Source organism: Rhodococcus sp. KRD197, from assembly GCF_017168235.1.
Taxonomy (GTDB): domain Bacteria; phylum Actinomycetota; class Actinomycetes; order Mycobacteriales; family Mycobacteriaceae; genus Rhodococcoides.
Genome location: NZ_JABFAO010000006.1, coordinates 115,344 through 170,653 on the forward strand (window position 1 = coordinate 115,344; position 55,310 = coordinate 170,653).

A 55,310-nucleotide genomic window follows, 5' to 3' on the forward strand; every position below is an offset into this window, starting at 1 on the left:
CCAGCGCGCCGTCGGGAACCGTGGTTGGGGAGAACTCCGCGATCCGCACGTCCTCGGACCCGAGCGTGGCGCCTGGGGTGAGATCGTGCGCTGCGACGAGAACGCGGACGTGATCGGTGGCGGCCGCATCCCGTGCGAACATCACCACGGCGGTCAGCGCGAGCGACGCTGCGGCCACGCGTCTGACAAGGATGGTCCTGCTCCAGCCGGGTCGGGCGAGGATCCGGTCCAGCACGGTGGCGTCGAGACGCGTCGATTTCTTGGGGGCAGGCGAGCTGAGCGGCATGTCGAGCACGCTATCGGCACACACGCGTCGCCGAAGCGCCGAACAGGCCCCGGCTGTGGATAGAACCGGGGCCTGTGGACGAACGGGAGAACTATGAGCTGGCGGCGGCCTTCGCTGGCGTCGGAGTCGAGGTGCTGGGCTTGGCAGAAGAGCTGCTCGAGGAGTCCTTCGAGGCGGTGGCTTCGGTCTTGACCGGAGCAGAATCGCTCTTGGACTCACCGGAGCTTTCGCTGACCGTGCTCGATCCGCTACGGCTGTCTGTCCGGTAGAATCCGCTGCCCTTGAATACGATCCCAACGGAGTTGAACAGCTTTCTCAGCTTGCCGGTGCACTGCGGGCACACGGTCAGCGAGTCTTCGCTGAACGACTGCACGATGTCGAACCGGTTGTCGCATTCGGTGCAGGCGTACGAATAGGTGGGCATCGATGGTTCCTCCGCGCTGGTCCACTGGTCACCAAGGAGATGTCGCCGGGGGGTGATGCTCGGTCGAGCGGCTTTCCCCCACGATTGGTGTGCCGAAAAACAGATGGTACTTTGCCGAACAAGACAGAGCATTAGCACTCTACATACACGACTGCCAACCTAGCCATTCGGGCATCTATTCCCGAGTCAACGCCACCGACCCCCTGTTCGGTGTCAATGCGTGCGAGGCGCGGCGATCGTGCTGTTCCTCGGGGAGTTCTTCGACCAATTCCCCGTCACGCACCACCGCGACAATCGGTATGCCCGGGACAACGAGATCCAGCGTCCGATCATAGAAACCGGCGCCCCTTCCCAGTCTCACACCGCGGAAATCGACCGCCAGAGCGGGGACGAACACCACCTCGCAGCGCGTGACGGACTCAGGGCCCAGAATCGGTCCCGTGGGCTCGGACAAACCATAGGGAGCCGCCCTCAGACTGCCGCGGCCTATGTACTCTGCCCAGTGCAAAGGCCCTGGTTCACGGGCTATGGGAACCAGGACCGTGGGGGATACCGACTTCAGTGCGTCGAGTAGATCGAGCGAGCCCGGCTCGCTGCCGACAGGGACGTACGCCGCCACAGCAGTCGCTCCGCGCGCCAGTTCGGCTGCGGCATGACACAGTTTCAGAGATTCCTCGGCGTGCACCACAGCGTCGACGGCGCGACGGCGAGTCAAGACACGGCTCCGCCACTCCTCCTTGGATATCGGGTTCACGGAATCACCAGCGTCATGAGTTTCGAGCATAAGCACCACGGGAAACAGACAGCACACGCGGAGTCGATCCGCAGCGAGCATGGATAGGGTGGGAAATATGTCAGATGTCGCAGTCGACGCTCCCGCGTCGGGGCCAGTACGTCAATTCCGGACGGCAATCGTTCCCGCGGCAGGGATGGGGACCCGCTTCCTGCCCGCGACCAAGACAGTTCCGAAGGAACTGCTTCCGGTCGTGGACACACCGGGAATCGAGCTCGTCGCGGGTGAGGCGGCCGATTCGGGTGCACAACGCCTCGTCATCGTCACCTCGCCCGGTAAGGACGGCGTCGTCGCCCACTTCGTCGAGGACCTCGTCCTCGAAAGCAAGCTCGAGGCCAGCGGCAAGCTGAAGATGCTCGCGAAGGTGCGGGTCGCGCCGGCGTTGCTCGACGTTCAATCGGTCATCCAGAAGGAGCCGCTCGGACTCGGCCACGCTGTGGCCTGCGCCGAGGAAGTCCTCGACGCGGACGAGGACGCGATCGCCGTTCTTCTTCCCGACGATCTGGTGCTTCCGCGCGGCGTCCTCGACGTGATGTCCCGGGTGCGGGCCAAGCGCGGCGGATCCGTCCTGTGTGCGTTCGAGGTTCCCGAGGAGGACGTCTCCGCATACGGGGTGTTCGAAGTGGAGACCGTCCCCGACGCCGTCAACCCCAACGTCCTCAAGGTCACCGGGATGGTCGAAAAGCCCAAGCGTGAGGATGCGCCGTCGTTGTTCGCCGCGGCCGGCCGCTACCTCCTCGACCGGGCCATCTTCGACGCGTTGCGACGCATCGAGCCGGGCGCGGGCGGCGAGCTCCAGCTCACCGACGCCATCGCTCTCCTCATCAAGGAGGGCCACCCGGTGCACGTGGTGGTACATCGTGGATCCCGACACGACCTCGGAAATCCCGGGGGATACCTCCGTGCTGCGGTTGACTTTGCACTCGAACGTGACGATTACGGTCCGCCGTTGCGTGAGTGGCTGACCGAACGTCTGAGCGACGATTGGGCTCCCCAGCTCACCCAGTACGAATAGGCCCTGGAGAAACAGGCCCGATGTGACCAGATAGAGGAAGGGCCAGATGCGCTCGGTTGAGGATCAGCAGACCAGGGTGACTGCCGCGGCAGTCGCGCCGCGGCCTGTGCGGGTCGCCATCTCGGAGGCGCAGGGTCTGCTCTGCGCCGAAGAGGTGGTCACCGAGCGCCCACTGCCCGGATTCGACCAGGCCGCGATCGATGGTTACGCCGTCCGCAGCGTCGACGTGTCCGAGGCGGGCACGGACATGCGCAACGAGGACGACGAACGCATCGAACTGACCTTGCCCGTCGTCGGCGAGGTCAGCGCCGGGTCGCGTCAGCCGATTCGGTTGCAGCCACGGCAGGCGGTGCGCGTCGACACGGGGGCTCCGCTCCCGACGTTGGCAGACGCCGTGCTTCCGCTCGACCGGACCGACGGCGGTCGCGCCCGCGTCAAGGTCTACCGGCCCGTCCGCTCCGGCGAATACGTGCGCAAGATCGGTGACGACGTGCAACCCGGTGACGTCGCGGTCCGGTCCGGCACCATCATCGGCGCCGCGCAGGTCGGTCTGCTCGCCGCCGTCGGGCGCGACAAGGTGCTCGTTCATCCGCGTCCGCGCCTGTCCGTCATTTCGGTCGGTGGGGAACTCGTCGACACCGACCGCACCCCTGGTCCCGGCCAGGTGTACGACGTCAACTCCTACTCACTCGCTGCCGCGGCACGTGACGCCGGAGCCGACGTCAACCGTGTGGGCATTGTCAGCACCGATCCGAAGCGACTGCGCGAGGTCGTCGAGGGTCAGCTGATCCGATCGGAGATCGTCGTCATCGCCGGAGCGGTCGGGGGCGGCGCCTCCGATGGAGTGCGCGAGGCGCTCTCCGACCTCGGCGACATCGAGGTCGAACGCGTGGCGATGCATCCAGGTTCGGTCCAGGGATTCGGTCAGCTCGGCCGCGACGAGGTGCCAACGTTCCTGTTGCCGGCAAACCCCGTGAGCGCGTTGGTGGTGTTCGAGGTGATGGTGCGTCCGCTCATCCGCATCGCCCTCGGACGCCGGCAGCCGATGCGGCGAACGGTTACCGCGCGCACCGTCGCCCCCATCACCTCCATCGCGGACCGTAAGGGCTTTCTCCGTGGCCAGTTGATGCGCGACGAGGACACGGGGGAGTACCTCGTGCAGGCCCTCGGCGGTGCGCCCGGTGCGTCCTCGCACTTGCTGGCCACACTCGCCGAGGCCAACTGCCTGGTCGTCATCGATCCGGAGGCCACCGAGATCCGCACCGGCGAAGAAGTAGAAGTCTCATTCCTCGCCCAGCGTGGGTAGGCGCTCCGCGCATGTGCGCGGAAATACATAGCCCGCTATGGATTTCCACGCACATGCGTGAAGCGCCTAATATCGACTGATGCCGCGCACGTGGTCGAGCCACCCTGGATGGCCGGCGAAACTTGGACCGCTGACCGTCGCCGCAGGGAACGTCAGGGTCCGTCCTGTTCGGTTGCGCGACGGCGCAGCCTGGAGTCGGCTCCGACTGGCCGATCGCGACTACCTCGAGCCGTGGGAGCCGACAGGGGAAGGATCGTGGGCGGCCCGCCACCATGTCACTGCCTGGCCCGCACTCTTGTCCGGGTTGAAGTCCGAGGCCCGTAAGGGGCACATGCTTCCGATGGCAATCGAGGTCGACGGCGATTTCTGTGGCCAGATCACCGTGGGCAACATCGTTCGCGGAGCGCTGCGGTCCGCCTGGATCGGTTACTGGGTCTCCAAGGAGCTCAACGGACGCGGTGTTGCGACCGCGGCCCTGGCGCTCGGTCTCGACCATTGCTTCGGTCCGGTCGGTCTGCACCGTGTCGAGGCGACCGTGCGTCCGGAAAACCTCGCGAGTCAAGCTGTACTGCGCCACGTGGGCTTTCGCGAAGAAGGCCTGCTCAAGGACTACCTCGACGTCAACGGCACCTGGCGCGACCACCTGCTGGTCGCGATGACGTCGAACGAGGTGCAGGTGACCGTTGCGGACCGGTTGGTGCGCACCGGCAGAGCTGCGTGGGCCTGACTCACCTCTCGAGACGGAAGTGACTCGAGTGACGTGTGTGTAATTCGGGTCGGCGCGTCTACCCGGATCGGCTTCGCCTTCCACATAGCCTGATCACGTCACCGATGTAACCGACTTGCCCGTGGAAGGAGAGCGCCGAGATGCCCAACTCGATCATTTGGATCGGACTGGTCGCCGTCTGGGTGTTCGTGCTGCTCCCGATGATGACGAGCAAGCGTCCACGCATCATGCAAACCTCCGACGCGGCCCTGGCCACCCGAGTGCTGCATCGCGGTGGAGTCAAGAGACCCAAACGCGGGCCCGCTGCCGGACATGCCAGTGACCCCGATTGGCGACCCGAATACGACGAGCGCGTATCGGCGCCCGCCAACATCGTCTTCGGACGCGAAGCACCGAACATCCGCGAGACATCGAACATCACGGCGGAGGACCCGATGGACACTCACGCACAGACCGACATCATCGACCGGGACGAGGCCGAGTGGGACGGGGAGGACGGGCGAGAGTCCGAGGCGACGCGTGACTACGTCCCCAACCGTCGCGGACGCGGAGGGTTCGACCCCGAGGCCGATGCCATCGCGCGGGCCGCGCGCTACTCGTTCCGTCAACGGGCGGTTCTGGCGCTGGTGTTCGCGGCCATCACCTCTGCTGCGCTGGCCGTCATCGTCACCGCGACGCTGTGGTGGGTGTGTGGCCTCGCCGTGGTCGGTCTCGCCTGCTACCTGTACTACCTGCGTCGTCAGGTCCAGATCGAGCAGGAGATCCGCCGCCGCCGGCTGACGCGCATGGGACGATCCCGGCTAGGCGTCGAATCCCGAACCGACGAGGAACTCAAACTGGTTCCGCAGCGACTGCGGCGCCCCGGAGCGGTGGTTCTCGAAATCGACGACGAGGATCCCGAGTTCGACCACCTCGACCACTACTCCGAGCCCTTCCAGCAGCCCGGACCCGTCCACGAGGACGTTCGACGAGCCTCGGGGGCCTGACGTTCGGCGAGCCCGTCGGCCTTTGCTAAGGTTGCCCAGCGGGTTCAGTTGGTTACAAGTTCGACGGGCTCGCAAGAAGGGGCTGTGGCGCAGTTGGTAGCGCGTCTCGTTCGCATCGAGAAGGTCAGGGGTTCGATTCCCCTCAGCTCCACCACGTTTTGACTTCGGCTCCGCAGCTTGTCGGTGGCAGTGACTAGATTCGGCCCTGTGGGGGTCGACATTCTGAGATATCTCGTTTTCTTCGTCGCGGTGCAGTACGTGCTGTTGCTGTTGGCATCAGGTCATGACGCCGTCAAATCGCCGCAGTGGGATAGACGATTTCGGGAGGCGGGCGCACTCGAGTTGTATCGGCGTGGCGTCTTTGCCCGCAAGAACACCCTTGACGAGCTGTCCGCACGGCAGAACATGGTCGGGAATGATCCACCCGGTGGCTATCGGGAGGATAACGGTGACACCTACGAGGTGATCGCGATCCTCCGCGGAAGCACGGATCGCGCTCGGATGGCCGCCGAACTGGATCGACGGAGATCATGGCTGCTGGGCGTTGCCCTCGAACGTCAGTTCCGTCGAGTGAGAAACGTGCACGACATCAAATGGGTCCATCGACTGTGGTTCGCCCAGAGGCTGCTCAGCAGTGCAGAAGTGTCTGTACGAGGGGCAATTTGGATGGTACCGCGAAGCATCGAGGTTGTCGGAAATTCGTTCGGTACCTTCGGCAAACACGTCAGCGTCTCCGCAGTGCTCGTCGGAGCGATCTGGTGGGGATTGTCGGCTGGGGACTCCGAGATGTCGGGTGTCGTCGCGTCACTCGCCGGCGCCGGATTGATCGGCGGAGTTCTGTATGCAGTTGGACGCGTCTGGTGGGCGGTGGTGGTCGCGAGATTCGGACTGCCCGAGACGTGGGAGCGGCGGGGAATTGTTCGAGGGCTTTGTGTGTTGGTCGCCCTCGGTGCGGCATTCGCGCTTGCAGTGTCAGGGACGTTTCAGCGGACGAACAACGCGTTGATGGGGCTGGTCGATCACCTCGAACCGATGGACGGCAGCAGGCCCGCGTACTGGCACGGAATCATTCTTCTTGGGGTCGTCGGCTGGGTCGTGCGCAACTGTGTACGCAGCGCCGCGAATCCTCTTCTGGTGACCAAGGATCGGCTGGGGTTCGTCATGACGGCGTTGATGCTCACCGGTGTTGGGGTCGCATGCGTGGGAATGGTCCTGAACGTTGATACAAGCGGGTTCGTGATCGCCGCAGGGTGTTTGGTAGGCGGTTCGTTCTGCGGCATCGGCGCGATGATCGCTTTCCTGACGGTCCGCGATCGGCTTCGTCGATATCGAGCTTTGGCAGCCGCTGGCTACACGGTGCCTCGAAAGGGGTTTCGCTGCTGGGCTCTTGTCACGTGGATCGTCGTGTTCGGAGCACTTCTCGCGTGGTCGGAGCTGACCACATCACGCCCCGGTTCGGCCACCTACGTCATCGAGCAATGGGCTGCGCTGGTTGTCATGCTGACATTGATGTCGAGTTTCGTCCCCGGTGTGATCGTGACGCATCTATACATCAGACGGATCGATCGACACTTTTCTAGCTTGTCGATTCACGGTCTGGCGTAGGGGCCTGATCGCGGTGTCAGTCGCCGATCGGCCGTAGCGGCCGGGCGGGATTGCCGACGTAGACGGTGTCGGGTTCACAGTCCTTCGTCACGCAAGAATTTGCTCCAACTACAACACCATTGCCGATGGTGCCCCTGGCATGATCGTTGCGCCTGAGCCGATATAGGAACCGTCTCCGATTGTCACCGGCGCGGCGGTGAGCGTCGACGCCCGCGCGGCCGACAATCCGGTAGACATCCTTGCCTTCGTCTGAACAGAGTCTCTGGTTACGCATCACTGCACCTCCCTGACGCAGAAGCTTGAGGGTGGTGCCGTTCGCGAGACCTATCCGGGTGCTGAGCTCGTTCGACGATGTTCCAGAGTCGTAGGTCCGGACCAACGCAGGGAGGTCGTCGGCGCTCACGTGGTGCTTGCGACGTCGCGGTGCGACCGGTGTTGGCACAGCTCAAGTGGTGGTTCCGCGAGCCGCCGAAACTGTTCGATGGTCATTGTAGAAGCTTCGGGCTGTCGGCCAGCTTGAGCCAGATGACTCCGCCGATGATGACCGTGAGCCACAGTGCGCGGCTGAGGGTCAGAGTTTCGTCGAAGAACACTGGCCCGAAAACGGCCGCCCCGACTGCTCCGATACCAGCCCAGACGGCGTACCCGATTCCGACGTCGATGGACTTCAAGGCGACGCTGAGTGCGAACAGTGTAAGGAGAAAGAAGACGGCTGCCGAGAGGGACCAGGTGAGGACGGTGAATCCTTCGCTGCCGTTGACGCTGAGCGCATAGCCGATCTCGAATACCCCGGCGAGCAGGAGGATGAGCCAGGGCACGGTTTTTTCTGGAGTGCTTGCTGAGGGTGTGTAGCTGGTTGCGACGTTCGGTGTTGCTTGCATGGCTGTTTCCTTTCGAATCGGAGGGTGAATTACGCGGCACCGCTGAGCTGCAGGCCGATGACTCCGCCTATGACGACGGCGATTCCGAGTGCTTTCTTCCAGTCGAGTCGTTGGCCGAGGAACAACGCGCCGACGATGACGATTCCGACGCCGGCCACGCTCGTCCAGATGGCGTAGCCGACCCCGACGTCGAAAGTCAGTAGCGCCAGAGACAGGAAGAACGTTGCGACTGCGCCGCTGACCACAGTGCCGATGGTCCAGATCGGGTTGGTGAATCCATTCGCTTTACTGGCGCAGATTCCGACTGCGACTTCGAGTACTACTGCGATACCGAGGTGGAGCCAACTCATGACGTGCCTTTCTGTGGTGGTGCTTGAATCGACATGTGACGTGCAGGTGAGGGGTTGGGCGGAGAGATTCAAGTGTATGTACATGCATGAACAACGGTACGAAGGTCAAGTGCTGGATTCGCCTGCAAGCGCTACGAGATGATCGCGCTCAGGGTGGACAGTGCACGTCTGATGTCAGCGGAACCGCTGCTGGGCGCGTCATGCAGCAGTTCCTGGATCTTCGCCTCGTACTTGTCGTGGATATCGTTTGCGAGATCCACACCGCGTTCGGTGATGACGGCGTAGATGCCGCGGCCGTCGTTGGGGCATGTATCGCGATACGCGAGCCCTTTTGCTTCCATTCGGCCCACGAGGCGAGTCGCTGAACTCTGGTTGAGATCGACTCGCTCGGCGAGGTCGTTGATTCGGAGTTCCCGGTCGCGGCTCAGGATCAAGTGGCGAGAGGCCCTGTACTCGGTGATGCCGACCCCGAAAGCGCTCTGCATCCACCTGTCGAGGGCGGAATCCACTGCCTTGACTGCTGCGGCGACTTCAGACCATGCGCCACCGGCATCTCGAATGGGAGGGACGCCGCTGTTCACAGGAACATCCATGTACATGCATGGAGATTAGCATGACGATTTCGCGACGCGAACCGGCGGCGCGGATGGGCTCGACACCTGCTGCCTTCTGTTGCAGACGCATCGGGCCCGGACGACTGTGTCGTCCGGGCCCGATGCGCATTGGGAATCGGTCACATGGAAGCGGAGCCGGATCCGAGCAGTTCGAGGATCGGGATGTCGGAGATCGTGCTTCCGGTGGTGGATCCGGTGGAGAGCAAGCTCGAGATGAAGGAAGCGATGTCCATTGGGGGGACTCCTTGTTTCGTCGGTGGTGGCAAGCGATGCGACGGTATGCCGGTACGCCGTAGCTATTGTTACGGCATGGAACCCAACTTTTCTACCGTTTGGTTGGATTTTCTCCAATTGCTTGCCTGATGTTCGAACGAAACAGGGCCCGATCGACGGTGTCGACCGGGCCCTGCAGACTGGGAGTCTCTTATCAGCGCGGGAAGATGCTGTCGATCAGCGAGCTGCCAGCGGAGCTTCCGGTGGTGATGAGGGTTTCGATGAAGGCGTAGAAGTCCATGCGGAAAAGCTCCTTGTTGCGTGGGCGAAGTCGTGCTCGAGACAGGCCGGTGGTCCGAGTGGCGCACCAGCCGTCTGTATTGATACTGCATCTAACCCGGCTTCGCCACCGCTACGTCGGCGGGGACCCGAGATGTAGCCCGTTTGTCTTGAAGAGTTCACAACCCGTTGTCGGATAACGCAAATTTTCGGGGCAACTGGTCTGCCCGTTTTGTGTGGGTGTTGGTCCCCCGCGGGGGAGCAGGCCGGTAGTCTTACCGATCGAACGTAAATTCAGAGTTGATGGTCGACGTCTACTGGGGAGCGTCACCCCGGCCGCCTGTGAGTGAGTATCTGCGGCCCTGAGCCATGTGGAGTGTGAATGTCTTTCGAGTATGTCGACCTCGAGGAAACGTGGGTCGCTGGCCTGCCTGTCCGGAGCCCGAAGCGGGCGCTCGGGAGGCTGAACGACCCAGCGCTCGATCAGGCGTGGTCCTCCGTTCTCAAGCAGGAGATCGGAGGTCCGTTGGCGTCCATCTACACGGACTTCGCACCGGGTATCGGTTCCTATAACACGCAAATTGTCGGTTATAAATGCTCGGCTCTCAGTCAAGTGACGCGCGGCCATTTGGTTGCGAAGGTGCCGCGCGCGCGATATGCGAAGTTTTCGGCCGTCGGCTATTTCCCGGACGTGATGATGCGGCTGTGGCAGCAAATCGACTACGCCGAGGAGCATCAAGAAATTCGTCGAACATTCACTGCCGATTACGAGTGCTACCCGCACGCCTACAAGATCGACCTGTATCTGTCCGTCGAGCGGCCAGGGCAGTCGGAGTGACGCACCGTGTGACGGCGCGCAGTGCCGAAGTGTTCGGAGGGCTCGTGGCGCCTCGGGTCGTCCCGGGCGGCGAGACCAGCATCAGTGACCTGTTTCGGTTCCTGCGTGAGCGTGTGCGTGACCGCTACGACGATGCAGTGGACGTGAGCACGTTGTTCGTCCCTGATGCGCACGGGGACTACAACGCTGTGATCGGGATGCCACATCTCTCGCCCGCCGACGTGCCTGTCGGAGATGTTTTCGTGCATGTCCCCAGCGGCGTCTATGCCGTGTTCGAGCCCGATGGTGCATTGCAGGATCCGACCGAGGACGTGTGGGCGCAGGTGGATGAGGCCACGGCCAACGGCGAGTTGTTTCGGGCGTACAAAGAGGACATTGAAGTCGTTACAAAATCGGGCAGAGTGGAACTTTATATTTCGATTGTTATATGAATCGATGTGACGGTCTGCCAATTGTCACCGGCGAATCACATTTGCGCGACACCTGTGGTTACTATTAGCTTGCGCAACCGGACCGGGCAGGCGCAGCGATTCGAGAAAACGGATTCAGCCAGACAGCACGTGGTCCAACCGAGGTGGCGTCGGGGTCATCGTAGGCAACTGGGCAGGGGTGAAAGATCATGGTCAGGCAACTGAGAGCAGAAGCTACGCGAGCAGCAGCGCTCCGAGCGGCAGCGGATCTGTTTATCGACGTGGGGCACGCCAATGCGACCCTGAGTCAGGTCTCGGCTCAATCCGGCGTCACGAAGGGCGCGCTGTACTTCCACTTCGCCTCGAAAGAGGAGCTTGCCCGCGCCATCGTCGACGAGGGGCATGAGCGCGTGTCCGCTGCGTGCGCCGGTCTCGTTGACAGCAGGTCGCCCGCACTCGAATCCGTCATCGGAATCTCGTATTCGGTACTCGAACTCGCCGCGTCCGACACGCTCGTTCGCGTGATGTATCGGTTGCAGATGGAGGTCGACGGGTCAGACACTGCCCGCGGAAGCGTGTTCGGTACCTGGGGCAACATCTTCGAGCATCTCTTCGATCGGGCCATCGAGCACGGTGACGTCGCCGATCATCTCGACTCCGCCAACGCCTCGCTGCTCGTCTGCGAAATGCTCGCCGGTGTGTTGATGGTGTCCGAGGCGCAGTCCACGCTCGAGAGTGCGCCTTCGCGCATGGAGAAGGTGTGGAACACCGTGCTGCCCTCGCTCGTGCCGCCGAACAAGCTGGCGTACTTCCGCGAATTCGCAGCTCGCAGCCTGTCCAGCTTCGTACCCTCAGCCGACATGGTCTCAGACTCTCTGACCGTGTAGCTGGTGCTTGCTCAGTCTCGGAACCGAGTGGACACTGTGTGTTATGGAACACACAATTACGCAACACAGAATGTCCGACTCCGAGCTACGCAAGGCAATCAAGACGCTGCAGAGCCGTGCCGACGACGCACGTCGCCGAGGTGACGAGGACGATGCGACCCGCATCGAACGCACCGTCGCCGACTATCGCGACGAGATGACCCGACGGCACTGAACCCCGGGTTCGAAGCTCTCGAGTTCGAAGCTCTCGAGTTCGAAGCTCTCGAGTTCGAAGCTCTAGGGTCCGAACCGCTCCGTCTTGATGCGGGGCGGTAGGTGCCCCGCGGAAACAAGAATGTCGGCGACGGTTTCGACGAACCTCGTCGGTCCACACACGAAGCACTTCGGCGCGAAATCAGGTGGCCACCCGGCCTCGGCGATGTCGGTATCGGTGAGACGGCCGAGCCGTCCGCGATAGCCCTCTGGCGCCTGTCTCGTGTATCGGACGCTGACCTCGATGCCCCCGGAGAGCGCGCGCAACTCGGCGGCGTACATCAACTCGGCCTCCGAGCGCACCGAGTACACAAGTCGAAACGGCGTCTTGCGCTCGGCTTGCACGCGCGTTCGAATCATCGCCATCAACGGCACGATGCCGGACCCGCCGGCGATCAGCAGTACCGGCGCACGATCGGACGAATCCCAGACGAACCAACCCCCGACCGGCCCGCGCAACTCTATCTGCTCGCCGATTTCCAGCACGCCCGTCAGATACGGTGACACCTCGCCGTCGTCCACGGTCTGAATCGTCAGAACGACGGTGTTGCCGTGCGCCGGAGTGGCCATCGAGTAGCTGCGTTGCGCGCTGTAACCGTCCTCGGCGGTGAGACGAACGTCGACGTGTTGACCGGGTTTGTGTCCGGGCCAGCCGTCGACCTCGAAGACCAGCGTGCTCGCGCTCGCCGTCTCGATACGTTTGTCGATCAGTGTGGCCACGAGCCATTTCATTCGAGTCAGTCTCCCTGGTACCGCTGCTCCTGCCACGGGTCTCCGTAGTCGTGGTAGCCGTTGCGCTCCCAGAATCCGGGCTCGTCCCCCAGCAGCAGCGTCAGATTCTGCACCCACTTGGCTGATTTCCAGAAGTACAGGTGCGGAACCAGTAGCCGAGCTGGGCCACCGTGCTCCGGGTGCAGCGGCTTGCCGTCGTATTCGTATGCCAGCCAGGCCTTTCCACCTCGCAACTCGTCGAGAGGCAGGTTGGTGGTGTAGCCGTCGTATGCGTGCGCCATCACATGCGTCGCAGTCGTCGAAATACCTGCGAGCAGAGTGTCCAGGGAAACGCCGCGCCACAGCGTGTCCAGTTTGGACCACTTGGTGACGCAATGGATGTCGACGGTCGGCTTCTCGGCCGGCAGGTCGAGCATCTCGCGCCAACTCCAACGATGCTTCTCGCCCATCTCGGTGGTGATGCCGAATTGCCAGCGGTCGGTGTCCACACGTGGCGTCGGACCAACCGACAGCACAGGGAAATCGTCGGTGAGGTACTGGCCCGGCGGGGTGCGTGTCTCGTCACCGCGACGCTTCCCGACGAAACCCCTGGAAACGATGGCCATGATCGCGTTCCTCTCGTCGCTTTACTCCCTGAGTGCCGAGTCTTCCGCCCGGATCGAGCCGAGACAAATCGACCGACGCGTAAGGTGCGGGAAAGACGATGCAGCCGACACGGGGGATGGTCCATGCAGTTGAGGAGTTCGACGGGGATCGCAAGTCTCAGAGGCAAGAAGACGTTCATCACCGGAGCAGGTAGCGGCATCGGACGTGCGACGGCACTCCTGGCGGCGCAGGCCGGCGCCGAGCTCTACCTGACCGACATCAACGAGGTCGGGTTGGCAGAGACTGTGGCGCAGGCGGGCTCCGCGGTGGCGATGTCCTCGGCGTTCGACGTGTCCGACTACGACGCGGTCACCGCGTTCGCCGCCGAAGTGCACGAGGCCACAGGGAGCCTCGACATCGTGATGAACGTCGCGGGAATCTCCGCGTGGGGAACCGTCGAGAATCTCGAGCATCGGCACTGGAAATCGATGATCGACGTCAACCTGATGGGACCCATCCATGTGATGGAGAACTTCCTACCGCCGATGGTGCGGGCCGGGCGCGGAGGGCATCTGGTCAACGTGTCCTCGGCGGCGGGACTGATTCCATTGCCGTGGCACGCGGCATACAGCGCGAGCAAGTACGGATTGCGCGGCGCGTCCGAGGTGCTGCGGTACGACCTCAAGCGGCACGGCATCGGCGTCAGCCTCGTCGTTCCCGGTGGAGTCAGGACGGGGTTGGTCGACACCTTGGAGATCGCCGGCGTCGAGCGAGACGACCCGCGAGTGCAGAAGCTGCAGCACCGATTCGAGAAGCGAGCTGTGGAGCCATCGACAGTGGCAAAGGCCATTCTCGAGGGCATCGAGAAGAATCGATACCTGGTGTATTCGTCGAACGACATCCGTTTCGGCTACTGGTGGGCACGCAAGTTCGCACCGCCCTACGAGTTCGTACTGCAGAAGGCCAACGACCAGTTCAGCAAGCTCCTGAAGAAGCCCTCATAGATCGACGTCGAGCCTGCGGGCCCCGGGGCCGTTCTCGGCCAACTCATCACCGGGGTTCGCCAACGCACAACTCGACAGAGACAGGCACCCGCACCCGATGCAACCGGTCAGATCGTCACGCAACCTGATCAATTGGGCGATCCGATGGTCGAGGTCGGCATGCCAGTGCTGCGAAAGCCGGGCCCAATCACGCTTCGTCGGCGTTCGCTCCTCGGGTAGTTCGGCCAAGGCGTCGCGGATCCGTGCAAGCGGAATGCCCACCTTTTGCGAGATGCGGATGAACGCCACACGCCGCAGCGTGTCGCGGTGATAGCGGCGCTGATTGCCCGAGGTGCGCCTGCTCGTGATCAGGCCCTGCTTCTCGTAGAAGTGCAGCGCGGACACCGCGACCCCGCTGCGCTCGGCAAGCTGGCCGGGGCTCAGCTCGCGGGTTTTCCAATCCGGCATCGGCATGCGTACACGGTAGACCGAGAGGCGTTCGCGATAGAATCGACAATGGTTTCCGTTGCCGAATGTGGGGGGGGGGCGCTTCATGTCGAATGATTCACCGCAAGCGCGAATCCACCGTGCGCTTACTGTGCACCGGTTGCTCGTCGATCCAGGAGGTTCCGGGGCGAGAACGCCACCGGCCGCTGCACACGGAACCGTCGCGCTCGGTGCACCGGCATCACTGCCCTCGGTCGCATTGGGGGAAGTCCTGGGTGAACGGCGCTCGCGATACCGTTTCGGCCCGCTGGACCGGGATCGTCTCTCCACGCTGCTCGGGTGGGCCTTGGGCCCGGGGCGTACGACGGCTGCGCCGAACGGACCTCCCCGCACGCTACGGCTGAACCCCTCCGCGGGTGGACTGGATTCGCTCGACGTGCATCTTGTCGTCCTTCGCCGGATCGGTGACATTGCGGTCGGTACCTGTGTTTTCGAGCCAAGCGCACACGTGCTCCACCGAACAGGTACCGGACCCTGTGTCGAGGCGCTCGGATCCTGCCTCGTACAACCGCAATTCGCAGCGCGTGCATCGGTGTTCGTCGTTCTCGCCGGGCGCCTGGACAAGACACTCGTCAAGTACACCGAACGTCACTATCGCACCCTCCACGTCGATGCAGGGATCGCCGCGCAGAACCTGTACCTGGTCTCCACCGCTCTCGAACTGGCAGGCTGCGCGGTGTCCGGGTTCTATGACGACCACATCGCGAATCTGGTTGGTCTGCGTGATGACTCGGTCCCGCTATTGGCGTTCGCGCTCGGCGGACGCGGTGAGGTCGGCGAGCAGCGGTAGCCGAGGGACCCCGAGCCGCAACGCCACTGCGCCTGCGGCAGCCAGCGCACACGCTCCCAGCACGATTGCCGCGGTGACACCGAACACTTCGGCTACCGCTCCACCCGCTGCCGCGCCGAATGGAGTTCCGCCCATCGCGATCATTCGTGCCGTGGTGTTCACCCTGGACTGGAGACCGTCGGGAGTTACGGACTGCCGCACCACGATGCCGTTGACGACGATCATCGTGTTGGCTGCCTGATAGACGACGAGTACGACCAACGACACCGCCAGAACGCCCGTGGTGGACCATGCCAGCATCGCCGAGAATGCGACGAGCAATCCTGCGCAGGTGATGACACCGGTGCCGACCGCCCGCTGAATGCGTGCGCTGACAAGGCTGATCAGAAACGCTCCCAGCGCCGTCGCCGCATAGAGTGAGCCGAGTCGCGCGTCGCCCTCGTTCAGTCCGAGTTTCCGGACGCCGACGACCACCATCAGCCCCACCACCACGCCGTTGGCCAGGCTCACCCCGATGCCGACGGTGGTCAGCGCACGAACCACGCGATGACGCCAGATGAAGTCGAGGCCCTCGACGATCGACGTGCGAAGCGTCGAGCCGGCCATCGAAGCCGCAGCTCCAGCCGGCAGGGTGACCGTCGCAGTCACGATGGCTGCGATGAGAAAACACAACGCGTCGATTGCGATCGCACCAGGCGGACCCAACGTCGTCGCAGCGACTCCGCCGAGAAGCGGGCCGGCTATCCCGATGACAGTGCCGACACTCACCAGGGTGCCTGTCGCGTCGGCGATGGAATCTCGGCCGACAAGCGCAGGTACGACGCCGAAGGAGGCTGCGTCGAAGAACACGAACAGCGTCGAAGTGCTGAACGAGACGAGCAGGAGGTGGGCAATCGTCACCGATCCGAACAGGTGTGCCGCCGGGATACTTGCCAGCGCGCATACGCTGGCAAGCTGAGTCGCCAACAGCACCCGTTTTCGATCGACCCTGTCGGCGAAGGCGCCGGCCAGCAGCCCGAACAGCAGATAGGGCAGGGCTTCCACCGCAAACGCGACGCCGGACAACAGCGGTGAACCGGTGAGCTGGTAGACGAGCATCGGCACCGCGACGATGGACATCGCGTTGCCGATCCAGGCGATTGCGCGTGCCAGAACGAAGCGACGAAACGGCGTCACAGGCTCGGTGGTGGTGTCAGCAACAAGGTGCTCGGATCCGCCGGGTCGCAGCTGGGCGCATACCGTCGGGCGATCTCCCGCCACCGCGGCAACCCGAAGTATGGAAAAGCTGCCGGGGCGTTGGGAATCAGACCCGAGGCGCACACACGCGCCACCCGCAGCGGCGTCAGTGCAACGTCGGGGGTGGTGATATCGCAGACGACGACCTCGTGGCCGGCAGCGAAGAGAGCAGCCCGCAGACCCTCGGAGGTGCCCTGTGGGAGAGCGTCGATCGACACCACCTCGGACGGGTCGGTGAACCGTGGCAGCAACGACGCCTGAACTCGCGGATCCAGCCACACCTGCGCCTGAGCACCCAGATCTCGGACATGTTCGCTTCGCGGACCAGCGGCGTCGAGATAGGTGCGATCGGCGCGATGCTCGAGATACAGACCCGAGGACAGCACGCCGGCGCGCATCGACCCGAACACCCACCCGTCGGCGTCGAGCAGTCCCCGGGTGAAGACCCAGCTGTGGATCGCTTCGAGAACCGCTTTGCGCGCAGTCGCGACGGGGTCGAGTTTCGCGGAGAACCCTCCTGCGACAATCCCGAGTTCGGGGTCGCGTATCACTGCTGCTACCACCGGAACCCCGAAGTACGACGGGAGTTCGAGAAGGTGACACTGCAGTCGTGAATCGCCCAGATCGTCGGTGAGACCGGGGACCGACGCCGGATCGATGCCTCGCGCGGGCAGATTGAGATGCCACCACAGCGACAGTGAATCCCGTTCGACGAGTTCGAGTAGTCCGCGCGCCGCCGCATCGCCGAGTCCCTGGCCGGTCGCGATACCCGCGTAATTGAGATGGTGAATCCACGGATCACGCTTTCGACTTCCGGTGCGCCAGTTGAGGTACACGTACGACGCCGGAATCGCCACGCGAGACCCGTCGGCGCCGACACCGTCCACCCAGGCGATCGGTGTGTCCTCGGTGAACTGTTCGAAGGGGAAGCCCTCGGACTGCAGCTGCCATGGCGCGAAGAACCCGAGATGGTCCGGACCCCAATGGCGCACGTTCGTCGCCCGGAGTTCCGCGGCCGTGGCGTACCGAAGTCCTTCTCGAACATGGTTTCCGCAGTACCGTTCCACTGCCTCGCCTATCGCTGCGATTCGCGCACCGTCCTCGTCTGCGAAGGTGGTGCCGAGCGAGACCAGATCGCACGGCCAGTTACCGTGAGCACGGGTGTCGGCGATTTCCGCGGTCAGGCCCACGTACCGACGCGGCATGCCGTCGACACGTTCCACCGGATGCAGAGCTCGAACAACCCCGGTCAACGGATCGACGAGGTCCTCGGCAGTCAGAACAGGGGTGCTCATGCGGGCATCTCCACGACGATGCCGCGCACCGTGCGACGGACGGCCTGCGTGCGACGGCCGTGCAGATGGTCCTCGCCGGTCTGTAGATCGCGTGCATGACGCGGGAACGAGTGGGCCGAGACGATCACCGACAGTTCCTCTCCATAGTGAATGCGTGTGGATATCGGGCCGAGATGGACTGTGTTGTCGAGCGACATGCCCTGCGCCAGCTGTTCAGCCCGGCCGTCCCGTCGGTGGACGACGAGCATTGCCCCCCAATGCCGGTTGCTCTCGGCGGTGTCCACTCTGACCATGGGGGATCCGACAACGACGCCCGCTCGCGACGGCACCGGCCGTACCAGGCAATCCGAACGCCCCAGCAGGAAGCCGACATCGGCCCCGAGATCGCAGGAAAGGAAGGGCTGCAGCGGATCTGCGTCGAAGCTGCCGCCCGGCAGGGTTGTTTTCTCCACCGCCGTCGGCCATGCGTCCAGGGGATGTGCGGCGCCATCGGACGCGCCGTACAACCGAGCGCCGGTCCATGGATGGCGCTCCAGTACGTCGTCGAGCCAACAGCTCATGCGCTCGCCGCGTCCGGATCCACGCATTCCGTGGTCCCATGGTCCAAGCGCCAGAGCCGACGGTCCGCCCCACCACGAGAAGAGGTCGACGGTATCTTGCGCGAACCAGTCCGCGGTCCCGCCCTGTGCCAGCAGCGGAATCGTCATTCGCGCCACTGTGCGCGATCGTTCTTCATCCGACCTGAGGGCAGACAAAACAGTGTGCCACGAGGTGATCGGCGGGTCGGATTTTGCGCCGATCTCCGAGACAGGAAGTGTCAGAAGCACATCGGACGCGCGCGACTCCTGCTGCGACACGGCACTGTCACCGTGCTGGGCCCACCAACCGTGCCGAGAAGCCAGATAGAAGGCCCCGTCCTTGTTTCTGGCAGTCTCTCCCATTCCCAGAGCCGGGACGACGACCGATACGCCGATCAGTTGCTCGAATTCGGATCGCTCTGCCGCCGCGGCAGTCTCGACGGCGCAGTGAGCACCGTACGAGGCACCGTACAGAACCAACCTCGGCGCATCCGGCCACCACGGCTGCTGCGTCATCCACTCGATCGAGGCCATGCCGTCGGCACCCTCCAGATCATATGGACGAAATGCTCCGGAGCTACCGTATCGGCCGCGAACGTCCTGCACGACGGTGGTGAAACCGAGTTGCGCCCAGTGCGAGGCTTCGGCGAGATGCGTTTCACTGTTGTAGGGGGTGCGAATGAACAACACCGCCCGTGGACGCCTCGATCGATGCACGAAGGTGCGGAGCCCACCGACAGTGCACTCCTGCGGCGTCACCGCGGCGGTTCCGGCATCGGTAGAACGGGATGACAGGACACGCGCAGGGTGCGCAAGTCGATTGCCGTCACTCGATGCGGCGCCGCCGTCGGGAAGAACATCTCGGCCATCACCTGTGCAGCGACGAACTCAGCGGACGCAACGGACATCGGGTGGACAGGTGAGGACAACCGTCGGCCATGGGGGACCGGGGCGTAACCGTCTTCGATGCGGCGTCGATGCAGGCTCGATGCGGCGCGACGTGCTCGGACATCGGTCAACTGCACACCGTCGGGAACGATGACGGACAGGTTCCCGTCGCGGAAGCACGAGATGTGCCCGCCAGGCGTGAGTGTCTCGGCCTCGTCATCACTCACGGCTATGGATCGGGTGGACTCTCCCGGTGGCAGTAGCGAAGAGCCGGTGCGCGTCAGGAGACCGGTCAGCGCCGAGGCCAATCGGCCACTGCCTTCCACCGAGATGGCCTCCACCGAATCATCCACCGACACATGCCCCGCGGCGATCAAGGCAGACAGTGCGGCGCGAGGTCTGTCGGACTCCGGCGGCGTGTTGCTCGACAATGCCGCTGCGAGCTCGTCGAACTCGTCACAGCCGAGTGACAGTGCGAAGTGTTCGTCGTCGGCGGTACGGAGTACGAAGCTCGAATCGGATTCGTAGAGTTCGGTTCTGGGTGCGAGATGCATGATGTCGCCCTGGGCGGAGGCCTGCGCACCACGTGCGCAGGCCTCCGACAGGATCAGTCCTCGGTGCTCTCGGTGTCCTCGAAGGGGTTCTCCACCAGGGCGTTGCTGTGGCCAGCGGAGTGCGTCGCGAGTGACACGGGTGCCTGAATCGAACGGAACAGATCGTTGTCGTTCATGGTGCTCCTTCTCCTGTTGGGAAACCGTTTGCTGCGCAACCGATTCGTGTTGCTCGAACGAGTCGAGCAACGCAACCCTACGACACATGACAATCATTTTCAATAAGGGAGTCAGTTCCTGTCGAGTTCCGCCATCACCGTCTCGAGGACCATCCGCAACGAGACCGTTCCGCGACCCGTTGCCCACACGCCCGCATCCACCTCGATCACTCGATCGTTCTGCGCCGCCGAAATGCCGGCCCAGAGCGGATTGGAGGCCAGTCGATCCGACAACGGCTCACTGTCGGATCCTGACGAAAATGCCTGCGCAAAAACTACATCCGGATCGACAGCAGCGATCTGCTCCACCGAGACCGTGGCAAATGCGTCGGTCCCGGCCTGCCACGGGTAGTTGCTGACCTCCGCGAGCAGCGATCCGACCGGAGTGGCGACGGAGTCGACCCCGAGGCTGCCCGGTTCGCCGTACATCGACAGTGTCGTCACCTCGCTTCGTCGCTCAGCGGCTGCCTCGACCTCTGCGGTGAAGGCCTCGGCAGCGGCATTCGCCTCGGCTTGCCTGGCCGTCAATTCGCCGACGGTACGCAAGAACTCGACCGAGTCCTGCCAGGTGGCGGGGTTGACCAGGTACATCGGGGCGACCTCCTCCACGGCACCTCGTAGGCCGTCCTGCACTCCACCGAGGCCGATGACCAGATCAGGCTCCGACAGAGCTATGTCCTCCACGTTCTCCTCCCCGAAGCTGCCGGTGATCTTGCGCATCTCTGCATCGGGACCGGCGTAGCGGGGATCGAGGGCGAGATCCTCCCGATATGCAACCGGGGTGATGCCGACCTCTTTCAGTGCATCGACACAGATGAGTGTCAGGCACGCAATCCTCTCCGCGGGCGCATCCAAGGTGACTACGGATCCGAGATCGTCGGTGACGGTGATCGCCGAATCGGCTGTGGTAGCGGCGGCGTCGGTGTCGGGTTCGGACCCACCACCACCGCAGGCTGTCAGGACACACGCCGCGACGGCGAGTAAGCCCAGCGCTCTGGGTCGGGGTGAAGCGAGCAACTTGCGCATGGAATCTCCCTTGCAGAATGATGTGATGCGAAATGATAACCATTAGCGATAGAGGCCTGCTTGCCCTGGGTATCTGCGCCGCCATTGGGCTCGTTGCGCTCGCGCTGTGCCTCGGCGACCCGACCGTCGGCCCGGCACATGCGGTGCAAGCCCTCATGGACGCGTCGAATCCCCTGCACACCCACGTCGCGGTGGTGCGGTTGCCGCGAGCCCTGCTCGGTCTTCTCGGTGGCGCCGCGCTCGGACTGGCCGGCGCGTTGATGCAGGATGTGCTGCGAAACAGAATTGCAGGACCGGAGATCCTCGGTGTTTCCGCAGGCGCAGCCGTCGCCCTGACGGCCGTGGCAGTGCTCGCCATCCCGGCGCCCCTCGCAGCCCTCCCGTACCTCGCCCTGTTCGGTGCCGCTGTCGCAGGCACCGCGGTGATCACAGCCGTCGGGCCCACCAGTGATCCCACCCGGGTGGTGCTGCTCGGTGCGGCCGTCAGCGCACTCGCCTCCGGAATGGTCATCGCTCTCGTCAGCCTCGGCACCGAAGGAAATCTCCCGCTGCTATTCCGCTACCTCCTCGGCAGCCTCAGCGAGCGAGGCTGGCCACATCTGGGCGTCGTGACGCCGTGGCTGATCGTGTTCATCCCGGTCGCATTGATCCTGCGGCATCGAGTTGCTGCACTCGCACTCGGCGACGACGTCGCTGCAGGTCTCGGCATCTCCGTGGTCCCCACCCGGGTGATGGCCCTGGTGTGCGCGGCCGTACTCACGGCAGCGGTGGCATCGGTATGCGGACCGGTCGCGTACGTTGCGCTGCTGGCCCCGCACCTCGCCCGCTGGATACTGCGCACGGCCAGTTCACGACGGGTGTTCGTGCTGACGCCGATCCTCGGCGCACTGCTCCTTGCCAGCGCGGACCTGGTGTCTCGAATCGCGCTCTACCCGATCGAGATTCCAGTGGGAATCACCACCACGTTGATCGGTGTTCCCGCTCTGCTGCTCGCGCTACGCAGGCAGGACCATGCCCGGTGAAGATGCGGTTCATCGTGCTGCTCGGCCTCGCGTGCATCACCGGGTTGATCGTCTCGCATGTCGTCTCGGGCCGCAGCGAGCTGGGGGCGTCGGATGCGATACGAGTACTGACCGGCACCTCCGAGATACGGGCGCACGAGATCATCGTCTGGAAGTACAGGTTGCCGCGCGTACTCGTCGGACTCGCAGCAGGCGCATTGCTGGCACTGTCCGGGGTGCTCCTGCAGGCGGTCATGCGAAACCCATTGGCCGAACCGTCCACCACGGGCGTGGGCTCCGGTGCCGCATTGGGCGTAGTGGTGTCGATCCTGCTCTTCTCCGGGCAATACGGCGCGCATATCGCGGCTCTGCTCGGTGCCGCCGCCGCCGGAATCGCGCTGTATGCACTGGGGCGTCGATCACTTGCCGTCGCGGGCATTCTCATCGGCGCCGTTCTCGCCGCGGTGACCTCACTGCTCCTCGTCGTCGATGCCCAGCCGATGGGTGTGGTGTTGAGATGGCTGATCGGCTCGCTCAACGCCAGGACCCAAGATGACTGGAATCAATTGTGGCCCTGGGTAATTCTCCTGATTCCGGCGGGGCTATTATGCGCATCGCGCGCGAATGTGCTCGTGCTCGGCGACACCGCGGCGACCGGTCTGGGCATTCATCCCGATCGGACGCGCCTGCTGCTGCTCGGCATTGCGGTGCTTGCGGCGGCGACGGCGATCACCGCGGCCGGTGCCGTCGCGTTCGTCGGGTTGATGGCACCTCATGCTGCGCGGGCCGTGGTCGGCGGCGACCATCGCGACCTCATTCCCGTCAGCATGATCGGGGGCAGCGTGCTGCTGTCGGCGGCCGACCTGCTCGCGTTCAGCGTGTCCCTCGATCTCCCGGGCAGCGGTCCGAATGTGTCCGGACTTCCCGTGGGCGCGGTGACGGCTCTCCTCGGTGCGCCCTATCTCATCTGGTTGATCAGGAAGGAAGCACGATGACCGAGGGCATTGCTGTACCTATTCTCGACACCGTCGACCTGTCGCTCGGCTACCGCAACCGGGTGATCTCCGAACACCTCGACTTCGCAGTCGAAAGAGGAACCGTCACCGCGTTGGTCGGACCCAACGGGTCCGGTAAGTCGACGCTGCTGATGGCGCTGGCCAGGGTTCTGCGGCCCCGCTGCGGGGTTGTCCGGCTCGACGGCACCCCCCTCGGTGAGCGATCGTCGATCGACATAGCTCGCCGCCTCGCGATCCTCCCTCAGACCGCCGTCGCACCGCCGGGACTGCGGGTACGCGAACTCGTCGAGCAGGGTCGTTACCCTCGGCTCGGAGCCCTGTCGATGCTGCGGCGGTGCGACGACGAGGCGATGCAGCGGGCGATGTCGCTGACCGGAATCGAAACCTTCGCGGAGAGAAAACTCGATTCACTCTCGGGCGGCGAGCGTCAACGCGCTTGGATTGCAATGGCATTGGCGCAGGAGACAGAGATTCTGCTGCTGGACGAGCCGACGACTTATCTCGATGTCCGTCATCAGATCGATTTGCTGGAATTGGTCGTCGACCTGGTTCGGACGCACGGGAAGACGGTGGTGATGGTGCTCCACGACCTCAATCAGGCTGCGCGCTACAGTGATCGGATCGTGGCTCTGCGTGATGGCGCGATCGTCGCCGACGGCCATCCAGCAGAAGTCGTCACAGCGCACCTGCTCGAGCACGTCTTCGGGGTCCGCGCTCGGATCATCACCGACCCGGTGGCAGGCAGACCGATGTTCGTCGCCGAGTGATCGCCCTCGACCCTGCAGAACGACCGGTCGGGGCGTTACCGTATCGGGATGACTGCAGAACTCGGCGCTGACTCGGAGGTCGGCACACTTCGCACGGTGATGTTGCACCGCCCCGGCGACGAGCTTCGGCGTCTGACGCCGCGCAACAACGACCAACTTCTCTTCGACGGTGTGCCGTGGGTGGACAGGGCGCAGGAGGAGCACGACACCTTCGCCGAGTTGCTGCGTGGCCGCGGTGTCGAGGTATTGCTGCTCGGCGATCTGCTCACCGAAGCGATGACGGTGAGCGGGGCCGCTCGCATGCAGGGGATCTCGGCGGCCGTCAACGAGCGTCGCCTGGGCCGGGCACTCGCCCGCGATCTCACCACCCACCTGCGCGGCGTGCCTGCCGACGCATTGGCCTCGATTCTGATGGCAGGAATGACGTTCGACGAGCTTCTCGCCGCCGAAAGCGGTGAACCCGAACTCAGTGGTGCGTCGCTGGTACGCCGAATGCACCACGGCGCAGACTTCGTCATCGACCCGCTGCCGAACCTGCTCTTCACCCGCGACTCGTCGTTCTGGATCGGAAACCGTGTCGCGATCACATCGCTGGCGCTTCCCGCTCGGCTGCGGGAAACCACGCTCACCGATCTCATCTACGCCTTTCACCCCAGGTTTCTGGGAGTGCGACGCGCATACGAGTCGAGGACGGCTCCGGTCGAAGGCGGCGACGTGTTGCTGCTTTCGCCAGGAGTCGTTGCGGTCGGGGTCGGGGAGCGGACCACACCGGCCGGCGCGGAGGCCCTGGCGCGCAGCCTGTTCGAGGACAAACTCGCCCACACCGTACTCGTGGTTCCGATCGCGCAGGAGCGAGCATCGATGCACCTCGACACAGTCTGCACGATGGTCGACGTCGACGCCGTCGTGATGTACCCGGCGATCCAACACACATTGTCCGCGTTCACGATTCGCAGCGAGGACGACGGTGTGTCCATCCGCGGAGCCGATCCGTTCCTCACCGCCGCAGCAGACGCGATGGGTATCGGCAAACTCCGGGTCATCGACACCGGCCTCGACCATGTCACCGCCGAACGGGAGCAGTGGGACGACGGAAACAACACGCTAGCGCTGGCGCCCGGCGTCGTCGTCGCCTACGAGCGCAACGTCGAGACCAACGCCCGGCTCGAGGCGTCGGGAATCGAGGTGCTGCGGATCAGTGGTTCCGAACTCGGATCGGGCCGCGGCGGTCCGAGATGTATGTCGTGCCCGGTATCGCGAGATTCACTGGTGCCTTGACGCGCCCTGGCGCGGCGAGTTTGTCGACGATGCTCGCTGGGTAGGCGATCGACATGACTGATCGTCGAGTAGTAATTGCCGGAGGACACGGAAAAATCGCGCAGCACCTCATCCAGGTGCTTACTGCGCACGGTGATCGGGCGGTGGCGCTGATACGCAATCCCGACCACATCTCTGCCGTCACCGCGTTGGGTGCTCTGCCCGAGATGATCGATATGGAAACGGCCTCGGTGGACGACGTTGCTGCGCTCATGAACGACGCCGATGCCGCCGTGTTCGCGGCTGGCGCGGGGCCGTCGGGTGGCATCGAACGCAAGGACACCGTCGACCGCGGTGCCGCGGTGCTTCTCGCGGACGCCGCCGAGAAGGCCGGAGTGAAGCGGTTCGTGCAGATCAGCTCGTTCGGTGCCGGTGAACGCGTCCCCGATGATGCCGGTGACACCTGGAAGGCCTACATCGAGGCGAAAACCGCAGCCGAGGAGGACCTGAAACGCCGCAGCGACCTCGAGTGGACGATCCTTCGGCCCGGCGGACTCACCGACGAGGATCCCACGGGGCACATCGCACTGTCGGCGCCGCCGCTCGAGCGTGGCACGGTGCCGCGCGCCGACGTTGCAGCCGTCATCGCCGCTTTGCTGCAGTCTCCGTCCACGGCAGGAAAGACCTTGATGCTCACGTCCGGTGAGACGCGCATCGAGGATGCAATCGAAGCGGTCTAGATTCGAATCATGCGAGTACACGTCGACCCGTCGTCGAAGACACCCCTGTACGAGCAACTGCGTGCGGGCATTCTCGAGCAGGTTCGCACGGGTGCGCTCATCGCCGAGACCAAGATCCCCACCGTTCGCGGGCTGGCCGAGGAATTGGGCATAGCGCCGCACACGGTGGCCAAGGCGTACCGGGAGTTGGAGGCGCAGGGCGTCATCGAGGCTCGTGGACGGCTCGGGACGTTCATCTCCTCGGGCGGTGATCCGACGGAGGACAGCGCGGGTCGAGCCGCGACCGCGTATGTTGCCGAACTCCGCGCGCTCGGCCTCGACGACGACAAGATTCTCGACTTCGTGAGCAGGGCCATACGAGGGTGAGTTGACGCTTCAACTCGGGCGTGTCAGGGTTGGCGAGTTCTCATCGTCGCGCCCGAAGGATCTGACATGAACTCGTCCATTTTCCGAGACATCGCAACGCTCGTTGCCCGCATCGGCCTCGGCGTCGTATTCATCGCGCACGGTTGGCAGAAATTCGACACCAACGGCCTCGATGCCACCAAGGCCGGATTCGAGGGGATGGGGATACCGCTCCCCGAGATCTCCGCGTACTTCGCGACCTTCGTCGAACTGGTCGGCGGAGCTGCCCTCCTCCTGGGCATCTTCACCCCGATCGTGGGGATTCTGCTGTTCCTCAACATGCTCGGAGCATTCGTCTTCGTGCACTACGAAAACGGAGTCTTCGTCGGCGAAGGCGGATACGAGTTGGTAGTCGCGCTCGGCGTCGGCGCGCTCGTGCTGGCTGCCGTCGGCGCCGGACGCATCAGCCTCGACAATGCCCTCGGCGGCAAGACCAGTTTCGGCATGTAGGCGCCTTCGGCGCATGTGCGTGGAAATACATAGCCCTCTATGTATTTTCACTCACATGCGCGAAGCGCCTACCGCCAACTCGGGAGCCACAGCTGCTGCTGCCACAGCTCGGGCGTGATCGGCATCGCCGTCAGAATCGGCCACAGATACACGAAATTCGCGATCACGAGTGCCAGGTAGAGACTCACCAGCATGAACCCGGTGCCGCGTCGTTCGGCGGACGCCTGCGCGCGGCCGATGGTCTGGCCGAGAACGAGCGCGAAACCCATCACCATGAACGGCGCCAACGTCACGGCGTAGAAGTAGTACATCTGCCGGTCGAGGGTGAGGAACCAGGGCAGCAAGCCGGCGCCGTAGCCGGTGAGGACCACCGCGAATCGCCAGTCGCGGCGAACCAACACCATCCACAGCGACCACAGCAGCATCGGCACCGCGAGCCACCACATCGCGGGCGTGCCGATCAGCATGATCGCCTTCACACACGTGTTCGCCGAGCAGCCTTCGACTGTGCCGCCATCGGCGAAGTAGTACAGCATCGGACGCAGCCCCATCGGCCACGTCCACGGCTTGGACTCCCACGGATGAACGTTGCCGGCCGAGTTGGTCAGGCTCGAGTGGAACGTCAGCACATTGCCGCTGTAGTACCACAGCGACCGCAGCGCGGCCGGCACGAAGGAGAACGGCCCACCGGTGCCGATCTCGTTGCCGACGGCGTGTCGATCCACTCCGGTCTCGCTCGCGAACCAGCCTGTGTACGTGCTCAGGTAGACGACCACCGGAATGACGACCAGCGCGTACAGCGCTGGACCGAGGTCGCGAACCGCGGTGCCGATCCACGGGCGCTCGACGCCGCTCGATCGGCGCGCCGCGACATCGAACGCCACCGACAGCAGCCCGAAGAATGCGATGAAATACAGGCCGGACCATTTGGTCCCGCACGCGAGGCCCAACAGGACACCTGCGCCGAAGCGCCACCAACGCACACCCATTCGGGGCCCGAAGCGGCTCGCCGCCATGCGGCCCTCGCTGCGCACCGTCGCATAGCGCCGACGCATCTCGTCGCGGTCGACGACCAGACAGCCCAGAGCCGCGGTGACGAAGAACGCCAGGAAGATATCGAGCATCCCGATCCGCGAGGACACGAACGTAACGCCGTCGACGATCAGCAGAATGCCCGCGATTGCCCCGACCAGGGTAGATCGTGCCAGGCGCCGGACGATGCGCACGACGATGAGCACCAGCAACGTTCCGGCCAACGCAGAGGAGAAGCGCCAACCCCAACCGTTGTAGCCGAACAGGGCCTCGCCGACGGCGATCAACTGCTTGCCGACGGGCGGATGCACCACGAGCCCGTAGCCCGGGTTGTCCTCGACGCCACCGCCGGTCAGCACCTGCCAGCCCTGCGGCGCGTAGTGCTTCTCGTCGAAGACGGGTGTACCGGCGTCCGTCGGGTATCGCAGCATCGCGAATCGAGTGACCGCAGCGATCACCGTGATGACGAGGGTGACGATCCAACCCCGGAGTCGGTCGTGGTCCCGGTAGTAATCGGCTGCAGGGGACGTGGGACCGGGACTGACTACAAACCGCTCGGTCAACATGGCCACATGCCGATCGTAGGCGTCGGCGCCGAGTGAGAGACGATGGGAGCATGCTGATCCTTGCCGCTACACCCATGGGCGACGTGGGTGATGCGTCCCAACGCCTGCGCGACGCACTGGCCACGGCCGACGTCGTCGCCGCCGAAGACACCCGGCGCACCAAGCATCTCGCGTCGGGACTCGGGGTGGTGATCACGGGAAAGGTCGTCAGCTTCTACGACCAGGTGGAGACTGCACGCCTACCCGGCCTGGTCGACGCCGTACGCGAGGGCAAGACCGTCCTACTCGTCACCGACGCAGGGATGCCGTCGGTGAGCGATCCCGGCTACCGGTTGGTCGCAGCCTGCGTCGAGCACGACCTCCCCGTCACGTGCCTGCCCGGTCCATCCGCGGTGACCACTGCGCTGGCACTGTCCGGTCTGCCGGTGGAGCGGTTCTGCTTCGACGGCTTCCCGCCGCGCAAGCAGGGGCAGCGAATGACATTCTTCGAATCCTTGAAGACCGAGCCGCGTGCCTGCGTCTTCTTCGAGGCCCCGCACCGTCTCGCAGCCAGCCTCGACGACGCGGTGACGGTGCTCGGCGGCGACCGCAGGGCGGCAGTGTGCCGAGAGCTCACCAAGACCTACGAGGAGGTCAAGCGGGGAACCCTCGGCGAACTGGCCGCGTGGGCCACCGGCGGCGTCCGCGGAGAGATCACCGTCGTTCTCGCCGGGGCGCAGCCCGTCGCCTCGGAACCGGAGGATCTCGTCGACGACGTCGAGGAGCTGGTGGCGTCGGGCATGCGGTTGAAGGACGCCTGTGTCCAGCTGGCTGTCGGCGGTGTCAGCAAGCGCGAGCTCTACGAGGCCGTCCTGTTGGCCCGAGTGGAGCCTGCGGAATGACCGGTCAGCCGACGACCTGTTGACGTAGCCCCTCGGTGGCGGCTTCGAGGATGGTCTTGGTCCCCCTCTTGACGAGGAATCCGGGCACCGGGATCTTCGGGTCGACGGTCAACGAGAAGTCGACGTGTGTGCCCTTGTCCGTTGCGGTCAGCGTGTACTCGCCGTGCTGGGCCTTCTGCTGCGAGCTTTCCACGAGGTCCCAGGTGACCTTGGTATCGGACCATGTGTATTCGACGACCTGATCGTCGTTGATGCCGAGGATCGACACAGCCATCTTCACCCGGTACGGTTTTCCGTCCTCGGTTCGGTCGACGATTTCGACCTTTTTGTGAACGGGCGACCATGACGGCAGCGCTTCCACATCGGAGAGAACGTCGAGAACTGCGGCGGGGTCGGCTTCGATGACGACCTCTTTGTTTCCTGTAACAGCCATGTTCGTCAAGGTATCTCAGGCAGTGCCTGTTACGTTCGGTAACGCGCTGTGACTACGCACGAAAGCACCGATTTCCCGTAGTGCGTGATGTGATTCGGGAACAAAATCCGCGGCTTGGAACACGTGGACCTGGTCTTCCCATACCTGCAATTCGCAGTGGACCCCGGCCGCTTCGAGACGTTCGATCATCAGTTCGGCGTCGGCGAGGACGATTTCGGTCGACCCGGCCTGGATGAGCACGGGCGGAAGGCCGGTGAGGTCGGCGTCGACGGGCGAAACCCGCGGTCCCCGATGGCCGTCGACGACGATTCGCGCCTCGACGCGGTCGGCGAGCACCGTCAGCGCGGGCACGGCACCGGAAGGGAACACCGCGCACTTCGACGCGTTCGCGTGCTCGATCTTGCCTGTCGGGTCCATATCGGTCAGCGGTGACATGGTGAAGATGCCGGCCGGCGTGGGCAGGCCGAGATCTCGCAGCGTCAGCGCCACCATGAACGAGAGGTATCCGCCCGCCGAGTCACCGGCGATGAAGATCTGATCGGGGCGGTAACCCGAGTCGAGGAGGAACCGGTAGCCGTCGACACCGTCTTCCACCGCATGAGAGATGGGATTGCGTGGCATCATCCGGTAGTCGACCGAGAGGACCGGTGCGTCGACGCTCTGGGAGACCCGCGATGTCAACCGTCGGTGGGTGTTGAGGCCGCAGCAGACGAAAGCGCCGCCGTGCAGGTAGAGCACGACGCGTTCGTTGCCGACGCCTTCCGCGCGAATCCACTCGGCCTCGCATTCCGCCAGCATCACACTGCGGGTATCGGTGCCTTTGAGCGGTGGCATGAGCATTCCGGCGTAGTCGACGACACTCATCGGCCAGGGAAGATTGGGGGCTTTGGCCCATACCGACAGAAACGGGCGGACCGTGAACTGTAGATACGTTGCCAGCGCGCGAGACTGCAGGCTGCTTCCGGCCATGTCGAGCCTGGTCGAGACGCTTCTCGGCGCTGGCTGCGGACGCTTCAGTGCGGTAAGCACGGGATTCATCGCCCTCGCCTCCAATCCTGGTACTTGGAACTCCTAGTACCTGGACATTAGCCCGTGATTCGGGTTGCTTGAACGTATGGTCGTGTTCGATGTCACTTCGATGTCACACTGTGATCAAATCCAGGCAGAAAGTTTATCGCTCATGGCGCTCATGCCCGTTACCGAATCCATGTTCTTGATCGCCGAATCCAGAGAGCACCCAATGCATGTCGGCGGCCTGCAATTATTCGTGCCGCCGGGCGATCCGCACGAGTTCGCGGAGCTGATCCACAAGAAATTCACCTCGGAGAACGTGCACGAGCTGTTCCGGAAACGACCGGGACGACCTGTCAATGTCATGGGCAGCCTCGCCTGGTCCCGTGAACCCGAGATCGACTTCGAGTACCACGTGCGCCGGGTCGTACTGCCCGCACCCGGACGCATTCGTGAACTGTTCCAGTTCATTTCGCTCAACCATGGCACCCCACTCGACCGATACCGGCCGATGTGGGAGCTGCAGATCATCGAGGGTCTCGCCGACGGGCGCATCGCCGTCTACACCAAGGTGCATCACTCGCTCGTCGACGGCGTTTCCGCGCTCAAGCTCATGCTGAACACCTTCACCACCGATCCCGACGATCGAAACGGCGTCGCCACCTGGGATCCGTCACTTTTTCATGACAAGAAACGTCCGGAGGCATCGTCGACGCTGGCGAAGATCACCGGCGGGTTGTCGTTCGGCCGCAAACTCGCCGGTGACGTCGTGGACTTCGTGCCTGCCGTGACGCGACTGAGCGTGCGCGCGCTACGCCACGAGGGCGCGCAGTTGCCGCTGCGGGCCCCTCGGACGATGTTCAACGTGCCCATCGGGGGTGCGCGGCGGTTCGCGGCCGAAAGCTGGTCCATCAGCCGGATGTCCGCGGTAGCGAAGACATATGACGTCAAACTGAACGACATCGTGCTCGCCATGTGCTCCGGTGCCCTCCGCAGCTACCTCATCGATCAGGAAGCGCTTCCCGACGCCCCGCTCGTCGCGATGGTTCCGGTCTCTCTCCGCAAGCCGGGGGAGGACAAGGAGTCGGGCAACTCCGTCTCGGCGATCCTGTGCAACCTGGGCACGGACGAGGCCGACCCCCTGGCCCGGCTGCAGCGCATCACCGACTCGTCTTCGCGGGGCAAGGAGATGATGCGAGAGTTCAACACTCTCGAATCGCTGGCCTTCGGAGCTGTCGCATTGTTGCCCCTGCTCTTTGCGCCCGTGCCCGGCTTCGTGGCCAACACCCCGCCGCCGTTCAACGTCATCATCTCCAACGTCCCCGGCAGGAAGGAAGACCTGTACTGGAACGGTGGCAAACTCGACGGAATCTATCCCGCGTCCATCGTGGCCGACGGCATGGCCCTCAACATCACCGTCGCAAGCAACGGTGACTCACTCAATTTCGGTCTCATCGGTTGCCGCCGCAGCGTCCCGCACCTGCAGCGAATCCTGACGCACCTCGAGAACGCGCTCGAGGAGTTGGAGAAGGCGACGTCGTCGCATGTGAGTGAAAATACATAGCAGGCGGGAGCGCAGCCTGCGGAGTGACCCAGGTTCGCAGCGTATTTTCACTCACATGCGCGTAGCGCCTACTTGGCCTCGTACTTGGGAAACACGGGCGACGGAGTGGGCAGAGCCTCGCCGGGAACGATGCGCGCCGTGATGTCTGTGAACTCACGCGCCGGATCGCCGAGCAGCTCGAGGATACGAGCGGCAGCAGTGGGCATCACCGGCTGAACCAGGATCCCGACGATGCGCAGCACCTCGAGCGTCACGTACAGCACAGTGGCCATGCGATCCGGATCGGTCTTGCGCAGCACCCACGGTTCCTGCTGCGAGAAGTAGCGGTTGGTCTCACCGAGCACCGACCAGATCGCTTCGACCGCCGAGTGCAGGGCCTGGACGTCGAACTCGCGGCGGCAGATGCCGAGCAACGCGTCGGCGCGGGCGAGTAGGGCTTCGTCTTCGGCGGTGAACGCGCCGGGCGTCGGGACCTTCCCGTCCAGGTTCTTGGCGACCATGGTCAGCGAGCGTTGCGCGAGGTTGCCGAGTTCGTTGGACAGGTCGGCGTTCATGCGGGTGACGATGGCCTCGGCGCTGTAGCTGCCGTCCTGGCCGAAGGACACCTCACGTAGCAGGAAGAATCGGAGCGAGTCGAGGCCGAACTCGTCGACGAGTGTGAACGGATCGACGACGTTGCCGACCGACTTCGACATCTTCTCGCCCTTGTTGTTCAGGAATCCGTGTACGAAAACGCGTTTGGGCAGTTCGACGCCCGCGGACATCAGGAACGACGGCCAGAACACCGTGTGGAAGCGGGTGATGTCCTTGCCGATGATGTGCAGGTCGGCGGGCCAGTACTTCTCGAACGTCTCCGACTCGGTGTTGGGGTACCCGACGCCGGTGAGGTAGTTGGTCAGCGCGTCGACCCATACGTACATCACGTGGTCGGGATCGCCCGGTACCTCGACGCCCCAGTCGAATGTGGTTCGCGAGATGGAGAGGTCCTTGAGGCCGCTCTTGACGAAGTTGACGATCTCGTTGCGGCGCGTGTTCGGTGCGATGAAATCCGGGTTGGACTCGTACAGCTCGAGCAGCTTGTCCTGGTAGGCGGAGAGGCGGAAGAAGTACGTGGACTCCTCGGTCCATTCCACCGGCGTCTGCGTCTCGGTGGCGACGCGGGTACCGTCCTCGGCCTGCGTCGTCTCGCCCTCGGTGTAGAAGGCCTCGTCGCGCACCGAGTACCAACCGGAGTACGTATCGAGGTAGATGTCGCCTCGCTCGACCATCTTGGTCCAGATCGCCTTGCTGGATTCGAGGTGGTCGGCATCGGTGGTCCGGATGAAACGGTCGTACGAGATCCCGAGGGCCTTCTGCAGTCCCTCGAAAGCGTCTGAGTTGCGCGCAGCCAGGTCGCGGACGTCGATGCCCTCTTTGACGGCCGTCTGCTGCATCTTCAGGCCGTGCTCGTCCGTCCCGGTGAGGAACATGACGTCGAACCCGTCGAGTCGCTTGAATCGGGCGATGACGTCCGTCGCGATGTACTCGTAGGCGTGGCCGATGTGCGGGGCACCGTTCGGGTACGCGATGGCTGTGGTGACATAGAAGGAGGGCCGTGAGGCATCAGCTGGCGCAGTCATGGTGCGCCTACTCTATCGGCGTGAGCAAAGACCGCCCCGCACCGCCATTGCCCGAACGTCTCGACAGGCTCGTCGATGCGCACACCCATCTCGACGCATGTGGCGCCGTCGACGCCGCGTCCGTGGCCGCCATCCTCGACCGGGCGGAGTCCGTCGGCGTTTCACGGGTGGTGACCGTCGCCGACGATCTCGAGGCCGCGCGTTTCGCCGTCGACGCCGCTCACTGGGATGCGCGGGTGTGGGCCGCCACCGCGATTCACCCGACCCGGGCGAACGTTCTGGACGAGGACGTGAAAGCCGAGATCGAGCGACTCTCTGCCGACGAGCGCGTCGTGGCGGTCGGCGAAACGGGACTCGATTACTACTGGCCCGGCAAGCTCGAGGGCTGCGCGACGGCCCGGGAGCAGCAGGGCGGTTTCCGCTGGCACATCGACCTCGCCAAACGGCTCGGAAAAACGCTGATGATCCACAATCGCGAGGCCGACGAGGACCTGTTGAAGGTGCTGTCCGAAGAGGGTGCCCCGGAGTCCGTCATCTTCCACTGCTTCTCGTCCGGGCCGGAGATGGCAACCGCGTGCATCGACGCCGGTTACGTGCTCAGCCTGTCCGGGACCGTCAGTTTCAAGAACGCGCATGCGTTGCGAGAGGCCGCCAGGCTCATTCCCGACGGCCAACTGCTGGTCGAGACCGATGCGCCATTCTTGACCCCGCATCCGTTTCGGGGCGCACCCAATGAGTCGTACTGCCTCCCTTACACCGCACGCGCGCTCGCCGAGATCCGCGGCCAGGATCCAGTGGAGCTCGCCGCGCACGTCACCGCCAATGCCGAACGGGTCTATTCGCTGGGCGTGTGACTGTTACTCAACGGTGCAGAGTTGCGAGATGTGCACCGATTCGTTACCGTACCGTGACCCGCCCGACGGGCTTGCCGCACGAAAAGGTAACGCTCCACAATCCAGGGATTGCAACTTGACCAGTCTTGCTCGCCTAAACAACGCCAGGTCGATGACGCTGTACTTCGTTGTCGCCGCTCTGTTGGCAACGCTGATCGTCGGGGGCGCCACCGCCGTAGCTCGTCACAAAACCGTGACCATCGACGTCGACGGTGAATTGATCACACTCAGCACCATGAGCACCGACGTCAGCGGAGCGCTCTCGGCAGCGGGCTTCGAACCGGACGAGAAGGACCTCGTCGCACCGGGGCCGGACTCGTCCATCTCGGACGGCGAGACCGTCGTCCTGCGGCGAGCACGCGAACTGACCGTCACCATCGACGGAGAACCCGAGCAGATCTGGACGACGGCACTGACCGTCGACGAAGCACTGCAGCAAATGGATCTCGCTGATGACGTGCACGTCTCGGCCTCGCGCGGTGAGCGCCTGCCCCTCGAGGGAACCGACCTCGAAGTGGCACTGCCCAAGCAGGTCACCCTCGTCGACGGGGCAGCACCGGCCGCGCCGGTGACGCTGGCTGCGCCGACCGTCGCCGAGTTCCTCGAAGAGGCCGGCACGCCGCTCGAGCAGGCCGATACCGTCACGCCCGGCCCGGACGAGACCGTCACCGACGGCGCCGAGATCATCGTTACCCGCAACCGCACCGAGACGCGAACCGAGACCACCGACGTCACCCCGCCTGCGGAGCGCATCGAGGACCCGACGATGAACGTGAGTCGGACCGTCGTCGAAAACCCGGGCGCGCCCGGCATCTCCGACATCACCTGGGAAGTCAACCTCGTCAACGGCGAGGAAGTCGGTCGCGAGAAGGTCGACGAGGTCGTCAAGGTGCCGGCCCAGCCGCAGGTCGTGCGTGTCGGCGCCAAGCCCGGCACCGAAGTTCCCCCCGTCGAGAACGGCGCGATCTGGGACGCGTTGGCTCAGTGCGAGGCAACTGGCAACTGGGCGATCAACACCGGAAACGGTTACTACGGCGGCGTCCAGTTCGACCAGAACACCTGGGAGCGTCAGGGCGGGTTGAAGTACGCACCCCGTGCCGATCTGGCAACACGCGAAGAGCAGATCGCCATCGCGACCGTGACTCAGCGGTCGCAGGGATGGGGCGCATGGCCCTCGTGCACGTCTCGCCTGGGCCTCCGATGACGGGTGCGTAGAGTTTCCACAGTGCAGGAAGATGTGAGGCAACCCGTGGCGCTGCTCGGGCCCGCGGAGGTGCGATCCCTCGCCGCCGAGTTGGACGTTCGCCCCACCAAACAACTCGGACAGAACTTTGTGCACGACGCCAACACCGTGCGACGCATCGTCGCGTCCGCGGGGGTCGGGGGAGCGGACACCGTCCTCGAGGTCGGCCCCGGTCTCGGATCGCTGACGCTGGCGCTTCTCGATGTCGCCGACGCCGTGATCGCCGTCGAGATCGATCCCAAGCTCGCCGGGCGGCTACCGCAGACGGCAGCCGAGCGCGCCCCGTCGCGGGCCGGACAACTCACTGTCGTCGAATTCGACGCGCTGCGCGTGAAGGCATCGGACATCCCGGGTGCGCCGTCGGCGCTGGTGGCGAACCTCCCCTACAACGTCGCCGTGCCCGTACTCATTCACCTGTTCTCCGAGCTGCCCTCGCTGCGGACAGCGCTCGTCATGGTCCAGGCCGAGGTCGCCGACCGGCTCGCAGCCGACCCGGGCAGCAAGGTCTACGGCATACCGAGCGTGAAAGCGGGATTCTTCGGGACGGTCAAGCGCGCCGGTTCCGTCGGCCGGTCGGTGTTCTGGCCGGTGCCGAAGGTCGAATCGGGTCTCGTTCGTCTCGACCGCTATCCCGAACCCCCGTGGTCCATGGACGACAAGCATCGGCGCGCCGTCTTCGCCGTCGTCGACGCTGCTTTCGCGCAGCGCCGCAAGACACTGCGCGCCGCCTTGAGCGGCTGGGCGGGTTCGCCCGTGATCGCCGAGCGCCGCCTCCGCGAAGCCGGCATCGACCCCTCGGCGCGCGGGGAAACCCTCGATGCCGCAGCTTTCGTCAGGCTGGCCGGTACGCAGGCCTGATTTGGCACCCCTGCTTTTCGGCATGAATGGGCCATCGCAACGGTTAGACAGTTGTAGTGGTCCATTCATGCCGAAAGGGGGCTGCCGAAAGGGGGGCTCACGAAGGCGGACGCACACTCGCGCGGTAGCGCTCGCTGAGGAAGGTGTGTCGTTCGGCCACCCGCATGCATTCCGCTTCGAGCTCGGGCGGACCGAGGATGGTGAAGTCGGTGTCGAATGCGCCGAGCCAGTGCGCTATGGACTCCAGCGAGTCGCCGGACAGGGTGACGGTGCACGTCTGGTCGGGTCCGGATTCGATTGTGCCCCAACGCTCGTCGATCATCGGTGCGATGGTCTCGATCGGCGCCTGCAGGGCAATGCTCGCCTGCACCTGGGTGAAGGGTCGGGCCAGCCCAGCCGCGACGAAGGCCGCTGCCCCGCCCTCGGGTAGCGCGCGCGGGGTGAAACGTGGACCGGTGGGGACCTTCGGGGTCAACCGGTCGACGCGGAAGGATCGCCAGTCCTGACGCAGCAGATCCCATCCGAGCAAGTACCACCGCGCTCCGGAGCGGACGAGGCTGTACGGCTCCACCTCGCGCCGCGTCTCGGTGCCGTCGTGGGAGCGGTAGTCGAAACGGAGCCGCTCGCGGTTGTGACAGACCCCCGCGACGACGGACAGGATGCCCGCGTCCACGGCGGAACGGGCTGGGCGGTCGACGACGTCGATTCGGAGGGCGTCGAGCCGATGCCGGATGCGTGAGGGCATCACCTGCCTGAGCTTCGTCAGCGCCCGCAACGACGCTTCGCCGATGCCTGCGACGGCCCCTCCCGCTGCGGACTGCAACCCGAACGCCACCGCGAGGGTCTCTTCGTCGTCGAGCAGCAATGGCGGCATCTCCGCGCCGGGCCCGAGCTGGTAGCCACCGCCGACACCTGCCGTCGCGTTGACCGGGTAGCCGATCTCCCGGAGCTTGTCGACGTCGCGCCGGACTGTCCGCGGTGTGACGTTCAGGCGCTCGGCCAGGTCCGCTCCGGCCCAGTCTCGGCGTGTCTGGAGCAGGGAGAGCAGCTTGAGCAGTCGTGCCGACGTTTCCCTCATGGATCGATGATCGCAAGAATTGCGGACAGTTGTCGTCCGCGATCAGCGTGGTTCACCATTTCCACTACTGTTGACTCTCGTGCTCTCAGTCGTCCACAGCCCCGTCGTAGTCAGGGCACCGTCGAAGGTCAACCTGCACCTGTCGGTCGGTGACCTCCGCGAGGACGGCTATCACGAACTCACGACGGTCTTTCAGGCGTTGTCTTTGTCGGACCGGATATCGGTGGTGCCCTCGCAGGCCCTGCGGGTCATCGTCACGGGTGCGGACGCGAAGTCCGTTCCCACCGACGAGCGCAATCTCGTGTGGAAGGCCGCGGTGCTTCTCGCCGAGGCAGTCGGCCGCGAACCACTCGTCGACATCACCGTCGACAAGGGCATTCCAGTGGCGGGCGGCATGGCGGGCGGCAGCTCCGATGCCGCAGCGACGCTCGTAGCCCTCGACGCGCTGTGGCATCTGGAACTATCTCGAACCGAGCTGACCGACCTGGCGGCACAACTGGGCAGCGATGTCCCGTTCGTGCTGCACGGCGGCACTGCGGTGGGCACAGGACGCGGCGAGAAGCTACTTCCGGTCCTCTCCCGCAACAGCTTTCACTGGGTCCTGGCGCTCGCGAAGGGCGGACTGCAGACACCCGCGGTGTTCGCCGAACTCGACGAACTCCGGGCCAAAGGAAATCCGCCGCGACTCGGTGACCCCGAGGCTCTCATGCATGCGCTCGTCAGCGGCGACGCGCACACGCTCGCGCCCCTGCTCGGAAACGACCTGCAAGTTGCGGCGGTATCGTTGCTACCGCAATTGCGCCGGACGCTGCGGGCCGGAGTCACGGCCGGTGCGCTCGCCGGAATCGTGTCCGGTTCCGGTCCGACCTGTGCTTTTCTCTGCGCCGACGCCGGCACCGCGGTGGCGGTCGGTGCGGAATTGTCCGGTGCCGGCGTCTGCCGCACCGTGCGTGTTGCGAGCGGCCCCGTTCCGGGTGCTCGCGTGATCACTAACGAATCGATTGGTTTCACCTGATGGTCAATCTCGTCAATCTCGAAAACGTCTCCAAGTCCTTCGGCGTCAAACCGCTGCTCGACGGTGTGTCCCTCGGTGTTCAGGAGGGCGAGCGGATCGGCATGGTCGGTCTCAACGGCGGCGGCAAGACCACCACCCTCGAGGTGCTGGCCGGCATCGAACCTCCGGACTCGGGACGGGTGAGCCGCGTCAGTGGCCTGCGGATGGCCGTGGTGACGCAGCGCGGCGTACTGCCACCCGGATCGACCGTCGGACAGGTCGTGCTCGATCCGCTGGGCATGGCCGAGCACGAGTGGGCCGGTGACTCACGGGTGCGCAACATCCTGACCGGCATCGGCATCGCCGATCTCGGCCCGGCCGGAAGCTCTGGTCTCGACGCCCCCATCGACAACCTTTCGGGCGGTGAGCGACGCCGCGTCGCCCTGGCCGCTGCGCTGGTACAAGATCTCGACCTGCTCGTGCTGGACGAGCCGACCAACCACCTCGACGTCGAAGGTGTGCAGTGGCTCGCTGCGCACCTCGTCGGTCGTCGCAGCGCGCTCGTCGTCGTCACTCACGATCGCTGGTTCCTCGACACTGTCGCCAACCAGACCTGGGAGGTCGTCGGCGGCGGCGTCGAGACCTACGAGGGCGGCTACAACGACTGGATCTTCGCGCGCGCCGAACGCTCCCGCCAGGCCGACGCATCCGAGGAACGCCGACGGAACCTGGCGCGCAAGGAGTTGGCGTGGCTGCGCCGCGGCGCACCTGCCCGGACATCCAAACCGAAGTACCGCATCGAAGCCGCCGAGGCGCTCATCGCCGACGTGCCCGCCCCGCGCGATTCCGTCGCACTCGCCTCGTTCGCTCAGCGCAGGCTCGGCCGGATCGTCATCGAACTCGAGGACGTCCGGCTCGAAACCCCGGACGGCCGTGAGCTCGTCAAGGACTTCACATGGCGGCTGGCCCCCGGTGAACGAGTGGGTCTGGTGGGCGTCAACGGATCCGGCAAGACGACGCTGCTGCGCACGTTGGCCGGCGAACTCGAGCCGGCAACGGGCAAACGAATCCAGGGCCAGACCGTCAAGATCGGGTGGCTCAAGCAGGAACTGGACGATCTGCCGAAGAAACTGCGGGTGCTCGACGCCGTCAAGGAGGTCGCCGAGCGCATCACCCTGGGGGACAAGGAGGTCTCAGCAGGCCAGCTCGCCGAGCGTCTCGGGTTCACCCCGGCCCGTCAGCGCACGCCTGTCGGTGACCTTTCCGGTGGCGAGCGGCGCCGGCTGCAGCTCACTCGCGTGCTCATGGCCGAGCCGAACGTGCTGTTGCTCGACGAGCCGACCAACGATCTCGACATCGACACCCTGCAGCAGCTCGAGGATCTGCTCGACAGCTGGGCAGGCACCCTCGTCGTCATCAGTCACGACAGGTACCTGATCGAACGCATCTGTGACTCGACGTGGGCACTGTTCGGCGACGGCAAGCTCACCAACTTGCCGGGCGGCATCGAGGAATACCTCCGGCGTCGTGCAGTGATCGCAGCGGAAGCGACTCCGGACTCGCTCACCACCGGCGGTACCACCAGGAAGGCCGTCAAGGACGCGGCGTCGGAGCGGGCCGCGCGCAAGGAACTGAGCAAGCTCGAGAAGCTCGTCGTGCGGCTCTCGGACCGCGAGATCGCGTTGCACGCCGAACTCGCGGAGGCCGCGACCGAGACGAGCAAGTTGGTCGAGCTCGATACCGAGCTGAAGAAGGTTCTCGCGGACAAGGACGTCGCCGAGGAGCGGTGGATGGAACTCGCCGCAGAGTTGGAATGAGGGAGAGCGAGCGGGGTTTGACAGGGAACGCGCCCGGGGTATTACCGGCTTCATGATTACGCCGTGTACACCCCGGATGTATGCCGAGATGGGTTGCGCGCAATGACCTCGGTGGTGCGGGCTGCGTTGGGCCCGGCGTTCGAGGATCTGCACCCGAAAGTGCAGTGGCGCTTCGGGTTGTCCTCCGCCGACAGCGCATGCCAGTTTGGTGTCGGCGTGATGGAGGAGATGACCCACTCCGCGCTGGTGCCGCCGCCCGTTCTGTGGCTCGGTGGCAGACGCGGCTTGTTCCCGGCCGGCAAAGCCACCGATGTGCCGTTCACGGTCGCCAACTACGCCTACGTCGACGACATCGGACGCGAAACTCTGTCCTTCGTTCGACGGTTTTCGTTCGTCGGTAAGGCCCAGGGTATGAACTCGGTGATGGTCACGCCTGCGCGAACATCCGGTCGCTCCGCTCCGGCGAGCGACGTGGCGCTGGATTACCTCGGGTACCACTCGGACATGGTTGTGCAGACGCGGTGCAGCGTCGAACCCGACGGGGTATTGCTACTGGAGAGTGGTGCGCCCCGAGTGCTGGGCGTGCGGATACCTCAGATTGCGTCCGCACTGACCACGGCACGCGAATGGTGGGACGAGGAACAGCAGCGCCACCGAATCCGAATCGACGTCACCAGCCCGATCCTCGGCACGCTCTTCCACTACCACGGGTGGTTCACAGCAGAAGAGCGCCCGTGTGGCCCGTCCGATATCCCCGAGGGTGCGAAACCGACGAAGCTGGTCGAACGGGAGTAAGCCTGCAGCCGGCCTCGCCACCCGCACATGGGTAGCGAAGCCGGTGTTGGCAGAAGATCAGCGGTAACCCTTGGCGGGGTTGAGCAGATCCAGGACGATGGTCTGCCCGTTGGAGCGAACGTGGATTTCGGGGTTCTGCAGTCCACCCGAGACGAGGTACTCGCCGAGGAGCTGAAGAAGCTCATCGGGGCCCACGGAGGTATCGGGGGTACGGATGTCACCGGTGCGGCTGCCGAGCTCGTTCTGCGTCAGGCGACCTGCGATGCGCACGGACGCGACACCCATGGCGGTACGACGGTCCGGTACACCGCTGCGGCCGGCGCTCGTCGAGGCCGATGAGCCGCTGGATGCGTGGGTAGAGCGGCCATTTGTCGGTAGGCCGTGTTCGGAGATCTGATCGCTAGTAGTCACTTCAACCTCGTTCGAATCCTGGGTGGGCTGCTTCGGCGTCGTGCTTTCGGGTTCGGACTTCGTTCCGGACATCGGTGCATCCTGCTTTCGCGTGTCGGAATCCGTGTCCGACGGCTCGGTGGCCGCGTCGGCTTCCTGGTCGGATGTGGGCGGCGTGGCCGAGTTCGACTCGGGCGTTTCCTCGTCGGAGGCCAATTTCGGGGTGGGTGTACTCAGCCGGTGAGCTGGCACCTGCCCGATCTTGATCCCTGCCAGCGGATAGCTGGAACCCTTTGTCATAACCAAACCCCACGTCGGATGCGCTGAAACCTTTTCGACATCGAGAAACGTACTCGAAGTCCGTTCGGACCATCGAAGAGTAACACCATGCCTGTTTATGTGGGTATTTTGTGGTGCCATTTCGTGTTTACGGCATGAGAAACCGCCGGACGCGGGGTCCGGATCGGTTCGGAATACGAGCAGGTACCTACCTGCTCGCGGGCGCTTCTATTCGCCGGCGGCGACGAGAGGTTCGAGCGTCAACTCGGGCATTTCCTTCTCGATGTACTGAAGCCGCCATTTGTCGCTGACAAGGGCGAGAAGCGCCCCGTCGGTGCGGGTGAACACTTCGACTCCTCGCTGGCGCCCCAGCTCGGTAGCGGACGCGGCGTCCGTGCGGCGGGCCACCGAATACCCGAGCGGCTCCAACCGGGAGTCGACGCCGAACTCGGACTTCATCCGAGCGGTGACGACCTCGAACTGCATCGGTCCCACCGCGGCCAGCACCGGCGAGGCGTCGCCGCGCACGTCGTTGCGCAGCACCTGCACCACGCCCTCGGAATCCAGCTGCTCGACGGCCCGTCGGAACTTCTTGTACTTGTCCGCGCTGTCGACTCGCAAGGCAGCGAAATGCTCGGGCGCGAACGACGGAATCGGCGGGAACTCGACCTTCTTGTCGCTGAAGAGCGTGTGACCGGGGGCGAGTGCGGTCGCGTTGACGAGACCGACGACATCGCCCGGGTAGGCGTTTTCGACGGTGGTGCGCTCGCGGCCGAACACCGTCAATGCGTACTTGGTGGTGAAGGGCTTGCCTGTTTGGGCGTGGGTGACCACCATGCCACGCTCGAAGACGCCCGATACGACGCGCATGAACGCCAACCGGTCGCGGTGGGCGGTGTCCATACCTGCCTGCACCTTGAACACCACCGCGCTGAACGGGTCGGTGACCTCGCGGACGCCGCCGTTGATGTCCTCGCGGCCACCGGGCGCAGGCGCCAGCGCGACGAGGGTGTCGAGGATCTGGCGGACACCGAAGTTCAGCATCGCGGACCCGAAGATGACGGGTGAGGTTTGGCCGGCGAGGAACATTTCCTGATCGTGTCCCTGTCCGCTCGAGACCAGCAGTTCGCTTTCCTCGAGGGCGGTGTCCCAGTCGATCCCTTCCCGCGCCGCGGCGGCCTCGGCGTCCATCAGTTCCTCGGGGGCGATGGTTGCACCGCCCGCAGTTCGGGTGAAGCGGATGTAATTGCCCTGACGGACATCGAGCAAACCGCGGAAATCGCCCGCGATGCCGACGGGCCAGTACAGCGGCGTCGGCGTCAGACCGATCCGCTTCTCGATCTCGTCCAGCAACTCCAGCGGGTACTGGCCGGGACGGTCCCACTTGTTGATGACGGTGATCACCGGGATACCGAACTGGCGGCACACCTGGAACAGCTTCAACGTCTGCGGTTCGAGGCCCTTGGCAGCGTCGATGAGCATGACCGCAGCGTCGACGGCGGTCAGTACCCGGTAGGTGTCCTCCGAGAAGTCGGCGTGACCGGGAGTGTCGACGAGGTTGATGACGTTTATCTCGTCTACGGCCGGGTCGACCTGGTAGTTGAACTGCAGCGCGGTAGAGCTCACCGAGATGCCGCGAGCCTTCTCCATTTCCATCCAGTCCGACACCGTCGAGCGGCGGCCCGCTTTGCCGTGGATGGCACCGGCTTCGGAGATGACGCGAGCGTGCAGCGCCAGTGCTTCGGTCAGCGTGGACTTACCGGCGTCGGGATGGGAGATGACGGCGAACGTGCGGCGCCGCGCGACCTCGCCAGCGAGCTCTCGATGCGCGTTCTTCGGCTGACCGGGCGCTGCATCGACAGGGACGGCCGACTCGGCAAGGGCAGAGCTCGTGTCGGACGGAGCGTCTACCGAATCGGGCGTACTCAAGCGAACCTCTTCTGTGAACGTATGGAGCTGTGAACGTATGGATCAGGGGCATTGCTGCTCGTGCCAGGGTACTCGGCGCGTCCGACGGGTAACGGTTCCCATCCGGTGCAGGATTGAATAGCTTGAAGGCAGTGTTGTGCACCACGGTGTCTTCAGGTGCAGTGCCGACGATGTCCGCTCGACGAGGAGACGGCTTTGAGCAAGTTCACCGAGGAAATGTTCGCCACGGCCGAAAGCAGTGAACGCGGCCTCGTCACCGGGGAGCCCGACCAACCGCTGCGCCAGTCCTGGGGGGAGATTCATCGCGTCGCCAGGGCCATGGCCGGAACGCTCGCCGACGCCGGGATCGGACGCGGCGACGCCATCGGGATCCTCGCCGGCCAGCCCGTCGATATCGCCCCGGCCTGTCAGGCCACGTGGATGCGGGGTGGGTCCGTCACCATGCTGCATCAGCCGACACCGCGCACCGATCTCGCCGTGTGGGGAGCCGACACCGAGACCGTCGTGCGGATGATCGAGGCGAAGGCCGTCATCCTCGGTGCGCCGTTCGACGTCGCCGCACCGATTCTCGAAGAGCGCGGTATCACCGTGCTGAAGATCGAGGACATGCGGTCCGGCACCGAGATCGACCCGATCGAGACCGCCGAGAGCGACATCGCGCTGCAACAGCTGACGTCCGGCTCCACGGGATCGCCCAAGGCCGTGCGCATCACGCACGAGAACTTCTACGTCAATGCCTACGCGATGATCGACCGCATCAAGTTCGACGTCGACTCCGACGTCATGGTCAGCTGGTTGCCCCTCTTTCACGACATGGGCATGGTCGGGTTCCTGACGGTGCCCATGCAGGTCGGCGCGGAGGTCGTCAGCATCACCCCGCTCGACTTCCTGCGGTCACCGCTGCTGTGGGCCAAACTGATCGACAAGTATCGCGGGACTGTCACGGCCGCACCCAATTTCGCGTATTCGCTGCTCGCTCGCCGGCTCTCGCAGGCCGACGACGATCTCGATCTCGACCTGAGCACACTGCGCTACGCCTGGAACGGCGCCGAGCCGGTGGACCCCGAGACGATGGCGACACTGGCCGAGGCGGGGGCGCCGTACAAGCTGGATCCGCTCGCGCTCGCACCCGTGTACGGCATGGCCGAAACGACTCTGGCGGTGTCCATTCCGGACCCTGGACAGGGGCAGGTCATCGACATCGTCGACGCGGACCTCCTCGAGGCGATGGCCCGTGCAGTCCCCGCCACCAAGGGCAACGTCCGCCGGCTCGCGACGCTCGGCAAGATGGTGCCCAATCTCGAGGGCCGCGTCGTCGACAAGGAAGGGCAGGTCCTCACCCCGCGCGGGGTCGGTATCATCGAAGTGCGCGGCAAAGCCGTCACTCCGGGTTACATCACCGTCGACGGACCGGTCGAGACGCAGGACGCCGACGGTTGGCTCGACACCGGGGACATCGGGTACTTCACCGAAGAAGGCCTGGTCGTGGTCTGTGGACGTATCAAGGACGTCATCATCATGGGCGGGCGCAACATCTATCCGACGGACATCGAACGGGCTGCGGCCTCGGTCGCGGGCGTGCGCCCCGGCAACGCCGTCGCCATCCGTCTCGACGCCGGCGACAAGCGTGAGAGTTTCGCGGTTGCGGTCGAGACCAACGACTTTCAGGACCCGGAGGAGGTCAAGCGGATCGAGCGTGATGTGGTGCATGCGGTGCACTCCGAGGTGGGTGTCCGTCCGCGCACGGTTGCTGTGCTCGGACCGGGCTCGATCCCGAAGACGTCCTCGGGAAAGCTGCGCCGCGCCACTTCGGCTGCGCTGCTGGGGTAGGCCCTCTGTTTGGAGAGCTCGCACCCTTTGTACGAAGCTCGCACCCCCGCTCGCGTCCGAGAACGGTGCGCAGGTCGGCAAAAGGGGTGTCAGCTCCACTTCGGTGCCGAGGTTCAGCGTGGGTGGACCTGGTTCTGCGCGGCTTCCAAGCCGGCGCGCAAGACCAGTTCCGCCGCGTCGGCACCCTCTTCGACGATGACGCCGAGGTCCTTGCGCTCGGCGGCGGAAAACGGTTTGAGGACATACGACGCGGGATCCATTCGGCCGGGTGGCCGTCCGACGCCGACGCGTACCCGCAGGTAGTCCTTGGTGCCGAGGTGCTGCGAGATGGACCGCAACCCGTTGTGTCCACCTTCGCCACCGCCGAGTTTGAGGCGCAGCGTGCCGAAATCGAGGTCCAGTTCGTCGTGCACCACCACGATGTTGGACGGTTCGACCGAGAAGAACCGGGCGAGCGCCGCGACCGGCTGACCTGACAGGTTCATGAATGTCCGCGGTTTGGCGATCACCACCGGGCGCTCGTGCAACCTGGCCTGCACCACGTCGGAGTTCGACTTCTTGTGTGAGGAGAAGCTCGCGCCGATTCGCGCGGCCAGGGCGTCGGCGATCATGAAACCGACGTTGTGACGGGTGCTCTCGTACTGCGGGCCGGGGTTACCGAGGCCGACTATCAGGGCCGCGTCTGTGTTCACGGTGTTCATGTTCCCATCGCCGGTAGCAGACACCGACGCGCCGCCCCCGAAAAAGCGGGAGCGGCGCGTCGGCGAAAGGCAGGGGTGAGATCAGCTCTCGGAGTCCGAGCCGGCCTCTTCCTTCGTCTCGGCCTCTCCGGTGTCGGCGACAGGCTCGGTGCCTTCGCCCTCGGCCTCGAGATCGTCCTCGGACGGTGTCTCGACGACGTTGACCAGCAGGCTCTCCGCGTCGGAGATAAGGATGACACCGGCGGGGAGCGTCAGGTCGCCTGCGGTGATCTGGGTGCCGATTTCCGCGCCCTCGACCGAAACCTCGAGCTGCTCCGGGATGGACAAGGCGTCGGCCTCGATCTCGACGTAGGTTGCGTCGGTGTAGACGAGGGTGCCGGGTGCGGCTTCGCCCTCGACGATGACGTTGACCTCGACGGTGACGCGCTCGCCCTTCTTCAGCACGAGCAGGTCGGCGTGCTCGATGCTGCGAGTGATGGGGTGAACGACGACCGACTTGGTCAGCGCGACCTGCTCGCTGCCGTCGATGTCGAGGTAGAGGACGGCGTTGGTGCCGTGGTTGCGCAGCACGGACGCGAAGGCGCGAGCGTCGAGTGCGAGGTGGCGGGGATCGGTTCCGTGTCCGTACAGGACGGCCGGGACCTGGCCATCGCGACGGGCACGGCGGGCTGCGCCCTTGCCGAACTCGGTGCGGACGATCGCCTTGAGATTGTTGACTTCGTTCGACATGAAAAGACAGCTCCTGGATCTTCGGTGGACAAGGCTCGTCGGGGCGGACACGTACGAGCAGGGCCAGGGGCCGAGCCGCGTCGATCACGGTGAATCCTGTGCAGGACCCACCCTCGCCGAGACAACCTGCAAGATCTTACCGGATGATTCTGGGTGAGGGAAATGAGCTTCCCCGATCCTACGAACGCAGGGCCGAAAGACTCTACGCACCGAGTAGGCATCGGAGCACAGTTTCCATCATGGGACGACGTACTGCGGGCAGTGACGCGTCGGGAGCGGCCCCGGCGTTTCGGGACCGGCGAGAGGCCGGTCGTGTGCTGGCAGGGCTGCTCGAGACCTATCGTGGCGATCCCGATGTGATCGTGCTGGGACTCGCCCGAGGTGGGATTCCGGTGGCATGGGAGGTCGCATCGGCGCTCGGGGCGCCGCTGGATGCCTTCGTGGTTCGCAAGATAGGTGCTCCTGGTCGCGAGGAGTTCGCGGTGGGCGCGCTCGCGAGCGGGGGACGCCTGGTGGTGAACGACGACATGGTGCGCGATCTGCGGATATCGGCAGAGCAACTACGTGAGGTGGTCGACCGCGAAGGGCGTGAGCTCATTCGGCGCGAGGCCGTGTATCGCCGGGGAAGACCCCCTGCGGATGTGAGCGGACGCACGGTCATCGTCGTCGACGACGGTCTCGCCACGGGTGCGAGTATGTTCGCCGTCGTCGATACGCTGCGGTCGGCGGATCCCGCGAAAATCGTGGTTGCGGTGCCGGCAGCACCGGAGTCGACTTACCGCGAGTTGTCCGCGATGGTGGACGAGATGGTGTGTGCCACGATGCCGTCGCCGTTTCTCGCTGTCGGAAAGTCGTTCTGGGATTTTTCCCAGGTCTCGGACGACGAGGTACGAGATCTGCTGTCGACACCCACCACTGCCACGAAGGGAACCGGGAACGCGGCAGGGGGCAGTGGATCTGCGGTTGACGCGATACGAGCCGTCGCGCTCGATGCACCCAGCGGGGTGCCCTCGACCGAAGCAATACTCGATCTGGTCGGCGACGCGAATGTTGTTCTGATCGGCGAGAGCTCCCACGGAACTCATGAATTCTATTCTGCCAGAGCAGAAATAACCAAGAGGCTGATCGAGGAAGCCGGTTTCGAGGCAGTCGCTGCCGAAGCCGACTGGCCCGATGCCTACCGCGTCGACAGATATGTGCGCGGCGGCGGGACGGATACCTCGGCGGAGATGTCTCTGCGCGGATTCGAGCGGTTTCCGGGTTGGATGTGGCGCAACACCGTGATGGTGGAATTCACGCAGTGGCTGCGCGATCGGAACGACAGAATCGACGATCCGCGGGCGCGAACCGGATTCTACGGACTCGACCTGTACAGCTTGCACCGCTCGATGAACCAGGTGGTCGAGTATCTGGATACGGTGGATCGAGCAGCGGCCGACCGAGCCCGAGAGCGCTATGGATGCTTCGATCTCGTCTCGGGTGAGGACGGCCAATCATACGGCTATGCAGCGGCATTCGGTGCGGGCGAGTCGTGCGAGACCCAGGCTGTCGATCAACTCGTCGATCTTCGGGCCAGCGCGGCTGCGTATGCTCACCGCGACGGGCAGATTGCCGAGGACGAACAGTTCCATGCCGAGCGCAACGCCTCGAGCGTGCGTGATGCCGAGGCTTACTATCGAACGATGTTCGGTGGGCGGGTGTCGTCGTGGAATCTGCGTGACCGGCACATGGTCGATACGCTCGATGCGTTGATAACGCATCTCGGTCGCCGAAAGAACGCTCCCGCAAAGGTTGTCGTATGGGCGCACAACTCACACGTCGGAGACGCACGTGCCACCGAGATGGGTGCCCACGGCGAACTGACGGTCGGCCAACTGGTGCGAGAACTGTGCGGAAACCGTTGCAGGCTCATCGGTCTGACGACGCACGACGGGACGGTCACGGCGTCGAGCACATGGGGCGGTCCGGCGGAATGCAAAGTGGTGCGTCCATCCCTGAGCACCAGCATCGAGTCGCTGCTGCACGAAGCCGTCGGCGAAAGAGGTGCGTTCATGATTCCTACAACGGTCGACGGACGAGTCGTCGACGTAGTGAAACCGACCCGTCTCGAGCGAGCTATCGGAGTGATCTACCGTCCCGAAACCGAAAGACAGAGCCACTACTTTCACGCCCGCGTAGCCGAACAGTTCGATGCGATCATCCATATCGACAAGACCACTGCCCTCGAGCCGCTGAATCGGACGAGCCTGTGGGTCGAGGGGCAGGTTCCGGAGACGTATCCGAGCGCTCTGTAGGCATCTTGACGCTCTCGGGGTTCTCGAAGCTCGCCTCCCTAGGTGAGTGGAAATCCATAGCCCGTCCTGTATTTCCACTCACAGGGCGGGGAGCGCATGGATCATCTCGTCCAGTTGCGCGAACGTGACGAAGTAGTGCGGCGACGCGCGTACGACGGCACCGAGTCCACGTTGGGTCATGTCGACGAGCGTGGACCGACGGTGGCTGACTGTCACGGTCACGTTCTTCTCGGCGAGCGCGTCGCGCACATCGGTGGGAGTTGTGCCGTCGACTGTGAACGAGACGATCCCGCTCTTTCGTTCGCCGAGGTCGTGCACAGTGACTCCGTTCACGCCGCGTAGGGCCGCCCGCAGGTACTCCGCGCGTTCGGCCACCGCGTCCTGGACGTTGTCGATCCCGATGTCGAGCAGATAGTCGACGGCGGTCCCCAGAGCCAGACGTGCCGCGACGTCGCATTCCCAGAATTCGAATCGTGTCGCGTCGGGCGCGAGGCGGTACTCACGCTCGCCGGTCCACTGCGCGCTGTGCAGGTCCAGCGTCGGCGGTTCGAGCGAGGTGGCCAACTCGGGACGCAGGTAGAGAAATCCGGTACCGCGGGGTCCGCGCAGCCATTTCCGACCGGTCGCGCTGAGCGCGTCGACGCCGAGTTCGGCAACGTCGACGCGGATCTGACCGATGGACTGGCAGGCGTCGAGCAGCACCAGTGCGTCGTGACGGTGGGCGAGCTCGGCGACCTCACGCGCCGGGTTGACCAGCCCCCCGTTGGTCGGTGCGTGCACGAGCGAGACAATTCGCACCCGGTCGTCGAGCATGTTCTCGAGCGCCTGCAGGTCGATCTGACCGGTGGGGTCGCTCGGCACGAACTCGACGACAGCGCCGACCGCTGCGGCACGTTGCAGCGCAGCAAGTGCATTGGACGCGTACTCGACCTCGCACAGCAGGATGCGATCACCCTCGGCCAGTGGGATCGAGTAGAAGAAGTCACTCCACGAGCGGGTTGCGCTGTCGCTCAGAGCGATATCCGAGGCCTGTGCACCGATCAAGGTCGCGACGGAGGTTTTGACGGCCGCCAGATCGGACATTCGCTCGTTGGCAGCGCGATAGCCGCCGACGACGGCCTCCCGGCGAAGATGTGCGACGGCGGCGTCGACGACGGGTGTCGGTGGCAGCGACGACCCGGCGCTGTCGAGGAACACCGAGGTTTCGGCCGCTGGTGTGTCGTGGCGTATTCGGTCGAGATCGAACATGTCGGCGCCTTCCTGGAGCGGAGAAAGATGTCGGTGCGCTGTGCTGAACTCTTGGCTACTGTCGAAAACAGGCTGTCACAACCCGAGCGGTTCGGGCACGATCAGGAGGCGAACATGTCGTCGAACGAGAAGTCCCTGGAACTGAGCTCGCGGCCGGCCGCGGAGGCCTACGTGTCCAGGGTGTGTTTCAAGCTCGGCCCGCCGCAGTTGATCGGTGCCGAACTCGAATGGTTGACCTGCACCATCGACGGCCACCGGCCCTCGCTCCATCAGATCTCCGCTGCGTTGGGGGAGTACACCCCGCGCACCATTGCACCCGATTCACCCGCCCTGACGTTGCCGGGCGGAAGCGCCGTCACAATCGAACCCGGCGGTCAACTAGAACTCTCCAGCTCACCCCACGCATCGGTGACCGAATTGCAGCGCGCGTTGGATGCGGACGTCCGCGTCGTCAGGGCTCTGATGAGCTCCGCGCAGCTGGGTATGGCGTCCGTACCTGCGGACAGTCGCCGCAACGCCCACCGAATCCTGGCTCTGCCGCGCTATTGCGCGATGGAGAACCACTTCACCACCATCGGGCCGTTCGGGAAGCTGATGATGTGCAACACCGCAGCCGTGCAGGTCAGCGTCGACGCCGGTGCGGACCGAGCGGAAGTCGGCCGCCGATGGAGAATGCTCGACGCAATCGGCCCGGCGTTCGTCGCCGCGTTCGCGTGCTCGCCCGAGCTACGCGGCGCCCCCGCGGGGAAGTGGGCATCACAACGCATGCGCACCTGGCTCGAGTTGGACGCCGGCAGAACACAGGTACCCCATACCGGTGATCCGATTTCGGACTACGCACGCTGGGTGCTCGATGTTCCGCTGCTGTGCATCCGCAGTGACGACGAAAACTGGGCGGCACCTGCCCACGCGAGCTTTGCCGACTGGCTCGACGACGCATCGCTCATCGGACGGCCCGCCACCGTCGCCGATCTCGACTACCACCTGACCACGCTGTTCCCGCACGTCCGAGCGTGCGGTCACCTCGAGATCCGCTACCTGGATGCGCAACCGGAGGGCGGGTGGGTGGTGCCGTCGGCTGCATTCGAAGCGTTGTTGGAGGATTCCGCCGTCACCGACCGGGCGACGGCTCTCGCGCGCGAGACCGAGAATCGATGGGTCGACGCTGCACGCGAGGGCTTGTCCGACGCGTCGTTGCGCGAGGACGCCGAGGCATTGTTACGTCTGGCTGCCGAGAACAGCGCGGAGCACAGCGACATGCTGCACGCCGCGGCCGATCGATGCCGCCGCGGCGACCCACCGACGGCCGATACTGCCCATGGATATGCAACGGACAGTCGAAGCCCGTCGACGTACAAGGAGTCGGTGTGACGAGCACGCAACAGTCGAGTTCACAGCAGGCGAGTACCGAAGAACTGAGGAGCACAGTCGAGAACGTCCTCACCCGCAGCCGAGCCCGCAGTGCCGCGCTGACCGAGTGTGTCGACGAAAACGACCTCCTCGCACAGCATTCGCCGTTGATGAGCCCGCTGATCTGGGATCTCGCGCACATCGGCAACCAGGAAGAGCTGTGGTTGGTGCGTGATGTCGGCGGTCGCGAGGCGGTACGCCAGGACATCGACGAGCTGTACGACGCGTTCAAACATTCCCGTTCCAGCCGGCCCTCGTTGCCGCTGCTCTCGCCGGAGGAGGCCCGCAGTTACGTCGCGACCGTCCGTGAGAAGGTGTGGGACGTGCTCAGTGCGAGTCCGTTGGACGGCCGCAGGCTCGAGCGTGACGGGTTCGCTTTCGGCATGGTTGCCCAGCACGAGCAGCAGCACGACGAGACCATGTTGGCAACACACCAACTGCGTCGCGGCCCGGCTGTGTTGCACGCTCCGGCCGCGCCGCGTGCCCAGATCCGCGCCCAGGGCGAAGTGATCATCGGCGGCGGGGAGTTCTCGATGGGCACCTCCCTGGATCCGTGGGCGCTGGACAACGAGCGGCCCGCGCACAGCCGATACGTCTCCGCGTTCGCGATCGACATCGCTCCGGTTACCAACGCCCAGTACGTCGAATTCATCGCCGACGGCGGATACGAGCGGCCCGAGCTGTGGAGCGAGCGTGGATGGGGCCATCGGAACGACGAGGGACTGCGTGCCCCACAGTTCTGGGATCGCGACGCCGACGGCACCTGGTGGCGTCGGGCATTCGGTGTCATGGCACCCGTTCGCCCGGATCAACCCGTAGTGCACGTGTGCTTCTACGAGGCCGAGGCCTATGCGCGCTGGGCGGGCAAGCGTCTGCCCACCGAGGCGGAGTGGGAGAAAGCAGCGCGATTCGACCCGTCGACGCGAACCGTTCGCAAGTATCCGTGGGGAGAGTCCGAACCCACCGAGGCGCACGCCAATCTCGGCCAGCGTCATCTCGAACCCGCAGATGTCGGTGCATACCCGATCGGTGCGTCCGCGCTCGGCGTCCAGCAGCTGATCGGTGACGTCTGGGAGTGGACGTCCTCGGACTTCGAGCCATACCCGGGCTTCGAGCCGTTTCCGTACGCGGAGTACTCCGAGGTTTTTCTACGCGGTGACTACAAGGTGCTTCGCGGTGGATCCTTCGGAACGGACGAGGTCGCGTGCCGGGGCACCTTTCGCAACTGGGATCACCCCATTCGTCGGCAGATATTTTCGGGCTTTCGGTGCGCACGGGACGTGCCGGGTGTGTAGGCATCTCGGCTATCTGGGCCCGGTCCGCAGTGTCGGCGGTGTCCTGACCGAGGGCGTCAACTCGTTGCGGGCGCAGTCCTGGGCGCCCAAGGACATGCGCGGCGGCGGCACCATCAACGCCGACGGCTTCGGTGCAGCGTGGTGGACGCCCGCTGGCGTCACCGCCTACCGCAACGCGATGCCGATCTGGTCGGACCCGGCGGTCGACGACGTACTCACCGGCATCGAATCGACGGCCGTGCTCGCTGCTGTCCGGTCCGCCACCGTCGGCATGCCAGTCGAGCGCAGCGCCTGCGCCCCGTTCACCGACGAAACCTGGGCCTTCAGCCACAACGGCGTCGTCTTCGGCTGGCCGCATGCGATGGCCGAGATCATGTCCGAGGTGCCGACGTCGGAGATGCTCACCCTTGCCGCACCGACGGATTCGGCAGCGCTGTGGCTGCTGCTGCGAACCCTACTTCGCCGGCACGACCCGGAGAAGGCGCTGCGCATGCTGACGGCGCAGGTTCTGTCGGTCTGCGAGAGGCCGCGTCTGAACTTGCTGCTCAGCGACGGCAATGCCCTTTACGCGACCACCCTGCATCATTCGTTGTCCGTGCTGCGCGCCGACGACTCGGTGACTGTTGCCTCGGAGCCCCTCGACGATCGCAGAGGCTGGGTCGGCGTGGACGATCGCAAGTTCGTTCTCGCCCGGCCCGGCCACTTCGACATCTCAGACCTCGACTGAAGGAGAGCAGTGAGCGATATTGCGTTGGATGTCCACATTTCGCCGGAGAGATTGCTGGAGGACCTGCGTGCCGACGTTCGCCAGGGGCTCAAGGCAACTCCGAAGTGGCTGTCACCGAAGTGGTTCTACGACGCCACCGGCAGCGCTCTGTTCGAGAACATCACCGAACTGCCCGAGTACTACCCAACTCGAACCGAACGCGCCCTCATCGAGGCGCACGCCTTCGATATCGCGGAGAAAACGGATGCGCCGATCCTCGTCGAGCTCGGCTCCGGATCCTCGGACAAGACGAGGCTGCTGCTCACCGCAGGGCTGAAACACGGATCGTTGGAACGGTACGTGCCGCAGGATGTGTCGCCGTCGGCGCTCGAAGGCGCGATCGATCAGCTCTCGCGTGAATTCCCGTCGCTCGGGGTGCAGGGAATTGTCAGCGATTTCACCGACACGCTGCAGAATTTGCCCGCGGACGGTCGTCGTACCATCGCGTTCCTCGGCGGCACTCTCGGCAATCTGATTCCGGACGAGCGCGCGACGTTCCTCGCGGACATCGCTCGGGCTCTGGTGGGCGGGGAGTTCCTGCTGCTGGGGGTCGGATTGGTCATCGAGGAGAGCGTGCTTGTCCCCGCGTACGACGACGCAGCGGGAGTGACGGCGCAGTTCAACAGCAACGTTCTCTCGGTGCTCAACACGAGGTTGGGAGCAGATTTCGATCCTCAGCAGTTCGAGCACGTCGCGCTGTGGAACGCTGAGGAGGAGTGGATCGAGATGCGTCTTCGGGCTAGAACCGCCCAGCATGTGCACAT

General features: G+C 64.6%; 58 protein-coding genes and 1 tRNA gene (2 of these 59 cut by a window edge). 33 read left to right on the forward strand and 26 right to left on the reverse strand.

What is annotated here, in order from left to right:
* The 3 genes from J1M86_RS12920 to J1M86_RS12930 form a co-directional block, all read right to left on the reverse strand.
* Nucleotides 1-286, reverse strand: partial view of an SAF domain-containing protein gene (locus J1M86_RS12920; protein ID WP_075837369.1) — the beginning only. It extends 389 nt beyond the left edge of the window; 286 of the gene's 675 nt are visible here — the first part of the coding sequence; the start codon lies at nucleotides 284-286; its stop codon lies beyond the left edge, outside the window.
* Nucleotides 287-377: 91 nt separating this feature from the next.
* Nucleotides 378-710, reverse strand: coding sequence for an FmdB family zinc ribbon protein (locus J1M86_RS12925; RefSeq protein ID WP_206510179.1), 333 nt, complete (start codon nucleotides 708-710; stop codon nucleotides 378-380).
* 175 nt (nucleotides 711-885) lie between these two features.
* On the reverse strand, nucleotides 886-1,494 hold the full coding sequence (locus J1M86_RS12930) for a 5-formyltetrahydrofolate cyclo-ligase (protein WP_206510180.1): 609 nt from the start codon (nucleotides 1,492-1,494) through the stop codon (nucleotides 886-888).
* 67 nt (nucleotides 1,495-1,561) lie between these two features.
* Between J1M86_RS12930 and J1M86_RS12935 the strand changes: the two genes are divergently transcribed.
* The 6 genes from J1M86_RS12935 to J1M86_RS12960 all read left to right on the forward strand — a co-directional run bounded on the left by J1M86_RS12935 (nucleotide 1,562) and on the right by J1M86_RS12960 (nucleotide 7,142).
* Complete coding sequence (locus J1M86_RS12935) at nucleotides 1,562-2,518, forward strand: UTP--glucose-1-phosphate uridylyltransferase (RefSeq protein WP_206510181.1); 957 nt, start codon at nucleotides 1,562-1,564, stop codon at nucleotides 2,516-2,518.
* Between the two features lie 46 nt (nucleotides 2,519-2,564).
* Nucleotides 2,565-3,824: a gephyrin-like molybdotransferase Glp gene (gene glp, locus J1M86_RS12940; protein ID WP_206510182.1), complete on the forward strand. Its 1,260-nt coding sequence runs from the start codon at nucleotides 2,565-2,567 to the stop codon at nucleotides 3,822-3,824.
* A gap of 79 nt (nucleotides 3,825-3,903) precedes the next feature.
* On the forward strand, nucleotides 3,904-4,551 hold the full coding sequence (locus J1M86_RS12945; RefSeq protein WP_206510183.1) for a GNAT family N-acetyltransferase: 648 nt from the start codon (nucleotides 3,904-3,906) through the stop codon (nucleotides 4,549-4,551).
* Nucleotides 4,552-4,691: 140 nt separating this feature from the next.
* A complete protein-coding gene (gene glpR / locus J1M86_RS12950; protein WP_206510184.1) occupies nucleotides 4,692-5,537 on the forward strand; it encodes a gephyrin-like molybdotransferase receptor GlpR in 846 nt (281 codons plus the stop codon).
* A gap of 78 nt (nucleotides 5,538-5,615) precedes the next feature.
* A tRNA-Ala gene (locus J1M86_RS12955) sits at nucleotides 5,616-5,691 on the forward strand.
* 53 nt (nucleotides 5,692-5,744) lie between these two features.
* Entirely contained in the window at nucleotides 5,745-7,142 is a 1,398-nt protein-coding gene (locus J1M86_RS12960; protein ID WP_206510185.1) for a hypothetical protein, read from the forward strand.
* Between the two features lie 108 nt (nucleotides 7,143-7,250).
* Here J1M86_RS12960 and J1M86_RS26710 read toward each other — a convergent pair whose 3' ends face one another.
* The 4 genes from J1M86_RS26710 to J1M86_RS12975 form a co-directional block, all read right to left on the reverse strand.
* Nucleotides 7,251-7,379 carry a hypothetical protein gene (locus tag J1M86_RS26710; protein WP_268995365.1) on the reverse strand — a complete coding sequence of 43 codons (129 nt, stop codon included), beginning with the start codon at nucleotides 7,377-7,379 and terminating at the stop codon, nucleotides 7,251-7,253.
* 248 nt (nucleotides 7,380-7,627) lie between these two features.
* Nucleotides 7,628-8,023 (reverse strand): multidrug efflux SMR transporter, encoded by a 396-nt coding sequence (locus tag J1M86_RS12965; protein WP_206510186.1) that lies wholly within the window; start codon nucleotides 8,021-8,023, stop codon nucleotides 7,628-7,630.
* Nucleotides 8,024-8,052: 29 nt separating this feature from the next.
* Entirely contained in the window at nucleotides 8,053-8,373 is a 321-nt protein-coding gene (locus J1M86_RS12970; RefSeq protein WP_206510187.1) for a multidrug efflux SMR transporter, read from the reverse strand.
* Between the two features lie 131 nt (nucleotides 8,374-8,504).
* Nucleotides 8,505-8,954 carry a MarR family winged helix-turn-helix transcriptional regulator gene (locus J1M86_RS12975; RefSeq protein ID WP_206510188.1) on the reverse strand — a complete coding sequence of 150 codons (450 nt, stop codon included), beginning with the start codon at nucleotides 8,952-8,954 and terminating at the stop codon, nucleotides 8,505-8,507.
* Nucleotides 8,955-9,861: 907 nt separating this feature from the next.
* Between J1M86_RS12975 and J1M86_RS12980 the strand changes: the two genes are divergently transcribed.
* The 4 genes from J1M86_RS12980 to J1M86_RS12995 all read left to right on the forward strand — a co-directional run bounded on the left by J1M86_RS12980 (nucleotide 9,862) and on the right by J1M86_RS12995 (nucleotide 11,828).
* The gene (locus J1M86_RS12980; protein ID WP_206510189.1) at nucleotides 9,862-10,317 is read left to right on the forward strand and encodes an effector binding domain-containing protein; all 456 of its coding nucleotides are present in this window, start codon (nucleotides 9,862-9,864) and stop codon (nucleotides 10,315-10,317) included.
* Nucleotides 10,318-10,325: 8 nt separating this feature from the next.
* Nucleotides 10,326-10,748 (forward strand): GyrI-like domain-containing protein, encoded by a 423-nt coding sequence (locus tag J1M86_RS26370; RefSeq protein ID WP_206510190.1) that lies wholly within the window; start codon nucleotides 10,326-10,328, stop codon nucleotides 10,746-10,748.
* A 188-nt stretch (nucleotides 10,749-10,936) separates the two neighbouring features.
* The gene (locus J1M86_RS12990; protein WP_075837239.1) at nucleotides 10,937-11,614 is read left to right on the forward strand and encodes a ScbR family autoregulator-binding transcription factor; all 678 of its coding nucleotides are present in this window, start codon (nucleotides 10,937-10,939) and stop codon (nucleotides 11,612-11,614) included.
* A gap of 70 nt (nucleotides 11,615-11,684) precedes the next feature.
* A complete protein-coding gene (locus J1M86_RS12995; RefSeq protein WP_206510253.1) occupies nucleotides 11,685-11,828 on the forward strand; it encodes a hypothetical protein in 144 nt (47 codons plus the stop codon).
* A gap of 62 nt (nucleotides 11,829-11,890) precedes the next feature.
* Here the strand turns inward: J1M86_RS12995 and J1M86_RS13000 are convergent, their stop codons facing one another.
* Both J1M86_RS13000 and J1M86_RS13005 read right to left on the reverse strand, forming a co-directional pair.
* Nucleotides 11,891-12,598 carry a ferredoxin reductase gene (locus J1M86_RS13000; protein ID WP_206510191.1) on the reverse strand — a complete coding sequence of 236 codons (708 nt, stop codon included), beginning with the start codon at nucleotides 12,596-12,598 and terminating at the stop codon, nucleotides 11,891-11,893.
* A gap of 5 nt (nucleotides 12,599-12,603) precedes the next feature.
* Entirely contained in the window at nucleotides 12,604-13,203 is a 600-nt protein-coding gene (locus tag J1M86_RS13005; RefSeq protein ID WP_206510192.1) for a sulfite oxidase-like oxidoreductase, read from the reverse strand.
* A 123-nt stretch (nucleotides 13,204-13,326) separates the two neighbouring features.
* Between J1M86_RS13005 and J1M86_RS13010 the strand changes: the two genes are divergently transcribed.
* Nucleotides 13,327-14,187 (forward strand): SDR family oxidoreductase, encoded by an 861-nt coding sequence (locus J1M86_RS13010; RefSeq protein ID WP_075837238.1) that lies wholly within the window; start codon nucleotides 13,327-13,329, stop codon nucleotides 14,185-14,187.
* Here J1M86_RS13010 and soxR read toward each other — a convergent pair.
* Complete coding sequence (gene soxR, locus J1M86_RS13015; RefSeq protein ID WP_206510193.1) at nucleotides 14,182-14,640, reverse strand: redox-sensitive transcriptional activator SoxR; 459 nt, start codon at nucleotides 14,638-14,640, stop codon at nucleotides 14,182-14,184. The two genes, J1M86_RS13010 and soxR, sit on opposite strands and share 6 nt — an antisense overlap.
* A 133-nt stretch (nucleotides 14,641-14,773) precedes the next feature.
* Here soxR and J1M86_RS13020 point away from each other — a divergent pair, with 133 nt between their 5' ends.
* Nucleotides 14,774-15,463 (forward strand): SagB family peptide dehydrogenase, encoded by a 690-nt coding sequence (locus tag J1M86_RS13020; protein WP_206510194.1) that lies wholly within the window; start codon nucleotides 14,774-14,776, stop codon nucleotides 15,461-15,463.
* Here the strand turns inward: J1M86_RS13020 and J1M86_RS13025 are convergent.
* From J1M86_RS13025 to J1M86_RS13045, 6 genes are all read right to left on the reverse strand, one after another.
* The gene (locus J1M86_RS13025; RefSeq protein ID WP_206510195.1) at nucleotides 15,413-16,639 is read right to left on the reverse strand and encodes an MFS transporter; all 1,227 of its coding nucleotides are present in this window, start codon (nucleotides 16,637-16,639) and stop codon (nucleotides 15,413-15,415) included. The two genes, J1M86_RS13020 and J1M86_RS13025, sit on opposite strands and share 51 nt — an antisense overlap.
* Nucleotides 16,636-17,994, reverse strand: a complete 1,359-nt coding sequence (locus J1M86_RS13030) for a YcaO-like family protein (RefSeq protein WP_206510196.1) — start codon at nucleotides 17,992-17,994, stop codon at nucleotides 16,636-16,638. The genes J1M86_RS13025 and J1M86_RS13030 overlap by 4 nt, the downstream gene beginning before the upstream one ends.
* A complete protein-coding gene (locus tag J1M86_RS13035; RefSeq protein ID WP_206510197.1) occupies nucleotides 17,991-19,262 on the reverse strand; it encodes a CocE/NonD family hydrolase in 1,272 nt (423 codons plus the stop codon). The genes J1M86_RS13030 and J1M86_RS13035 overlap by 4 nt, the downstream gene beginning before the upstream one ends.
* Before the next feature lie 65 nt (nucleotides 19,263-19,327).
* Nucleotides 19,328-20,014: a hypothetical protein gene (locus J1M86_RS13040; RefSeq protein ID WP_206510198.1), complete on the reverse strand. Its 687-nt coding sequence runs from the start codon at nucleotides 20,012-20,014 to the stop codon at nucleotides 19,328-19,330.
* A gap of 53 nt (nucleotides 20,015-20,067) precedes the next feature.
* Nucleotides 20,068-20,190, reverse strand: a complete 123-nt coding sequence (gene amiA, locus J1M86_RS26375; RefSeq protein WP_241260029.1) for a streptamidine family RiPP — start codon at nucleotides 20,188-20,190, stop codon at nucleotides 20,068-20,070.
* Between the two features lie 111 nt (nucleotides 20,191-20,301).
* On the reverse strand, nucleotides 20,302-21,255 hold the full coding sequence (locus J1M86_RS13045) for an ABC transporter substrate-binding protein (protein ID WP_206510199.1): 954 nt from the start codon (nucleotides 21,253-21,255) through the stop codon (nucleotides 20,302-20,304).
* Nucleotides 21,256-21,287: 32 nt separating this feature from the next.
* Here J1M86_RS13045 and J1M86_RS13050 point away from each other — a divergent pair, with 32 nt between their 5' ends.
* The 7 genes from J1M86_RS13050 (at nucleotide 21,288) to J1M86_RS13080 (ending at nucleotide 26,891) form a co-directional block, all read left to right on the forward strand.
* Nucleotides 21,288-22,277 (forward strand): iron ABC transporter permease, encoded by a 990-nt coding sequence (locus J1M86_RS13050; RefSeq protein WP_206510200.1) that lies wholly within the window; start codon nucleotides 21,288-21,290, stop codon nucleotides 22,275-22,277.
* Nucleotides 22,278-22,279: 2 nt separating this feature from the next.
* Entirely contained in the window at nucleotides 22,280-23,251 is a 972-nt protein-coding gene (locus J1M86_RS13055; protein WP_241260051.1) for an iron ABC transporter permease, read from the forward strand.
* A complete protein-coding gene (locus J1M86_RS13060; RefSeq protein WP_075837231.1) occupies nucleotides 23,248-24,039 on the forward strand; it encodes an ABC transporter ATP-binding protein in 792 nt (263 codons plus the stop codon). The genes J1M86_RS13055 and J1M86_RS13060 overlap by 4 nt, the downstream gene beginning before the upstream one ends.
* A 48-nt stretch (nucleotides 24,040-24,087) precedes the next feature.
* On the forward strand, nucleotides 24,088-25,317 hold the full coding sequence (arcA, locus tag J1M86_RS13065; RefSeq protein WP_075837230.1) for an arginine deiminase: 1,230 nt from the start codon (nucleotides 24,088-24,090) through the stop codon (nucleotides 25,315-25,317).
* Nucleotides 25,318-25,370: 53 nt separating this feature from the next.
* Nucleotides 25,371-26,036: an NAD(P)-binding oxidoreductase gene (locus J1M86_RS13070; protein ID WP_206510202.1), complete on the forward strand. Its 666-nt coding sequence runs from the start codon at nucleotides 25,371-25,373 to the stop codon at nucleotides 26,034-26,036.
* Nucleotides 26,037-26,045: 9 nt separating this feature from the next.
* Nucleotides 26,046-26,402, forward strand: a complete 357-nt coding sequence (locus J1M86_RS13075) for a GntR family transcriptional regulator (RefSeq protein WP_075837228.1) — start codon at nucleotides 26,046-26,048, stop codon at nucleotides 26,400-26,402.
* A gap of 66 nt (nucleotides 26,403-26,468) precedes the next feature.
* Nucleotides 26,469-26,891, forward strand: coding sequence for a DoxX family protein (locus J1M86_RS13080; RefSeq protein WP_075837227.1), 423 nt, complete (start codon nucleotides 26,469-26,471; stop codon nucleotides 26,889-26,891).
* A 68-nt stretch (nucleotides 26,892-26,959) separates the two neighbouring features.
* Here the strand turns inward: J1M86_RS13080 and J1M86_RS13085 are convergent, their stop codons facing one another.
* Nucleotides 26,960-28,489 (reverse strand): dolichyl-phosphate-mannose--protein mannosyltransferase, encoded by a 1,530-nt coding sequence (locus J1M86_RS13085; protein ID WP_206510244.1) that lies wholly within the window; start codon nucleotides 28,487-28,489, stop codon nucleotides 26,960-26,962.
* 50 nt (nucleotides 28,490-28,539) lie between these two features.
* Here J1M86_RS13085 and rsmI point away from each other — a divergent pair, with 50 nt between their 5' ends.
* Nucleotides 28,540-29,370 (forward strand): 16S rRNA (cytidine(1402)-2'-O)-methyltransferase, encoded by an 831-nt coding sequence (gene rsmI, locus J1M86_RS13090; protein WP_206510203.1) that lies wholly within the window; start codon nucleotides 28,540-28,542, stop codon nucleotides 29,368-29,370.
* Between the two features lie 4 nt (nucleotides 29,371-29,374).
* Here the strand turns inward: rsmI and J1M86_RS13095 are convergent, their stop codons facing one another.
* The gene (locus J1M86_RS13095; protein WP_206510204.1) at nucleotides 29,375-29,803 is read right to left on the reverse strand and encodes an SRPBCC family protein; all 429 of its coding nucleotides are present in this window, start codon (nucleotides 29,801-29,803) and stop codon (nucleotides 29,375-29,377) included.
* A gap of 15 nt (nucleotides 29,804-29,818) precedes the next feature.
* Nucleotides 29,819-30,841, reverse strand: coding sequence for an alpha/beta hydrolase (locus tag J1M86_RS13100; RefSeq protein ID WP_241260030.1), 1,023 nt, complete (start codon nucleotides 30,839-30,841; stop codon nucleotides 29,819-29,821).
* A 142-nt stretch (nucleotides 30,842-30,983) separates the two neighbouring features.
* Between J1M86_RS13100 and J1M86_RS13105 the strand changes: the two genes are divergently transcribed.
* The gene (locus tag J1M86_RS13105; protein WP_206510206.1) at nucleotides 30,984-32,378 is read left to right on the forward strand and encodes a wax ester/triacylglycerol synthase family O-acyltransferase; all 1,395 of its coding nucleotides are present in this window, start codon (nucleotides 30,984-30,986) and stop codon (nucleotides 32,376-32,378) included.
* Nucleotides 32,379-32,446: 68 nt separating this feature from the next.
* Here the strand turns inward: J1M86_RS13105 and metG are convergent, their stop codons facing one another.
* Nucleotides 32,447-33,997 carry a methionine--tRNA ligase gene (gene metG, locus J1M86_RS13110; protein ID WP_206510207.1) on the reverse strand — a complete coding sequence of 517 codons (1,551 nt, stop codon included), beginning with the start codon at nucleotides 33,995-33,997 and terminating at the stop codon, nucleotides 32,447-32,449.
* A 20-nt stretch (nucleotides 33,998-34,017) separates the two neighbouring features.
* Here metG and J1M86_RS13115 point away from each other — a divergent pair, with 20 nt between their 5' ends.
* From J1M86_RS13115 to rsmA, 3 genes are all read left to right on the forward strand, one after another.
* Nucleotides 34,018-34,851, forward strand: a complete 834-nt coding sequence (locus tag J1M86_RS13115) for a TatD family hydrolase (RefSeq protein ID WP_206510208.1) — start codon at nucleotides 34,018-34,020, stop codon at nucleotides 34,849-34,851.
* A 115-nt stretch (nucleotides 34,852-34,966) separates the two neighbouring features.
* Entirely contained in the window at nucleotides 34,967-36,094 is a 1,128-nt protein-coding gene (locus J1M86_RS13120; RefSeq protein WP_206510209.1) for a resuscitation-promoting factor, read from the forward strand.
* Between the two features lie 21 nt (nucleotides 36,095-36,115).
* Nucleotides 36,116-36,991 carry a 16S rRNA (adenine(1518)-N(6)/adenine(1519)-N(6))-dimethyltransferase RsmA gene (gene rsmA / locus J1M86_RS13125; protein WP_206510210.1) on the forward strand — a complete coding sequence of 292 codons (876 nt, stop codon included), beginning with the start codon at nucleotides 36,116-36,118 and terminating at the stop codon, nucleotides 36,989-36,991.
* Between the two features lie 97 nt (nucleotides 36,992-37,088).
* On the opposite strand, the gene J1M86_RS13130 is transcribed toward rsmA, so the two are convergent.
* Nucleotides 37,089-38,069: a YafY family protein gene (locus J1M86_RS13130; protein ID WP_206510211.1), complete on the reverse strand. Its 981-nt coding sequence runs from the start codon at nucleotides 38,067-38,069 to the stop codon at nucleotides 37,089-37,091.
* 79 nt (nucleotides 38,070-38,148) lie between these two features.
* Between J1M86_RS13130 and J1M86_RS13135 the strand changes: the two genes are divergently transcribed.
* The 3 genes from J1M86_RS13135 to J1M86_RS13145 all read left to right on the forward strand — a co-directional run bounded on the left by J1M86_RS13135 (nucleotide 38,149) and on the right by J1M86_RS13145 (nucleotide 41,675).
* Complete coding sequence (locus tag J1M86_RS13135; protein ID WP_206510212.1) at nucleotides 38,149-39,084, forward strand: 4-(cytidine 5'-diphospho)-2-C-methyl-D-erythritol kinase; 936 nt, start codon at nucleotides 38,149-38,151, stop codon at nucleotides 39,082-39,084.
* A complete protein-coding gene (locus J1M86_RS13140) occupies nucleotides 39,084-40,880 on the forward strand; it encodes an ABC-F family ATP-binding cassette domain-containing protein (protein WP_075837221.1) in 1,797 nt (598 codons plus the stop codon). Before J1M86_RS13135 ends, J1M86_RS13140 begins: the two co-directional genes overlap by 1 nt.
* 63 nt (nucleotides 40,881-40,943) lie before the next feature.
* Nucleotides 40,944-41,675 (forward strand): DUF4166 domain-containing protein, encoded by a 732-nt coding sequence (locus tag J1M86_RS13145; protein ID WP_294634647.1) that lies wholly within the window; start codon nucleotides 40,944-40,946, stop codon nucleotides 41,673-41,675.
* Nucleotides 41,676-41,732: 57 nt separating this feature from the next.
* Here J1M86_RS13145 and J1M86_RS13150 read toward each other — a convergent pair whose 3' ends face one another.
* Together J1M86_RS13150 and J1M86_RS13155 are read right to left on the reverse strand one after the other, a co-directional pair.
* On the reverse strand, nucleotides 41,733-42,365 hold the full coding sequence (locus J1M86_RS13150; RefSeq protein ID WP_075837219.1) for a hypothetical protein: 633 nt from the start codon (nucleotides 42,363-42,365) through the stop codon (nucleotides 41,733-41,735).
* 207 nt (nucleotides 42,366-42,572) lie between these two features.
* Nucleotides 42,573-44,273 (reverse strand): peptide chain release factor 3, encoded by a 1,701-nt coding sequence (locus J1M86_RS13155; RefSeq protein ID WP_206510214.1) that lies wholly within the window; start codon nucleotides 44,271-44,273, stop codon nucleotides 42,573-42,575.
* Between the two features lie 195 nt (nucleotides 44,274-44,468).
* Here J1M86_RS13155 and J1M86_RS13160 point away from each other — a divergent pair, with 195 nt between their 5' ends.
* Complete coding sequence (locus tag J1M86_RS13160) at nucleotides 44,469-46,103, forward strand: fatty acyl-AMP ligase (RefSeq protein WP_075837217.1); 1,635 nt, start codon at nucleotides 44,469-44,471, stop codon at nucleotides 46,101-46,103.
* 113 nt (nucleotides 46,104-46,216) lie between these two features.
* Here the strand turns inward: J1M86_RS13160 and pth are convergent, their stop codons facing one another.
* Nucleotides 46,217-46,795 carry an aminoacyl-tRNA hydrolase gene (gene pth / locus J1M86_RS13165; protein WP_139317916.1) on the reverse strand — a complete coding sequence of 193 codons (579 nt, stop codon included), beginning with the start codon at nucleotides 46,793-46,795 and terminating at the stop codon, nucleotides 46,217-46,219.
* A gap of 90 nt (nucleotides 46,796-46,885) precedes the next feature.
* Entirely contained in the window at nucleotides 46,886-47,533 is a 648-nt protein-coding gene (locus tag J1M86_RS13170) for a 50S ribosomal protein L25/general stress protein Ctc (RefSeq protein ID WP_206510215.1), read from the reverse strand.
* Between the two features lie 239 nt (nucleotides 47,534-47,772).
* On the opposite strand from J1M86_RS13170, the gene J1M86_RS13175 reads away from it, so the two are divergent.
* Entirely contained in the window at nucleotides 47,773-49,827 is a 2,055-nt protein-coding gene (locus J1M86_RS13175; RefSeq protein ID WP_206510216.1) for an erythromycin esterase family protein, read from the forward strand.
* Between the two features lie 78 nt (nucleotides 49,828-49,905).
* Here J1M86_RS13175 and J1M86_RS13180 read toward each other — a convergent pair whose 3' ends face one another.
* Nucleotides 49,906-51,075, reverse strand: coding sequence for an aminotransferase class V-fold PLP-dependent enzyme (locus J1M86_RS13180; protein WP_206510217.1), 1,170 nt, complete (start codon nucleotides 51,073-51,075; stop codon nucleotides 49,906-49,908).
* A 114-nt stretch (nucleotides 51,076-51,189) separates the two neighbouring features.
* On the opposite strand from J1M86_RS13180, the gene egtA reads away from it, so the two are divergent.
* The 4 genes in view from egtA to egtD are tightly spaced (at most 9 nt apart) and all read left to right on the forward strand, a layout consistent with a single transcriptional unit that may run on beyond the window.
* Complete coding sequence (egtA, locus tag J1M86_RS13185) at nucleotides 51,190-52,446, forward strand: ergothioneine biosynthesis glutamate--cysteine ligase EgtA (protein WP_206510218.1); 1,257 nt, start codon at nucleotides 51,190-51,192, stop codon at nucleotides 52,444-52,446.
* Nucleotides 52,443-53,780, forward strand: coding sequence for an ergothioneine biosynthesis protein EgtB (egtB, locus tag J1M86_RS13190; RefSeq protein WP_307786629.1), 1,338 nt, complete (start codon nucleotides 52,443-52,445; stop codon nucleotides 53,778-53,780). Before egtA ends, egtB begins: the two co-directional genes overlap by 4 nt.
* Nucleotides 53,773-54,507: an ergothioneine biosynthesis protein EgtC gene (gene egtC / locus J1M86_RS13195; RefSeq protein WP_206510220.1), complete on the forward strand. Its 735-nt coding sequence runs from the start codon at nucleotides 53,773-53,775 to the stop codon at nucleotides 54,505-54,507. Before egtB ends, egtC begins: the two co-directional genes overlap by 8 nt.
* A gap of 9 nt (nucleotides 54,508-54,516) precedes the next feature.
* A protein-coding gene (gene egtD / locus J1M86_RS13200) for an L-histidine N(alpha)-methyltransferase (protein ID WP_206510221.1) crosses the window boundary here: on the forward strand, nucleotides 54,517-55,310 show its 5' portion. 181 nt of this gene lie beyond the right edge of the window; the window shows 794 of its 975 coding nt (coding positions 1-794); it begins with the start codon at nucleotides 54,517-54,519; the stop codon falls past the right edge of the window.

Excerpts from the sequence above, each read along its gene's own strand:
- J1M86_RS12970 (WP_206510187.1), bottom strand. The coding sequence starts at position 8,373 with ATGAGTTGGCTCCACCTCGGTATCGCAGTAGTACTCGAAGTCGCAGTC.
- J1M86_RS13030 (WP_206510196.1), bottom strand. The coding sequence starts at position 17,994 with ATGAGCACCCCTGTTCTGACTGCCGAGGACCTCGTCGATCCGTTGACC.
- J1M86_RS13140 (WP_075837221.1), top strand. The coding sequence starts at position 39,084 with ATGGTCAATCTCGTCAATCTCGAAAACGTCTCCAAGTCCTTCGGCGTC.
- J1M86_RS13150 (WP_075837219.1), bottom strand. The coding sequence starts at position 42,365 with ATGACAAAGGGTTCCAGCTATCCGCTGGCAGGGATCAAGATCGGGCAG.
- J1M86_RS12995 (WP_206510253.1), top strand. The coding sequence starts at position 11,685 with ATGTCCGACTCCGAGCTACGCAAGGCAATCAAGACGCTGCAGAGCCGT.
- J1M86_RS12925 (WP_206510179.1), bottom strand. The coding sequence starts at position 710 with ATGCCCACCTATTCGTACGCCTGCACCGAATGCGACAACCGGTTCGAC.
- J1M86_RS26710 (WP_268995365.1), bottom strand. The coding sequence starts at position 7,379 with ATGTCTACCGGATTGTCGGCCGCGCGGGCGTCGACGCTCACCGCCGCG.
- J1M86_RS13050 (WP_206510200.1), top strand. The coding sequence starts at position 21,288 with ATGATAACCATTAGCGATAGAGGCCTGCTTGCCCTGGGTATCTGCGCC.
- soxR (WP_206510193.1), bottom strand. The coding sequence starts at position 14,640 with ATGCCGATGCCGGATTGGAAAACCCGCGAGCTGAGCCCCGGCCAGCTT.
- rsmI (WP_206510203.1), top strand. The coding sequence starts at position 28,540 with ATGCTGATCCTTGCCGCTACACCCATGGGCGACGTGGGTGATGCGTCC.
- J1M86_RS13095 (WP_206510204.1), bottom strand. The coding sequence starts at position 29,803 with ATGGCTGTTACAGGAAACAAAGAGGTCGTCATCGAAGCCGACCCCGCC.
- J1M86_RS12935 (WP_206510181.1), top strand. The coding sequence starts at position 1,562 with ATGTCAGATGTCGCAGTCGACGCTCCCGCGTCGGGGCCAGTACGTCAA.
- J1M86_RS12980 (WP_206510189.1), top strand. The coding sequence starts at position 9,862 with ATGTCTTTCGAGTATGTCGACCTCGAGGAAACGTGGGTCGCTGGCCTG.
- J1M86_RS13130 (WP_206510211.1), bottom strand. The coding sequence starts at position 38,069 with ATGAGGGAAACGTCGGCACGACTGCTCAAGCTGCTCTCCCTGCTCCAG.
- J1M86_RS13045 (WP_206510199.1), bottom strand. The coding sequence starts at position 21,255 with ATGCGCAAGTTGCTCGCTTCACCCCGACCCAGAGCGCTGGGCTTACTC.
- amiA (WP_241260029.1), bottom strand. The coding sequence starts at position 20,190 with ATGAACGACAACGATCTGTTCCGTTCGATTCAGGCACCCGTGTCACTC.
- J1M86_RS12945 (WP_206510183.1), top strand. The coding sequence starts at position 3,904 with ATGCCGCGCACGTGGTCGAGCCACCCTGGATGGCCGGCGAAACTTGGA.
- glpR (WP_206510184.1), top strand. The coding sequence starts at position 4,692 with ATGCCCAACTCGATCATTTGGATCGGACTGGTCGCCGTCTGGGTGTTC.
- J1M86_RS13170 (WP_206510215.1), bottom strand. The coding sequence starts at position 47,533 with ATGTCGAACGAAGTCAACAATCTCAAGGCGATCGTCCGCACCGAGTTC.
- J1M86_RS12990 (WP_075837239.1), top strand. The coding sequence starts at position 10,937 with ATGGTCAGGCAACTGAGAGCAGAAGCTACGCGAGCAGCAGCGCTCCGA.
- J1M86_RS13040 (WP_206510198.1), bottom strand. The coding sequence starts at position 20,014 with ATGCATCTCGCACCCAGAACCGAACTCTACGAATCCGATTCGAGCTTC.
- glp (WP_206510182.1), top strand. The coding sequence starts at position 2,565 with ATGCGCTCGGTTGAGGATCAGCAGACCAGGGTGACTGCCGCGGCAGTC.
- J1M86_RS13010 (WP_075837238.1), top strand. The coding sequence starts at position 13,327 with ATGCAGTTGAGGAGTTCGACGGGGATCGCAAGTCTCAGAGGCAAGAAG.
- metG (WP_206510207.1), bottom strand. The coding sequence starts at position 33,997 with ATGACTGCGCCAGCTGATGCCTCACGGCCCTCCTTCTATGTCACCACA.
- J1M86_RS13075 (WP_075837228.1), top strand. The coding sequence starts at position 26,046 with ATGCGAGTACACGTCGACCCGTCGTCGAAGACACCCCTGTACGAGCAA.
- J1M86_RS13005 (WP_206510192.1), bottom strand. The coding sequence starts at position 13,203 with ATGGCCATCGTTTCCAGGGGTTTCGTCGGGAAGCGTCGCGGTGACGAG.
- egtA (WP_206510218.1), top strand. The coding sequence starts at position 51,190 with ATGTCGTCGAACGAGAAGTCCCTGGAACTGAGCTCGCGGCCGGCCGCG.
- J1M86_RS13180 (WP_206510217.1), bottom strand. The coding sequence starts at position 51,075 with ATGTTCGATCTCGACCGAATACGCCACGACACACCAGCGGCCGAAACC.
- J1M86_RS13000 (WP_206510191.1), bottom strand. The coding sequence starts at position 12,598 with ATGAAATGGCTCGTGGCCACACTGATCGACAAACGTATCGAGACGGCG.
- J1M86_RS13080 (WP_075837227.1), top strand. The coding sequence starts at position 26,469 with ATGAACTCGTCCATTTTCCGAGACATCGCAACGCTCGTTGCCCGCATC.
- J1M86_RS12930 (WP_206510180.1), bottom strand. The coding sequence starts at position 1,494 with ATGCTCGAAACTCATGACGCTGGTGATTCCGTGAACCCGATATCCAAG.
- arcA (WP_075837230.1), top strand. The coding sequence starts at position 24,088 with ATGACTGCAGAACTCGGCGCTGACTCGGAGGTCGGCACACTTCGCACG.
- J1M86_RS13060 (WP_075837231.1), top strand. The coding sequence starts at position 23,248 with ATGACCGAGGGCATTGCTGTACCTATTCTCGACACCGTCGACCTGTCG.
- J1M86_RS13085 (WP_206510244.1), bottom strand. The coding sequence starts at position 28,489 with ATGTTGACCGAGCGGTTTGTAGTCAGTCCCGGTCCCACGTCCCCTGCA.
- J1M86_RS13175 (WP_206510216.1), top strand. The coding sequence starts at position 47,773 with ATGGGACGACGTACTGCGGGCAGTGACGCGTCGGGAGCGGCCCCGGCG.
- J1M86_RS13100 (WP_241260030.1), bottom strand. The coding sequence starts at position 30,841 with ATGAATCCCGTGCTTACCGCACTGAAGCGTCCGCAGCCAGCGCCGAGA.
- J1M86_RS13055 (WP_241260051.1), top strand. The coding sequence starts at position 22,280 with ATGCGGTTCATCGTGCTGCTCGGCCTCGCGTGCATCACCGGGTTGATC.
- J1M86_RS13070 (WP_206510202.1), top strand. The coding sequence starts at position 25,371 with ATGACTGATCGTCGAGTAGTAATTGCCGGAGGACACGGAAAAATCGCG.
- J1M86_RS12965 (WP_206510186.1), bottom strand. The coding sequence starts at position 8,023 with ATGCAAGCAACACCGAACGTCGCAACCAGCTACACACCCTCAGCAAGC.
- J1M86_RS13105 (WP_206510206.1), top strand. The coding sequence starts at position 30,984 with ATGGCGCTCATGCCCGTTACCGAATCCATGTTCTTGATCGCCGAATCC.